Origin of the sequence: Modicisalibacter tunisiensis (genome assembly GCF_020148005.1) — a bacterium.
Lineage (GTDB): Bacteria > Pseudomonadota > Gammaproteobacteria > Pseudomonadales > Halomonadaceae > Modicisalibacter > Modicisalibacter tunisiensis.
Genome location: NZ_JAGXFD010000001.1, coordinates 2,384,051 through 2,440,036 on the forward strand (window position 1 = coordinate 2,384,051; position 55,986 = coordinate 2,440,036).

The 55,986-nt window shown below is 67.4% G+C and carries 50 protein-coding genes and 4 tRNA genes (1 of these 54 running past the window's edge); 36 read left to right on the top strand and 18 right to left on the bottom strand.

Annotated features, from left to right (window positions below; translation table 11 throughout):
- Positions 1-64: 64 nt before the first annotated feature.
- From gpt to KGQ91_RS11160, 8 genes are all read left to right on the top strand, one after another.
- On the top strand, positions 65-565 hold the full coding sequence (gene gpt, locus KGQ91_RS11125; RefSeq protein ID WP_224421003.1) for a xanthine phosphoribosyltransferase: 501 nt from the start codon (positions 65-67) through the stop codon (positions 563-565).
- 28 nt (positions 566-593) lie between these two features.
- On the top strand, positions 594-1,286 hold the full coding sequence (gene ung, locus KGQ91_RS11130) for a uracil-DNA glycosylase (protein WP_163649363.1): 693 nt from the start codon (positions 594-596) through the stop codon (positions 1,284-1,286).
- A gap of 121 nt (positions 1,287-1,407) precedes the next feature.
- A complete protein-coding gene (upp, locus tag KGQ91_RS11135; RefSeq protein WP_163649364.1) occupies positions 1,408-2,037 on the top strand; it encodes a uracil phosphoribosyltransferase in 630 nt (209 codons plus the stop codon).
- 137 nt (positions 2,038-2,174) lie between these two features.
- Positions 2,175-3,419, top strand: coding sequence for a uracil-xanthine permease family protein (locus KGQ91_RS11140; RefSeq protein ID WP_224421004.1), 1,245 nt, complete (start codon positions 2,175-2,177; stop codon positions 3,417-3,419).
- Between the two features lie 165 nt (positions 3,420-3,584).
- Positions 3,585-4,385, top strand: a complete 801-nt coding sequence (gene moaC / locus KGQ91_RS11145) for a cyclic pyranopterin monophosphate synthase MoaC (protein ID WP_224421005.1) — start codon at positions 3,585-3,587, stop codon at positions 4,383-4,385.
- 2 nt (positions 4,386-4,387) lie between these two features.
- Entirely contained in the window at positions 4,388-4,840 is a 453-nt protein-coding gene (gene moaE / locus KGQ91_RS11150) for a molybdopterin synthase catalytic subunit MoaE (RefSeq protein ID WP_224421006.1), read from the top strand.
- The gene (gene moaA, locus KGQ91_RS11155; protein WP_224421007.1) at positions 4,837-5,829 is read left to right on the top strand and encodes a GTP 3',8-cyclase MoaA; all 993 of its coding nucleotides are present in this window, start codon (positions 4,837-4,839) and stop codon (positions 5,827-5,829) included. The genes moaE and moaA overlap by 4 nt, the downstream gene beginning before the upstream one ends.
- 164 nt (positions 5,830-5,993) lie before the next feature.
- On the top strand, positions 5,994-6,287 hold the full coding sequence (locus tag KGQ91_RS11160) for an H-NS family histone-like protein (protein WP_163649369.1): 294 nt from the start codon (positions 5,994-5,996) through the stop codon (positions 6,285-6,287).
- Between the two features lie 157 nt (positions 6,288-6,444).
- Here the strand turns inward: KGQ91_RS11160 and KGQ91_RS11165 are convergent, their stop codons facing one another.
- Entirely contained in the window at positions 6,445-8,028 is a 1,584-nt protein-coding gene (locus KGQ91_RS11165; RefSeq protein ID WP_224421408.1) for a ribonuclease J, read from the bottom strand.
- 222 nt (positions 8,029-8,250) lie between these two features.
- Between KGQ91_RS11165 and purU the strand changes: the two genes are divergently transcribed.
- Entirely contained in the window at positions 8,251-9,102 is an 852-nt protein-coding gene (purU, locus tag KGQ91_RS11170) for a formyltetrahydrofolate deformylase (RefSeq protein WP_224421008.1), read from the top strand.
- A 5-nt stretch (positions 9,103-9,107) separates the two neighbouring features.
- On the opposite strand, the gene dinB is transcribed toward purU, so the two are convergent.
- Positions 9,108-10,154: a DNA polymerase IV gene (dinB, locus tag KGQ91_RS11175; RefSeq protein WP_224421009.1), complete on the bottom strand. Its 1,047-nt coding sequence runs from the start codon at positions 10,152-10,154 to the stop codon at positions 9,108-9,110.
- A gap of 16 nt (positions 10,155-10,170) precedes the next feature.
- Positions 10,171-10,812 (bottom strand): transcriptional repressor LexA, encoded by a 642-nt coding sequence (lexA, locus tag KGQ91_RS11180; RefSeq protein ID WP_224415093.1) that lies wholly within the window; start codon positions 10,810-10,812, stop codon positions 10,171-10,173.
- 196 nt (positions 10,813-11,008) lie between these two features.
- Between lexA and KGQ91_RS11185 the strand changes: the two genes are divergently transcribed.
- The 5 genes from KGQ91_RS11185 (at position 11,009) to KGQ91_RS11205 (ending at position 15,103) form a co-directional block, all read left to right on the top strand.
- Positions 11,009-11,668 carry a TetR/AcrR family transcriptional regulator gene (locus KGQ91_RS11185; RefSeq protein WP_224421010.1) on the top strand — a complete coding sequence of 220 codons (660 nt, stop codon included), beginning with the start codon at positions 11,009-11,011 and terminating at the stop codon, positions 11,666-11,668.
- On the top strand, positions 11,665-12,189 hold the full coding sequence (locus KGQ91_RS11190) for a L,D-transpeptidase (RefSeq protein ID WP_224421011.1): 525 nt from the start codon (positions 11,665-11,667) through the stop codon (positions 12,187-12,189). The genes KGQ91_RS11185 and KGQ91_RS11190 overlap by 4 nt, the downstream gene beginning before the upstream one ends.
- Before the next feature lie 71 nt (positions 12,190-12,260).
- Positions 12,261-13,295: a beta-N-acetylhexosaminidase gene (nagZ, locus tag KGQ91_RS11195; protein WP_224421012.1), complete on the top strand. Its 1,035-nt coding sequence runs from the start codon at positions 12,261-12,263 to the stop codon at positions 13,293-13,295.
- Between the two features lies 1 nt (position 13,296).
- Positions 13,297-14,532, top strand: coding sequence for a mechanosensitive ion channel family protein (locus tag KGQ91_RS11200; RefSeq protein ID WP_224421013.1), 1,236 nt, complete (start codon positions 13,297-13,299; stop codon positions 14,530-14,532).
- Positions 14,525-15,103: a hypoxanthine-guanine phosphoribosyltransferase gene (locus KGQ91_RS11205; protein ID WP_163649377.1), complete on the top strand. Its 579-nt coding sequence runs from the start codon at positions 14,525-14,527 to the stop codon at positions 15,101-15,103. Before KGQ91_RS11200 ends, KGQ91_RS11205 begins: the two co-directional genes overlap by 8 nt.
- Positions 15,104-15,208: 105 nt before the next feature.
- Here KGQ91_RS11205 and KGQ91_RS11210 read toward each other — a convergent pair whose 3' ends face one another.
- Entirely contained in the window at positions 15,209-16,924 is a 1,716-nt protein-coding gene (locus KGQ91_RS11210) for an AMP-binding protein (protein ID WP_224415087.1), read from the bottom strand.
- Between the two features lie 43 nt (positions 16,925-16,967).
- Positions 16,968-17,402, bottom strand: a complete 435-nt coding sequence (locus tag KGQ91_RS11215) for a MerR family transcriptional regulator (RefSeq protein WP_224415086.1) — start codon at positions 17,400-17,402, stop codon at positions 16,968-16,970.
- Between the two features lie 162 nt (positions 17,403-17,564).
- Here KGQ91_RS11215 and KGQ91_RS11220 point away from each other — a divergent pair, with 162 nt between their 5' ends.
- The 6 genes from KGQ91_RS11220 to KGQ91_RS11245 all read left to right on the top strand — a co-directional run bounded on the left by KGQ91_RS11220 (position 17,565) and on the right by KGQ91_RS11245 (position 23,287).
- Positions 17,565-18,731, top strand: a complete 1,167-nt coding sequence (locus tag KGQ91_RS11220) for an acyl-CoA dehydrogenase family protein (RefSeq protein WP_224421014.1) — start codon at positions 17,565-17,567, stop codon at positions 18,729-18,731.
- 33 nt (positions 18,732-18,764) lie between these two features.
- Positions 18,765-19,865 carry an enoyl-CoA hydratase/isomerase family protein gene (locus KGQ91_RS11225; RefSeq protein ID WP_224421015.1) on the top strand — a complete coding sequence of 367 codons (1,101 nt, stop codon included), beginning with the start codon at positions 18,765-18,767 and terminating at the stop codon, positions 19,863-19,865.
- Positions 19,866-19,906: 41 nt separating this feature from the next.
- On the top strand, positions 19,907-20,809 hold the full coding sequence (mmsB, locus tag KGQ91_RS11230; protein WP_224421016.1) for a 3-hydroxyisobutyrate dehydrogenase: 903 nt from the start codon (positions 19,907-19,909) through the stop codon (positions 20,807-20,809).
- Entirely contained in the window at positions 20,806-21,201 is a 396-nt protein-coding gene (locus KGQ91_RS11235) for a rhodanese-like domain-containing protein (RefSeq protein WP_224421017.1), read from the top strand. The genes mmsB and KGQ91_RS11235 overlap by 4 nt, the downstream gene beginning before the upstream one ends.
- Positions 21,202-21,263: 62 nt before the next feature.
- Positions 21,264-21,836 carry a DJ-1 family glyoxalase III gene (locus KGQ91_RS11240; protein ID WP_224421018.1) on the top strand — a complete coding sequence of 191 codons (573 nt, stop codon included), beginning with the start codon at positions 21,264-21,266 and terminating at the stop codon, positions 21,834-21,836.
- A 71-nt stretch (positions 21,837-21,907) separates the two neighbouring features.
- Entirely contained in the window at positions 21,908-23,287 is a 1,380-nt protein-coding gene (locus KGQ91_RS11245; protein WP_224421019.1) for an MATE family efflux transporter, read from the top strand.
- Here KGQ91_RS11245 and ppsR read toward each other — a convergent pair.
- Positions 23,274-24,107, bottom strand: coding sequence for a posphoenolpyruvate synthetase regulatory kinase/phosphorylase PpsR (gene ppsR, locus KGQ91_RS11250; protein WP_224421020.1), 834 nt, complete (start codon positions 24,105-24,107; stop codon positions 23,274-23,276). The genes KGQ91_RS11245 and ppsR overlap by 14 nt on opposite strands.
- A gap of 267 nt (positions 24,108-24,374) precedes the next feature.
- On the opposite strand from ppsR, the gene ppsA reads away from it, so the two are divergent.
- Complete coding sequence (ppsA, locus tag KGQ91_RS11255; protein ID WP_224421021.1) at positions 24,375-26,747, top strand: phosphoenolpyruvate synthase; 2,373 nt, start codon at positions 24,375-24,377, stop codon at positions 26,745-26,747.
- 63 nt (positions 26,748-26,810) lie between these two features.
- Here ppsA and KGQ91_RS11260 read toward each other — a convergent pair whose 3' ends face one another.
- The 3 genes from KGQ91_RS11260 to acnB all read right to left on the bottom strand — a co-directional run bounded on the left by KGQ91_RS11260 (position 26,811) and on the right by acnB (position 31,977).
- The gene (locus tag KGQ91_RS11260; protein ID WP_224421022.1) at positions 26,811-28,643 is read right to left on the bottom strand and encodes a glycerophosphodiester phosphodiesterase; all 1,833 of its coding nucleotides are present in this window, start codon (positions 28,641-28,643) and stop codon (positions 26,811-26,813) included.
- Positions 28,644-28,698: 55 nt separating this feature from the next.
- Entirely contained in the window at positions 28,699-29,184 is a 486-nt protein-coding gene (gene rraA / locus KGQ91_RS11265; protein ID WP_224415077.1) for a ribonuclease E activity regulator RraA, read from the bottom strand.
- A 189-nt stretch (positions 29,185-29,373) separates the two neighbouring features.
- Positions 29,374-31,977, bottom strand: a complete 2,604-nt coding sequence (acnB, locus tag KGQ91_RS11270) for a bifunctional aconitate hydratase 2/2-methylisocitrate dehydratase (protein WP_224415076.1) — start codon at positions 31,975-31,977, stop codon at positions 29,374-29,376.
- A 265-nt stretch (positions 31,978-32,242) separates the two neighbouring features.
- Between acnB and KGQ91_RS11275 the strand changes: the two genes are divergently transcribed.
- The 3 genes from KGQ91_RS11275 (at position 32,243) to KGQ91_RS11285 (ending at position 37,295) form a co-directional block, all read left to right on the top strand.
- Entirely contained in the window at positions 32,243-32,695 is a 453-nt protein-coding gene (locus KGQ91_RS11275; RefSeq protein WP_224415075.1) for a DUF1289 domain-containing protein, read from the top strand.
- A gap of 5 nt (positions 32,696-32,700) precedes the next feature.
- A complete protein-coding gene (locus KGQ91_RS11280; protein WP_163649391.1) occupies positions 32,701-33,327 on the top strand; it encodes a MiaE family protein in 627 nt (208 codons plus the stop codon).
- Between the two features lie 65 nt (positions 33,328-33,392).
- Positions 33,393-37,295 carry an ATP-binding protein gene (locus KGQ91_RS11285; protein WP_224415074.1) on the top strand — a complete coding sequence of 1,301 codons (3,903 nt, stop codon included), beginning with the start codon at positions 33,393-33,395 and terminating at the stop codon, positions 37,293-37,295.
- A gap of 25 nt (positions 37,296-37,320) precedes the next feature.
- Here KGQ91_RS11285 and KGQ91_RS11290 read toward each other — a convergent pair whose 3' ends face one another.
- Both KGQ91_RS11290 and KGQ91_RS11295 read right to left on the bottom strand, forming a co-directional pair.
- On the bottom strand, positions 37,321-38,055 hold the full coding sequence (locus tag KGQ91_RS11290) for a UDP-2,3-diacylglucosamine diphosphatase (RefSeq protein WP_224415073.1): 735 nt from the start codon (positions 38,053-38,055) through the stop codon (positions 37,321-37,323).
- Positions 38,056-38,132: 77 nt separating this feature from the next.
- Positions 38,133-38,627 (bottom strand): peptidylprolyl isomerase, encoded by a 495-nt coding sequence (locus KGQ91_RS11295; protein WP_224415072.1) that lies wholly within the window; start codon positions 38,625-38,627, stop codon positions 38,133-38,135.
- Between the two features lie 144 nt (positions 38,628-38,771).
- Between KGQ91_RS11295 and KGQ91_RS11300 the strand changes: the two genes are divergently transcribed.
- Positions 38,772-40,451 (top strand): glutamine--tRNA ligase/YqeY domain fusion protein, encoded by a 1,680-nt coding sequence (locus KGQ91_RS11300; protein WP_224415071.1) that lies wholly within the window; start codon positions 38,772-38,774, stop codon positions 40,449-40,451.
- A 2-nt stretch (positions 40,452-40,453) separates the two neighbouring features.
- Positions 40,454-41,833, top strand: a complete 1,380-nt coding sequence (gene cysS, locus KGQ91_RS11305; RefSeq protein ID WP_224415070.1) for a cysteine--tRNA ligase — start codon at positions 40,454-40,456, stop codon at positions 41,831-41,833.
- 104 nt (positions 41,834-41,937) lie between these two features.
- Here the strand turns inward: cysS and mtnN are convergent, their stop codons facing one another.
- From mtnN to folD, 3 genes are read right to left on the bottom strand one after another with little or no spacing between them, the layout of a single operon-like run.
- Positions 41,938-42,663, bottom strand: a complete 726-nt coding sequence (mtnN, locus tag KGQ91_RS11310) for a 5'-methylthioadenosine/S-adenosylhomocysteine nucleosidase (protein ID WP_224415069.1) — start codon at positions 42,661-42,663, stop codon at positions 41,938-41,940.
- A 25-nt stretch (positions 42,664-42,688) separates the two neighbouring features.
- Complete coding sequence (locus KGQ91_RS11315; RefSeq protein ID WP_224415068.1) at positions 42,689-43,156, bottom strand: S-ribosylhomocysteine lyase; 468 nt, start codon at positions 43,154-43,156, stop codon at positions 42,689-42,691.
- A 56-nt stretch (positions 43,157-43,212) separates the two neighbouring features.
- A complete protein-coding gene (folD, locus tag KGQ91_RS11320) occupies positions 43,213-44,082 on the bottom strand; it encodes a bifunctional methylenetetrahydrofolate dehydrogenase/methenyltetrahydrofolate cyclohydrolase FolD (RefSeq protein ID WP_224415067.1) in 870 nt (289 codons plus the stop codon).
- Positions 44,083-44,280: 198 nt separating this feature from the next.
- On the opposite strand from folD, the gene KGQ91_RS11325 reads away from it, so the two are divergent.
- The 10 genes from KGQ91_RS11325 (at position 44,281) to KGQ91_RS11370 (ending at position 53,476) form a co-directional block, all read left to right on the top strand.
- Positions 44,281-44,357 (top strand) — tRNA-Pro (locus KGQ91_RS11325).
- Positions 44,358-44,432: 75 nt separating this feature from the next.
- Positions 44,433-44,509, top strand: a tRNA-Arg gene (locus KGQ91_RS11330).
- Between the two features lie 58 nt (positions 44,510-44,567).
- Positions 44,568-44,642, top strand: a tRNA-His gene (locus KGQ91_RS11335).
- A 31-nt stretch (positions 44,643-44,673) separates the two neighbouring features.
- Positions 44,674-44,748, top strand: a tRNA-His gene (locus KGQ91_RS11340).
- Between the two features lie 250 nt (positions 44,749-44,998).
- Positions 44,999-46,351 carry a trigger factor gene (gene tig / locus KGQ91_RS11345; RefSeq protein ID WP_224421023.1) on the top strand — a complete coding sequence of 451 codons (1,353 nt, stop codon included), beginning with the start codon at positions 44,999-45,001 and terminating at the stop codon, positions 46,349-46,351.
- A gap of 112 nt (positions 46,352-46,463) precedes the next feature.
- Positions 46,464-47,084 (top strand): ATP-dependent Clp endopeptidase proteolytic subunit ClpP, encoded by a 621-nt coding sequence (gene clpP / locus KGQ91_RS11350; RefSeq protein ID WP_163649401.1) that lies wholly within the window; start codon positions 46,464-46,466, stop codon positions 47,082-47,084.
- A 67-nt stretch (positions 47,085-47,151) separates the two neighbouring features.
- Positions 47,152-48,429, top strand: a complete 1,278-nt coding sequence (gene clpX / locus KGQ91_RS11355; protein ID WP_163649402.1) for an ATP-dependent Clp protease ATP-binding subunit ClpX — start codon at positions 47,152-47,154, stop codon at positions 48,427-48,429.
- A 164-nt stretch (positions 48,430-48,593) separates the two neighbouring features.
- Positions 48,594-51,002: an endopeptidase La gene (gene lon, locus KGQ91_RS11360; protein ID WP_163649403.1), complete on the top strand. Its 2,409-nt coding sequence runs from the start codon at positions 48,594-48,596 to the stop codon at positions 51,000-51,002.
- 178 nt (positions 51,003-51,180) lie between these two features.
- Complete coding sequence (hupB, locus tag KGQ91_RS11365; protein WP_163649404.1) at positions 51,181-51,453, top strand: nucleoid-associated protein HU-beta; 273 nt, start codon at positions 51,181-51,183, stop codon at positions 51,451-51,453.
- Positions 51,454-51,640: 187 nt separating this feature from the next.
- Positions 51,641-53,476, top strand: coding sequence for a SurA N-terminal domain-containing protein (locus KGQ91_RS11370; protein WP_224415064.1), 1,836 nt, complete (start codon positions 51,641-51,643; stop codon positions 53,474-53,476).
- Between the two features lie 122 nt (positions 53,477-53,598).
- Here KGQ91_RS11370 and KGQ91_RS11375 read toward each other — a convergent pair whose 3' ends face one another.
- The 4 genes in view from KGQ91_RS11375 to queC are tightly spaced (at most 2 nt apart) and all read right to left on the bottom strand, a layout consistent with a single transcriptional unit that may run on beyond the window.
- Positions 53,599-53,895 carry a YkgJ family cysteine cluster protein gene (locus KGQ91_RS11375; RefSeq protein WP_224415063.1) on the bottom strand — a complete coding sequence of 99 codons (297 nt, stop codon included), beginning with the start codon at positions 53,893-53,895 and terminating at the stop codon, positions 53,599-53,601.
- A complete protein-coding gene (locus KGQ91_RS11380) occupies positions 53,892-54,785 on the bottom strand; it encodes a 6-carboxytetrahydropterin synthase (protein WP_224415062.1) in 894 nt (297 codons plus the stop codon). The genes KGQ91_RS11375 and KGQ91_RS11380 overlap by 4 nt, the downstream gene beginning before the upstream one ends.
- Positions 54,785-55,435 (bottom strand): 7-carboxy-7-deazaguanine synthase, encoded by a 651-nt coding sequence (gene queE, locus KGQ91_RS11385; RefSeq protein ID WP_163649408.1) that lies wholly within the window; start codon positions 55,433-55,435, stop codon positions 54,785-54,787. The genes KGQ91_RS11380 and queE overlap by 1 nt, the downstream gene beginning before the upstream one ends.
- 2 nt (positions 55,436-55,437) lie before the next feature.
- On the bottom strand, positions 55,438-55,986 hold the 3' portion of the coding sequence (gene queC, locus KGQ91_RS11390) for a 7-cyano-7-deazaguanine synthase QueC (RefSeq protein WP_163649409.1). It continues 147 nt past the right edge of the window; only the last 549 of its 696 coding nucleotides appear in the window; its start codon lies beyond the right edge, outside the window; the stop codon is at positions 55,438-55,440.

The window sequence follows — 55,986 nt, forward strand, 5'->3', positions numbered from 1 at the left end:
TTCGCGCCGTCGACTCGTCCGGCGAGTCGACGGCGCGAATGCCCTGCCAGAGGTAGCTCCCTCCATGTCAGCCGATCGTTACCATCAGCAGTTCACGGTCTCCTGGGACCAGCTGCATCGCGACGTGCGTGCGCTGTGCCACAAGCTCGTCGAGCGCGACTTCAAGGGCATCGTCGCCATCACCCGTGGCGGGTTGATCCCGGCGGCGCTGATCGCCCGTGAACTCGACGTGCGCCTGATCGACACGGTGTGCATCAAGAGTTACGACCACATGGACCAGAACCGGCTGGAGGTGGTCAAGGGCGTCGATCACAATGGTGCCGGCTGGCTGCTGGTCGACGATCTGGTCGATACCGGCCGGACGGCCCGGGCGGTGCGCGACATGCTGCCCCGGGCGCACTTCGTGACCGTCTACGCCAAGCCGGAAGGACGCCCGCTGGTCGACCAGTATCTGACCGAAGTCGCCCAGGACTGCTGGATCCAGTTCCCCTGGGACATGGGCATCGCCTATGTCGAGCCGCTGGTCGAGCAGCTGCGCCAGCCGGCCGACGGGCGCAGCGACTGAGTCGCCGGCGACACAGACGAGGCAGACGATGACGCAGATCCCCTTGCCCGACAGCTGGGCCCGCCACCTGGGCGGTGAATTCACCGCGCCGTACATGCAGGCCCTGCGCGACTTCCTGGCTCGCGAGAAGGCGGCGCGCAAGGTCATCTACCCCCATTCCGCGAACTGGTTTCGGGCCTTCGCCCTCACGCCGCTTGACCGGGTGAAGGTCGTGGTGCTCGGACAGGACCCCTACCACGGCCCCGGTCAGGCGCATGGCCTGTGCTTCTCGGTGCGCCCGGGCGTGCCCGTGCCGCCGTCGTTGCAGAACATCTACAAGGAGCTGGCGACCGACGTGGGCACCACGCCGGTCAACCACGGCTTCCTCGAGAGCTGGGCCGAGCAGGGCGTGCTGCTGCTCAACAGCGTGCTGACCGTCGAGCGCGGCAATGCCGGCGCGCACCGCAACCAGGGCTGGGAGACCTTCACCGATCGGGCGATCCAGGTGGTCAACGAGCAGTGCGACGGCGTGGTGTTCCTGCTGTGGGGCAGCTATGCCCAGAAGAAGGCCGCCTTCGTCGATCGCGACCGGCACCTGGTGCTGCACGCGCCGCATCCGTCACCGCTGTCGGCGCATCGCGGCTTCTTCGGCCAGCGGCACTTTTCCCGCGCCAATGCCTTCCTGGCCGAGCGGGGATCTTCGCCCATCGACTGGCAGCTGCCCGCCGAGGTCGGGGCGTGAGGCGTTGACGGGCGGTCGGCGGGTTTGACTTAACCCGCCGGCTCCGGCGCGCTAGAATGGCGCGCGATTTTTCGGGGCCCCGGGCCTCGATCCGCCCAATTCGCCTCGCAAGGACCCCGCCATGAGCGTTCATGCCATCCAACACCCGCTGGTCAAGCACAAGCTTGGCCTGATGCGTACCGCCGACATCAGCACCAAGAGCTTCCGTGAACTGGCCGGCGAGGTCGCCAAGCTGCTGACCTACGAGGCCACCCAGGATCTCGAGCTGGAGCCGCAGACCATCCGGGGCTGGAGCGGTCAGCCGATCGACGTCGAGCAGCTCAAGGGCAAGAAGGTCACCATCGTGCCGATCCTGCGTGCCGGGCTGGGCATGCTGGACGGGGTGACCGACCTGATCCCCAGCGCCCGCATCAGTGTCGTGGGGCTCTACCGCAACGAGGAGACCCTCGAGCCGGTGCCCTATTTCGAGAAGTTCACCAACGACCTGGACGAGCGCCTGGCGATCGTCATCGACCCGATGCTGGCCACCGGCGGCTCGATGGTCGCCACCCTGGACATGCTCAAGGCACGGGGCTGCCCGCTGATCAAGGTGATCGTGCTGGTGGCCGCGCCGGAAGGGCTCCAGCGCGTGCAGCAGGCGCATCCGGATGTCGAGATCTATACCGCCTCCATCGACGAGCGGCTCGACGAGAACGGCTACATCGTGCCTGGCCTGGGCGATGCCGGCGACAAGATCTTCGGTACGCGCTGACCGGTCTTTCCCGGCCGTCATGCCATCGCCCCGGTGACGCTGACGCCCGGGGCGTTTTTTCGCGCGGCCCCGGCGGGAACCCGGCCGCGCCCCGTCCCGCAAGCGAGCGGTCCGACAACAACGGGAGCTTGATTCCAATGACTGATACGGTAACCACGGCGCCTCGCGCCGACTCTCCTTTGCGTACGCTGGTGACCGGCGCGCAGATGCTGTTCGTGGCGTTCGGCGCGCTGGTGCTGGTGCCGCTGCTGACCGGCCTGGACCCCAGCGTGGCGCTGTTCACCGCCGGTGCCGGCACCCTGGTCTTTCATTCCGTGACCCGGCAGAGCGTGCCGGTGTTCCTGGCCTCGTCGTTCGCCTTCATCGCGCCCATCCAGGGCTCGGTGGCCAGCTACGGCATTCCGGCGACGCTGGGCGGGCTGTTCGCCTCGGGGCTGGTCTATGTGGCGATCTCGCAGGCGATCCGCCTCAAGGGCACCGGCTGGCTGCACCGGCTGCTGCCGCCGGTCGTGGTGGGACCGGTGATCATGGTCATCGGGCTGGCGCTGGCGCCGGTGGCGGTGGACATGGCGACCGGCAGGAACAGCGAGCACATCGCCTACGGCCAGGCCATCACCCTGTCGATGATCAGCCTGTTGGTGACCCTGCTGCTGGCGGTGTTCGGTCGCGGCCTGCTGCGCCTGATTCCGATCATGGGCGGCATCCTGGTCGGCTATCTGCTGTCGCTGGGCATGGGCGTGGTCGACCTCAGCCAGGTCAGGGCCACGCCCTGGCTGGAGATGCCCGCCTTCGTCGCGCCCACCTTCAACCTGTCCGCCGTGCTGTTCATGCTGCCCGTGGCCATCGCCCCGGCGGTGGAGCACATCGGCGACATGATCGCCATCGGCTCGGTGACCCGCCGCGACTATCTGGTCAAGCCGGGGTTGCATCGCACGCTGCTCGGCGATGGCCTGGCGACCTCCACGGCGGCCCTGTTCGGTGGCCCGCCCAACACCACCTATTCCGAGGTGACCGGCGCGGTGACGCTGACGCGCAACTTCAACCCGCGGGTGATGATCGTGGCCGCCTGCGTGGCGGTCGTGCTGGCCTTCGTCGCCAAGCTGGGGGCGCTGCTGCAGAGCATTCCGGCGCCGGTGATGGGCGGCATCATGACGCTGCTGTTCGGCTCCATCGCGGTGGTCGGCATGAACACCCTGGTGCGTGCCGGACAGGCACTGACCGCCTCGCGCAACCTGGTCATCGTCTCGCTGATCCTGGTGTTCGGCATCGGCGGCATGCAGATCGGCAGCGGGGAATTCTCGCTGCAGGGCGTGAGCCTCTCGGCGCTGGTCGGCATCGTCCTCAACCTGCTGCTGCCGCCGGCCCGGGAAGAGGAGTCCTGAGGCGCGCGAGACGTCGCCGCGCATTGCCGCCGGCGGGGGCAAGGCGGCATCATGGCGGGATGACGTCTCGTTTCCGCCGGCCCGAACGTCCGCGCGGCCTCATCGCCACTCGGGCGTCGGCCGGGATACGAGGCCCCCGATCGTTCAATTCTTCGGTGAGCTGACATGAGCCTGACCCATCTCAATGCCCGCGGCGAGGCCCACATGGTCGACGTCGGCGACAAGCCCGTCAGCCAGCGCGAGGCGGTGGCCAGCGGGCGCATCTACATGCAGGCCGCGACCCTGGCCCGGCTCGAGGCAGGCGGCATGCCCAAGGGCGACGTGCTGGCCACGGCGCGGATCGCCGGCATCCAGGCCGCCAAGCGCACCCATGAGCTGATCCCCCTGTGTCATGCCCTGGCGCTGACCAAGGTCAGCATCGACTTTCATCTGGATGCGGCGGCCGGCTGCGTCGAGGTGCGAACGCTGTGTCGCCTCGCCGGTCGCACCGGCGTGGAGATGGAGGCGCTGACCGCGACCTCCGTAGCGTGTCTGACGCTCTATGACATGTGCAAGGCGGTCGACAAGGATATGGTGATCGGGGATGTCCGCCTGGAGAGCAAGCGCGGCGGCAAGTCCGGCGATTATCGGCGTCCCGAGGCCGAGGAGGCGCCGACACCGCTGGTCACCGCCGAGGCCGCCGGCATCGGCATGGCGGCGCGCCCCGCGCAGCCGTGCATTCAGGTCAAGTGCCTGGCCGAACTGCGCGAGCGGCTCGGGGTGGGGGAGGTGGCGGTGCTCGTCGACGAGCTGCCGTCCAATGACGTCGCCGGCCTCAAGGCCGCGCTGACGGCGCGGGATGCGCGTTTCGCCCTGCTCGGCGAGCAGCGCGTGCTGTGTGCCGTCAACCAGGTGATGAGCGGCGAACAGGCACAATTGACCGACGGCGATGAAGTGGCGTTCTTTCCGCCGGTAACGGGAGGCTGAGCATGATTCGGGTCCAGACGGCGCCCTTCGATGCCGGTGCCGAGCAGGCAGCATTGACCGCGCAGCGCCGGGATATCGGCGCGGTGGTGAGTTTCACGGGGCTGGTGCGCGACTTCAACGAGCGCCCCGAGGTGTCGGCCCTGACGCTGGAGCACTATCCGGGCATGACCGAAAGGGCCCTGGCCGACATCGTCGCCGAGGCCGAATCGCGATGGCCGTTGAACGGCGTGCGCCTGATCCACCGCGTCGGCCGGCTGGCGCCGGGCGATCCGATCGTGCTGGTGGTAGTGGCCAGCGCCCATCGGCTGGCGGCCTTCGAGGCCTGCCATTTCATCATGGATTATCTGAAGACGCGGGCGCCGTTCTGGAAGAAGGAACACACCGCGCAGGGCGACTACTGGGTCGCCGAACGGACCACGGACCACGACGCGGCCCGTCGCTGGGAGGCTTCATGACACAACAGCTGGTCGACAACTTTCAGCGCACGGTGCGCTACGTGCGGCTTTCGATCACCGATCGCTGCGACTTCCGCTGCGTCTACTGCATGAGCGAGGACATGACGTTCCTGCCGCGCTCGCAGGTGCTGACGCTCGAGGAGCTGGCCTTGGTGGCCCGGGCATTCACCGAGCTGGGGGTCGAAAAGATCCGCCTGACCGGCGGCGAGCCGCTGGTCAGGCGCGGCATCGAAAAGCTGGTGGCGGATATCGGCGAGCTCGACGGCCTGTCCGATTTCGCCATGACCACCAATGGGGCCGGTCTGGGCAAGTATGCGCGCGCGCTGCACGCGGGCGGCCTGAACCGGCTCAACATCAGCCTGGACTCCCTCGATCCCGAACGCTTCCGGCGCCTGACGCGGACCGGTGACCTGCAGCGGGTCATCGATGGCATCCATGCCGCGCAGGACGCCGGTTTCGAGCGCATCAAGCTCAATGCCGTGATCCTCCGGGGGCGCAATGATGACGAGGTGCTCGACCTGGTCAACTTCGCGCGTCGCGAGCGGCTGGACATCAGCTTCATCGAGGAGATGCCGCTGGGTGATGTCTCGGATCACTCGCGGGGGGAAACCTATTGTTCCAGCGATGACGTGCAGCGCTGGATCGAAACCGCCTATTCACTGACGCCAACTACCGAGACGACCCTGGGGCCGTCCCGCTATTTCGTGATGCCGGACAGTCCGGTCCGCGTCGGATTCATTTCTCCGCATAGCCACAATTTCTGCGATACCTGCAACCGGGTTCGTGTCACGGCGGAAGGGCGTCTTCTGCTGTGTCTGGGCAACGAGCATTCGGTGGATCTGCGTGAGGTGCTGCGTCGTCATCCCGGCGAGATCGAACCCCTCAAGCAGCGCATCATCGATGCCATGCCGCTCAAGCCCGAGCGCCATCATTTCTCGACCGACGGCGATGTCCAGATCGTCCGCTTCATGAACATGACGGGCGGCTAGTCAGCGCGACATGTCGACGTCATTCCTTCCCTGATGGACGTGCCGGTGCCGGGGTTTTCCTCGGCATCGGCGCCGTCTTTTCTTGCCAATTCCCTCCCTGACCATATACTTTTTACACACTCATGCCGTTTTCGGTATTTCGCAGCCTGGTATGGAGGAGGACGATGTCAGCCGAGTCCCTGGAAAAGATCGCTCGCAACAAGAACGTGGCACGCGCCGCCGCACGTCAGTTGAGCATGGAACAGCTCAACAAGCTGGCCGACGTGATCAACGAGGTCATCGAGCAGAAGCAGGAAGAAGAGCGTCGCCGTCAGGAGGAAGAGTCGGTCAAGGCGCGCAAGCTCGAGGAGATCCGCGAGGCGATCAACGATGCCGGGTTGTCCCTGGATGATCTGGTCGGCGAGCAGCCTCGTCGCCGCCGCGGCCGGCCGCCGAAGAACAAGCAGGCCGACAGCTGAGTTTGACGGCATGGCGGTAGACTCGCTCGGCTGCAGGGGCCGGGGTCGGGCGATGTCGAGCGGCGTACCCCGATGATCAATGCAGCGGGAAAAGCGGGCGAGAAATCGCCCGCTTTTTTCGTGGGTGCTTGCCGGAGTGACGCGATGACTCGGGTGGCTACTGAAGCGCTTCCGCCGCCGAGATCTGCAGGTGAAGAGTCGGCGGGCGACGCAGGTGGTCGGCCAGCCATTGATGCAGCGGCCCCTGCAGCTGGGTGCGCAGCGCGGCCGGTGTCTCGGCATTCAGTCGAGTCAGGGTGTCATCGAGCCAGTCCGCAAAGGCGGTATCGTCCAGGGGCGATGGCCCGGTGTAGTCCAGCAGCAGGCGCCCCACGCGTTGCCACCCCGAGGCGGTGAGCGTCACGGGCAGCAGCAGGGCGAACTCGCCCTCCCGTTCATGGCGGGCCCGGGGGTGAGGCTCCAGCCCGGCGAGGTCACGCACGCTGTCCTCGTGCACGATACGCGGGGTCAGTGGCAGGCGCCGCTCGAGGGCGAGGCCGTCCGCATCCAGCTGGATCCAGTCGCCGTTGCTGGGGATCAAGGGGGCGTCGATACCCAGTTCGCGGGCCAGCTGCTGGTGTGCCTCCTGATGACGGAGTTCGCCGTGTACCGGCAGCAGTCGGCGGGGCCGGACCCATTCGTAGAGCATGCGCAGTTCCGCCCGGGCGGGATGGCCGGAAGCGTGGAGATCGGGGTGACCGCCTTCTTCCAGCACCCGCACGCCGAGGCGGGCGAGGGCGGCCTGCAGCCGCTCGATCAGCCGTTCGTTGCCGGGAATGGCCTTGGCCGAGAAGATCACCGTGTCATCCGCCTGCAGGGCGAGGTCGGGGTGGCCGCCCCGGGCGAGCCGTGACAGCGCGGCCCGCGATTCACCCTGGCTGCCGGTGGCGATGATCATGACTTCCTCGGCGGGCAGGTAGCCGACATCGCGGATCGGGACCAGCGGCGGAAAGTCGTCCAGATAGCCGAGACCGCGGGCCACGCTGACCATGCGCTGCATCGAGCGGCCCACCAGGGCGACGCGCCGGCCGCAGCGCTGTGCGGCGCGGCCCAGCGCCAGGATGCGTGCCAGGTTGCTGGCGAAGCAGGAGACGATCACCCGCCCTTCGCATTCGGCGACCGTGCGTTCCAGGGCCCGGGCGACCTCGCCCTCGCTGCGCGACGTGCCGGGGACGCAGGCATTGGTGGAGTCGCCGACGACCAGGTCGACGGGGGCGATGGCGCGATAGAGCTCGGGGTCCACCGGCTCGCCGATCAGCGGCTCGGGGTCGAGCTTCCAGTCGCCGGTGTGCAGCACCCGATGGTGGGGCGTGGTGACCAGCAGGGCGCAGCTCTCGGGAATCGAGTGGGTCAGCGGCAGATAGCGCAGCGTGAAGCCGCCGCATTCCAGCGCCTCGCCCGGCGCGACCACCCGGATCGCGGTGTCGGGCAGGCCGCGTTCGGCGAACTTGGCGCGTAGCAGGCCGGCGGCCAGCGGCGTGGCGTAGATGTCGCAGCCCCAGTGCGGCCACAGCCAGGCGGCGGCGCCGATGTGATCCTCGTGGCCATGGGTGATGAACAGCGCCCGGGGACGGATGCCCTGCTCGGGAAGGCGCTCGATATCCGGCACCTGCAGAGGGCCTCCGGGCAGGTCCTGACGGATCATCATGCCGCAGTCGATCGCCAGCCAGTCGTGTCGATAGCCGTAGAGATTGAGGTTCATGCCGATCTCTCCGCTGCCGCCCAGGGGCAGGAAGGACAGCGGTGGCTTGCGGCGAGGGCGGATCTGGACGCGAGAGTGCAACATCATCGACACGGCATTGTCAGGGGAGCCCCACTATACGGGATGGCTCCCGGGGCTCACAACGCGCGTTAGCGCAGGGCCGCGATTTGGTTAGAATAGTTGGCCTTCAGTGCCTTTCCTTGCGACCACAGCGGACCTTTCATGGCTCATTCGTATCGTCTCGTCGTTTCCTGCCCCGACCAGGTCGGGATCGTTTCCCGGGTTTCCGGCTTCATCGCCGCCCAGGGCGGCTCCATCACCGAGGCCAATCAGCACTCGGATCTGGCCACCGGGCGTTTCTTCATGCGCTACGAGATTCGCTTTGCGTCTTCCGTGGATGACGAGATTCTGCGGATCGCCTTCGCACCCATCGCCGAGACCTTTTCCATGGACTGGGCGTTCCACGATACCCAGCGACGCAAGCGCATCGTGCTGATGGTATCCCGCGCCTCGCACTGCCTGGTGGATCTGCTTTACCGCTGGAAGGCCGGTGAGCTCGACTGCGACATTCCCTGCGTGATCTCCAATCATGAGGACCTGCGGGATCTGGTCGAGTGGCACGGTATCGACTTCCACCATATCCCGGTACCGGCCGCCGACAAGACACACGCTTTCGAGGAGACTCAACAACGCATCGAGGCGGCCCGTGCCGATGCCGTGGTGCTGGCGCGCTACATGCAGATCCTGCCGCCGTCGCTGTGCGAACGTTATGCCGACCGGGTCATCAACATCCATCACAGCTTCCTGCCCTCGTTCGCCGGCGCGCGGCCGTATCATCAGGCCTACGAGCGCGGCGTCAAGCTGATCGGCGCGACCTGCCACTATGTCACCCAGGAGCTGGATGCCGGTCCCATCATCGAGCAGGACGTGCACCGTATTTCACACTGCCATACCGCACAGGATCTGGTGCGCTTCGGGCGTGACATCGAGAAGACCGTGCTGGCCCGCGGGCTACGCTGGCACCTGGAAGACCGGGTGCTGATCCACGGCAACAAGACCGTCGTGTTCGCCTGAGCCGATCAGGGGAACAGCGCCAGCTGGCGGGCATCCTCCGCCGGCTGCAACCGCGCTCCCACTCCCAGCAGGCGCACCGGGCGGGCGCCGCGTTGCCAGGCGGCCTCGAGCAGTGCCGCAAAATGCTCGGTGTCCATCCGGGCGCCGGCAGCCTCGAGGGTGGTCAGCGTGAAGTCGTCGAAGCGAACCTTGATGAAGCTGCCCTTGAGCGGCGGATCGCCGTGGCGGGCCAGGCGGCTTCGCAGCCGCTCGACCAGCGCCGGCAGGGCGACCCGGCAGGCCGCGAGGTCGGGCAGGTCCTGGTGGAAGGTGGTCTCGGCGCTGACCGACTTGCGCTCGCGCTCGGTCTGGACGGGGCGGTCGTCGATGCCGCGGGCGAGTTCGAAAAGGCGCTGGCCGAACTTGCCGAAGTGCTCGACGAGAGCCTCCCGCGACCAGCGGCGCAGGTCGGCGCAGGTGGCGATGTCCAGCGCCGCCAGCCGGGCGGCGGTGGCCGGGCCCACCCCGTGGAGCCGGTCCACCGGCAGCTCGGTGATGAAGCCTTCGACGGCCGCCGGCGGGATGATCGTCAGGCCGTCGGGCTTGTCCCAGTCGCTGGCGATCTTGGCGAGGAACTTGCTGGGCGCCACGCCCACCGAGAGCGTGATGCCGGTGCGCCGGCGCGTTTCCTCCTTGAGCCAGCGGGCCATCCAGGTGGCGCTGCCCCGAAAGCGGCGCACCTCGCTGACGTCGAGATAGGCCTCGTCGAGCGAGAGCGGCTCGATCCGCGGCGTCAGCTCGCGGAAGATCGCCTGAATGCGTGCGGACACGTCGCGGTAGCGGGGAAAGTCCGGTGGCAGCAGGGTCAGGTGCGGGCACAGGCGCAGGGCGCGCGCGGTGGGCATCGCCGAATGGATGCCGAAGGCGCGCGCCGGGTAGTTGCAGGTGGCGATGACGCCCCGCTGGGCCGCCGTGCCGCCGATCGCCAGCGGGATGTCGCGCAGCGCCGGGTTGTCGCGCATCTCGATCGCGGCATAGAAGCAGTCGCAGTCGGCATGCAGGATCTTGCGCATGCGCGGGGCTCGCGCCTCAGTTGAGTGCCTGGCCGTTGCCACCGCGAATCACGCCGACCCCGATGCCCTCGATCTCCAGCGCGTCCTGGCGCAGGTCGAGCTCGATCGGGGCGAAGTCGTCGTTCTCGGGCAGCAGGGTCACGTGACGGCCCCGGCGCTGGAAGCGCTTGACGGTGACCTCGTCCTCCAGCCGGGCGACCACGATCTGGCCGTCGCGAACCCGGTTGGTGCGATGCACCGCGAGCAGGTCACCCTCGAGGATGCCCACGTCGCGCATCGACAGGCCGCGCACGCGCAGCAGGTAGTCGGCGCGCGGCGAGAAGAAATCGGGAGAAAGCGGGCAGTAGCGATCGATGTGGGCGGCCGCGAGGATCGGACTGCCGGCGGCGACCTCGCCGATGACGGGCAGACCCGGCTCGCCGTCCGGGGCGCACTCCGCCTCCTGCGGCGGCAGACGAATGCCCCGTGAGGTACCCGGGATCATGCGGATCACGCCCTTGCGCTTCAGCGCGCGCAGATGCTCCTCGGCGGCGTTGGGCGAGCGAAAGCCCAGGCCCCGGGCGATCTCGGCGCGGGTCGGCGGATAGCCCAGCTCGTTCATGGTCTTGACGATGAAGTCGTAGACGTTCTGCTGGCGCGGGGTAAGAGAGCGGCTCATGCGGCCTCCGCTGGTCGCTGGCGATGTGAGTATGTGGCTAAGTATACAGCATGGAATTGTATCCAGTAATCGCTGCCCGTGGTCATCAGGGCGGCTCGGGCGTGTTTGAAACGCGACGGATTGTTGTCTTTCGGTAAGCCGCGTAGAATTTCCCCAACGTTTCAAACAGCCGTTTATCAGCAGGCAGGGATATAGCATGGCTCAGACCGACACGGTGACCCGCATTCTCGACACCGCCGAAGTGTTGTTCGCCGAGCGCGGCTTTGCCGAGACGTCGCTGCGCACCATCACCAGCAAGGCCAAGGTCAACCTGGCTGCCGTGAACTATCACTTCGGCTCCAAGAAGGCGCTGATCCAGGCCGTGTTCGCGCGCTATCTGGATCCCTTCACCGAGCGCTTCCACGCGACCCTGGACACGCTCGAGAGGGAGTATGACGGCCGGCCGATCCCGCTCGAGGTGCTGCTCGAGAACATGGCGAGGACCGTGCTGGAGGTGCCCGCCGAGCGCAACAGCCTCAAGGTCTTCATGCGCCTTCTGGGGCTGGCCTATACCCAGGCCCAGGGGCACCTGCGCGGCTACATCCAGCAGCATTACGGCAGCGTCTTCACCCGCTTCACCGAGCTGGTGCGTCGCGCCACGCCGGAGTTGCCGGACGCCGAGCGCTTCTGGCGGCTGCACTTCATGCTGGGCACGGTGATCTTCACGCTGTCGGGACTGGACGCGCTGCGCGACATCGCCGAGAAGGACTACGGCGAGCATGTCAGCGTGCGCGACCTGATTCGCCGCCTGCGCCCGGTGGTGGTGGCCGGCATGAATGCGCCGCTGCCGGAACCGCCCCGGGCGGTGGCGGTATGAGCCCGGTGACGCCGCGTCTGGAGGCGCTGCCGCCCGAGGATGGTGTCTGGCTGGAGGTCGATGTGGCACGCCAGGTGCTGCACGTCTGGCGCGGCCGCGAGTGCCTGGAGACGCACCCGGCGTCCACGGCCGCCGCCGGCGTCGGCCAGGCCGAGGGCAGCGGGGGCACGCCGCTGGGCTGGCACTATATCCGTGCGGTGATCGGTGCCGGCATGCCGTCGGGCAGCGTGTTTCGCGGCCGCCGACCCACCGGCGAGCTCTATTCGCCGGCGCTGGCCGCCGACTACCCCGAACGCGACTGGATCCTGACGCGCATCTTCTGGCTCTGCGGCCTCGAGCGGGGCCTCAACCGGGGTGGCAGCGTCGATTCCCAGCGCCGCTATATTTATCTGCACGGCACGCCGGAAAGCGAGCCGATGGGGCGTCCCGCCTCGCACGGCTGCATCCGGCTGCGGGACGCGACCCTGCTGAGGCTGGGCGAACTGGCGCCGTCCGGCACGCCGGTGTGGCTTCACGCCTGAGTGCCCGGATGCTGTCGTCGACCACGCCATTGCTCTAGAATCGGCCCCCTTCACGGGCAAGGACATCGCTTATGACCCAACCCATCGGTCCGGTGATGCTGGATCTCGAAGGCACCACCCTGACGCGCGAGGAGCGCGAGCTGCTGCAACGTCCCGAGGTCGGAGGCGTCATCCTCTTTGCGCGCAACATCGTCGATGCCGCCCAGGTACGCGAATTGTGCGACTCGATCCGCCGGCTGCGCGGCGACCTGCTGCTGGCCATCGACCAGGAGGGCGGTCGTGTGCAGCGGTTGTGCGAGGGCGTCACCCGGCTGCCGTCGATGGGCCGGCTGGGACGCTGCTATGTCGATGACCCGGAGCGGGCGCGGCAGTTCTGCCACGATGCGGGGTGGCTGATCGGCCTGGAAATGGCGGCGTGCGGGCTGGACCTGACCTTCGCCCCGGTGCTCGATGTCGATGCGGGCGTGTCCAGCGTGATCGGCGATCGCAGCTTCTCCCGCGATCCCCGGGCGGTGGCGGCCATGGCGGGCGCCTTCGTCGACGGGCTGCACGAGGCCGGCATGGTGGCCGTGGGCAAGCACTTTCCGGGACATGGCGGGGTTGCCGCCGATTCGCATCACGAGCTGCCTGAAGACCCGCGTTCGCTGCAGGCACTGCGCGAGCACGACCTGATCCCCTTCGCGGCCCTGGCCGGGCGTCTCGAGGGCGTCATGCCTGCCCATGTGGTCTATCCGGCCTTCGATGCGCGCCCGGCGGGCTTCTCGCCGAGCTGGCTGGGCATGCTGCGCGAGGATCTGGGCTTCAAGGGCACGATCTTCTCCGACGACCTGTCGATGGCCGGCGCGCACGTGGCCGGCGGCCCCGCCGAGCGGGCCCGCGAGGCGCTGGACGCCGGCTGCGACATGGTGCTGGTCTGCAACGACCGCCCGGCCGCGCAGACGGTGCTCGACGCCTGTGCCGGCCGCACCACCAAGCGTCCGGCCCGGCTGCGCTACAGCCGAGCGCGCCCCGATCTGGCCTCGCTGCCGGCCCTGTCACGCTGGCGGCGCATTCATGCCCGGCTGGAAGGGCTGATCGAGACCGACCCGGCCCCGCGGGAGGACTGACGTGCTGGAGGTGCTGGCGCCGCTCGAGCAGTGGGTGAGTCGCCATGTGTCGTTGCCGACCGCGCTGGTGACGCCGCTGGTGATACTCGCCACGGCGCTGCTGGCCGACGGCTTCACGCGGCTGGTGATCTGGCGTGCGGCCCAGTGGCTGTCACGCACCCGCAGCCGCTGGGATGATGTCGCCCTGTGGGCGATTCGCCGGCCGCTGTGGGTGGGCATCTGGGGTGTGGCACTGATCGCCCTGACGGGGCTGGTCGGCAAACGGCTGTCTCTGACCTGGGTGGCTGCCCATGCACCGACTGCGCTGTGGCTGTTCACGCTGGTCATGCTCGGCTGGTTCGGTATCCGCCTGACCCGTGAGGTGGAGCGGCGCCTGGTGTTTCCGCCGCCCCGGCATCCCGCCCGGCCGCTCGATGCGTCCATGGCCTCGGCGATCAGCAAGCTGGTCGGCGCGCTGATCCTGACCCTGGTGGTGCTGGCGGCGCTGCAGGCGCTGGGCATGTCGCCGTCCGGGCTGCTGGCCTTCGGTGGCGTCGGCGGGCTGGTGGTCGGCTTTGCCGCGCGCAACGTGCTGGCCAACTTCTTCGGCGGGCTGGCGATTCATCTCGACAACCCTTTCAAGGTGGGTGACTGGATTCGCTCGCCGGACCGGGACATCGAGGGCGTCGTCGAAGATATCGGCTGGCGCCTGACCCGGATACGCGGTTTCGACACCCGCCCGTTGTACGTGCCCAACATGATGTTCGGCTCGATGGTGGTGGTGAATCCATCACGCATGCACAACCGGCGCATCAAGGAGCGAATCGGCCTGCGTTACGCCGACCTCGACAAGGTGGCGTCAGTGACCCGGCGCATTCGCGAGTACCTCGAGCAGCACGACGACATCGAGAGCGATGACCTGTGCATGGCCTATTTTCAGCATTTCGGCGAGTCCAACCTGGACATCCTGATTCATGCCTACACCCGGACCACCGACTGGGCGACGCATCAGGCCATTCAGGAAGCGGTGCTGCTGCGCTGCGCCGACATCGCCACCGAGGCAGGCGCGGTCGTGGCGATTCCCGCCCGTGAACTGCATGTCGCCGGGCCGCGCGCCGAGACCCCGGTGCCGGCCCGCGAAGCCTCGGCGACCCGGCATCATGACGAGTCGCCCTCGTCGCCGCCTTCCTCGCGCCGGGGCACGCCTCCCCGCCGCGATTCCCAGGACAGAGACACTGACCAGGATTCCGATGTCTGAACTCGATACCCAACACCACGACTCCCTGCACTCCATGCGCGAGATCATGGACAATGCCGATTGCCTGATCAGTCAGAGCGAGGTCGAGGCGGCGCTGGATCGCATGGCCGAGGCCATGACCGAGCGTCTGGGCGACAAGCTGCCGGTCTTCTACTGCGTGATGAACGGCGGCCTGATTACCACCGGCCACCTGCTGACGCGGCTGGGCTTCCCGCTCGAGGTGGATTATCTGCATGCCACGCGCTACCGCGGGCGTACCCGGGGCGGTGAGCTGTTCTGGCGGGTGTCGCCGGAGATCCCCATGGCCGGCCGCCATGTGGTGATCGTCGACGACATCCTCGACGAAGGCGCCACCCTGGCGGCGATTCTCGAGTATTGCCGCGAGGCGCAGGCGGCCAGCGTGTCCACGGCCGTGCTGGTGGACAAGCGCCACGATCGCAAGGCCGTGCCGGGGCTCAAGGCGGACTATTGCGGCCTCGAGGTCGAGGATCGCTATGTGTTCGGCTTCGGCATGGACTACAAGGGCTACTGGCGCAACGCGCCGGGGATCTTCGCGCCCAAGGGGATGTGACCCGGGCTGCGTCCGGGAGTCGTCAGCCGTAAGCCATCAGGAAACCCCGCGGGATCTCGATCCCGCGGGGTTTCTCGGTTCCACTTCTTGCTCTTGCCCTGGCCGTTACGCCAAGCCCAGCTCGTGGGTGGCCACCTCGCGCATCTTGAACTTCTGGATCTTGCCGGTCACCGTCATCGGGAAGGCGTCGACGAACTTCACGTAGCGCGGAATCTTGTAGTGGGCGATGCGCCCCTGGCAGAACGTCCTGAGCCCCTCCTCATCGAGGCTTTCGCCTTCGATCAGCTTGACCCAGGCCATCACCTCCTCGCCGTACTTCTCGTCGGGTACACCGATCACCTGGACATCGGAAATGGCCGGGTGGGTGTAGAGGAAGTCCTCGATCTCGCGCGGATAGATGTTCTCGCCGCCACGAATGATCATGTCCTTGATGCGCCCGGTGATCGCGACATAGCCCTCGTCGTCCATCTGCGCCAGATCGCCGGTATGCATCCAGCCGGCGGCGTCGATCGACGTCGCGGTGGCCTCGGGGTTCTCCCAGTAGCCGAGCATCACGCTGTAGCCGCGGGTGCAGAGCTCGCCGCGCTCGCCGCGGGGGACGAGGCGGCCGGTCGCCGGATCGATCAGCTTGACTTCCAGGTGCGGATGGATGGTGCCGACCGTGGTGACCCGCTTGTCGAGCGGGGCATCGGTCTGGGTCTGCAGGCTGACGGGGCTGGTCTCGGTCATGCCGTAGCAGATGCTGACGGCCTTCATGTGCAGCTTGTCGATGACCTGGCGCATCACCTCGATGGGGCAGATGGAGCCGGCCATGATGCCGGTGCGCAGGGAGCTCAGATCGAAGGTGGCGAACTCCGGGTGCTCGAGCTCGGCGATGAACATGGTCGGCACGCCGTACAGGGCCGTGGCGCGCTCCTCCGCGACGGCGGTCAGCGTCGCCAGCGCATCGAAGCCCTCGCTCGGGTAGATCATCGCCGCGCCGTGGGTCATGCAGCCCAGGTTGCCCATCACCATGCCGAAGCAGTGATAGAGCGGCACCGGGATGACCATGCGGTCCGTCTCGGTCAGGCCGATGCGCTCGGCGACGAAGAAGCCGTTGTTGAGGATGTTGTGGTGGGAGAGGGTGGCGCCCTTGGGCGCGCCGGTGGTCCCTGATGTGTACTGGATGTTGATCGGCTCGTCGAACTGCAGCATCGCCTGACGCTCGGCCAGCGCCGTGGCAGCGACCGCGTCGGTGCGGGACAGCAGGTCCTCCCAGGTCAGCATGCCGGGCAGCGCCCAGTCCGCATCGAGACAGACCACCTGCTTGAGGGCGGGAAGCCGCTCGCTGGCCAGGGGAGTGCCGGCCTCGCCGAGCTGCGGGACCAGCTCGGCGATCATGTCGGCGTAGCGCGAGGTCTTGAAGGCCCCCTGCAGCACCAGCACCGAGGTGCCCGACTGGCGCAGCGCGTACTCCAGCTCGTGGGTACGATAGCTGGGATTGATGTTGACCAGGATGGCGCCGATCTTCGCCGTGGCGAACTGGGTGATGGCCCACTCGCTGCGGTTGGTGGCCCAGATGCCGACCCGGTCGCCCTTTTCCACGCCGATCGCCATGTAGGCGCGGGCGGCACGGTCGACGATGTCCTGAAGCTCGCGCCAGGTATAGCGCTGGCGCTGGTGTCGGCTGATCAGCGCGTCTCGCTCGGGATGACTGTCGACGATGGCGTCGAAGCAGTCGCCGATGGTCTCGCCCTTCAGCGGCTGATGGCTGATGCCGCTGACGTAGCTGTAGCGCGGCGTCGGCGCCGTGGCGCTCGCGGTATCGGTGTGGGGTGTCATCGTTGGATTCCTGCTTGTTGTTGTGGCGAAGGGGAATCGGATGTCAGGCGTCGCGCGAGTGGCGTGCCAGCAGGGCATCGAGCGACTCGCGACAGCGATCCTCGACGTCATCGAGTTCATGCTGCAGGGCGCGGATGTCCTCGAGCTGGCGTTCGAGCCCTCGGCGCTTCTCGGCGAGGATGTCCAGCATGCGGCGCAGCTGTCGCTCGTCGCCGTCCGGGGCGTGGTCGTAGAGCTGAATGACCTCGCGGATTTCCGCCAGGGAAAAGCCCAGCCGCTTGCCCCGCAGCGTCAGCGACAGGCGCACCCGGTCCTTCTCGTGATAGACACGGGTCTGACCGCGCCGTTCCGGGTCCAGCAGACCCTCCTGCTCGTAGAAGCGGATGGTGCGCGGGGTGACCTCGAAGCGCCGGGCCAGCTCGCCGATCGAGTAGGTCCGGCGTTCACGGGACGGCGCCGGAGAAAGGGTCTCGGACATCGGGCGATCCTCATGCTTGGGGTGGTGACGCGATTGTCGATTCACCCGGAGCCAAGGCTAGATGAGCTTGACGTTTACGTAAAGTAGACCAAGTGTCACCTTGCCGCGCCGCCGGGGGATGCTAATTTTGCCTGAGATACCCGCACGATTGTGGAGGCCGCCGTGGACTTTGCCCTGAGTGACGACCAGCGTGCCCTGCAGCAGGCGGCGGCGGACTTCGCCCGGGTGGAGCTGTCCCCGCATGCCGCCGAGTGGGACGCCGCCGCGCACTTTCCGGTGGCGGTCATCCGGCGGGCCGGCGAGGCCGGGTTCCTCGCCCTCTATGTCGACGAGGCGCAGGGCGGGCTGGGGCTGTCGCGCCTGGAGGCCTCGCTGATCTTCGAGCAGCTCGCCCAGGGCTGCGTGTCGACCACCGCCTACCTGACCATTCACAACATGGCGACCTGGATGGTGGCGCGCTGGGGCAGCGAGGCCGTGCGCGAGGCCTGGATGCCGGCGCTGGTCAGCGGTCAGCGGCTGGCCTCCTACTGCCTGACCGAGCCCGGCGCCGGTTCGGATGCCGCCAGCCTGCGCACCCGGGCGGTGCGCGACGGCGACGACTACGTGCTCGACGGCAGCAAGATGTTCATCTCGGGCGCGGGATCCACGGACGCCCTGGTGGTGATGGCCCGCACGGGACCGCCCGACAGCGGGGCGGCCGGCATTTCCGCCTTTCTGGTGCCGGCGGATGCCGCGGGGATCCACTACGGCAAGAACGAGGACAAGATGGGCTGGAAGAGCCAGCCGACCCGGCTGGTCAGCTTCGACGGCGTGCGCGTCCCGGCCGGGCAGCGCCTCGGCGAGGAGGGCGAGGGCTTCCGGCTGGCCATGAAGGGGCTGGATGGCGGTCGGCTGAACATCGCCAGCTGCTCGCTCGGGGCGGCCCAGCTGGCGCTGACCCTGGCGCGGGATCACCTGCATCAGCGCCGCCAGTTCGGCCGTGAGCTGGCGGCGTTCCAGGCGCTGCAGTTCCGCTTCGCCGACATGGCCACCGAACTGTTGAGCGCGCGCCTGATGGTCCGCCATGCCGCCTGGCGGCTCGACCACGACGACCCCCTGGCCAGCGCGCACTGCGCCATGGCCAAGCGCCTGGCGACGGACATCGGCTTCAGCGTGTGCAACGAGGCGCTGCAGCTGCATGGCGGCTATGGCTACATCAAGGAGTACCCGCTCGAGCGGCTGGTGCGCGATACGCGGGTCCACCAGATCCTCGAGGGAACCAATGAAATCATGCGCGTGATCGTGGCTCGGCGCCTGTTCGAACCCGATGCCCTCGACAACCTGATATGACGACACGCGCGCTGCACGGGAGACTGCCGTTTCATGTCCGAACCGCTTGTCCGCTTCACCGAACTTCCCGGCCGCGACGGCGCGCGCATCGGCCGCGCGACGCTCAACGCCCCGCGCTCGCTCAACGCCCTGTCCCTGGCGATGATCGAGACACTCACGGCCCGGCTGGAGGCCTGGGAGCAGGACCCCGGCATCGCCGCGGTGTGGCTCGACGGCGCCGGCGACAAGGCATTCTGCGCCGGGGGCGATGTGGTCGCGCTGTATCGCGCGATGACCGATGCCGAGCAGGGTGCCGCCTTTGCCACCACCTACTTCACGGCCGAGTACCGGCTCGACTATCGGCTGCATGCCTACACCAAGCCCCTGATCGCCTGGGGGGGCGGTATCGTCATGGGCGGCGGCCTGGGGCTGCTGGCCGGGGCGGGCGAGCGTGTGGTCAGCGAGGCCTCGCGCCTGGCCATGCCGGAAATCACCATCGGCCTCTACCCCGATGTGGGGGCGAGCTGGTTCTTCAACCGCATGCCCAGCGGCATCGGCCGCTACCTGGGCCTGACCGGCGCCCCGCTCAATGCCCGCGACGCCCTGCTGCTGGGGCTGGCCGATCGCTGTATCCCCGATGATCGGAGGGAGGCGGTGCTGGCCGCCCTGCAGGCGGCGGATCTCGCGCGTCCGGCCCAGGCGGTGGCCGAGGTGCTGGCCCGTTTCGAGGCCCGCGACACGGCCCCGGAAAGCCAAGTGCTGGCGCATCTCGACCGGCTGCAGGCGATGACCCAGGTGGCGGATGTTGCCACCGCCGTCGAGCGCATCCTGGCGGATATGGACGACGACCCCTGGCTGGCGGCCAACCGCGAGCGCCTGGCCGGCGGCTGCCCGATCACCGCGCATCTGGTGTGGGAGATGCAGGCGCGCCACCGCCACACGAGCCTGGCCGATGCGCTGCGTGACGAGCTGAATCTCTCGGTGCAGTGCGCCCGGCATGCGGACCTGGCCGAGGGCGTTCGCGCGCTGCTGATCGACAAGGACAAGCAGCCGCGCTGGTCGCATCGCGACGTGGCCAGTGTGCCGCGACAAGACGTCGAGGCGTTCCTGGCGCCGCTGTGGCCGGCCCGGGAGCACCCCCTGCAGGACCTGTAATCCACCCCGTTCCACGACAACGACAATTCAAGGAGCATGCCATGCAAATCGCCTTCATCGGTCTGGGCAACATGGGCGCGCCGATGGCCGCCAATCTGCTCAAGGCCGGTTACCGCGTCCGCGTCTTCGACCTCGTGGAGGGGGCCATGCAGGCCCTGGCCGGCGAGGGCGCCACGCCCGCCGAATCGGCGCGGGACGCGGCGGACGGTGCCGACGTGGTGATCTCGATGCTGCCGGCCGGTGCCCATGTCAAGGCCCTGTACCTGGGCGGCGACGATCAGCCCGGGCTGCTGGAGGCGCTGAGCGGCCAGCCGCTGATCATCGATGCCTCTACCATCGCCCCGGAGGACGCGCGGGAGGTGGCCGGTGCCGCCGCCCGTCGCGGCCTGACCTGCCTGGACGCCCCGGTATCGGGTGGTGTGGGCGGCGCCCGGGCGGGCACCCTGACCTTCATCGTCGGCGGCAGCGAGGCGGGCTTCGATACCGCCCGGCCGCTGCTGGAGGCGATGGGGCGCAACGTCTTTCATGCCGGGGACAGCGGCGCAGGGCAGGTGGCCAAGATCTGCAACAACATGCTGCTGGGCATTCTCATGAGCGGCACCGCCGAGGCGCTGGCGCTGGGGGTCGAGAACGGCCTGGATCCGGCGGTGCTCTCCGAGATCATGAAGCAGAGCAGTGGCGGCAACTGGGCGCTCAACGTCTACAACCCCTGGCCGGGGGTGATGCCCCAGGCGCCGGCCTCCAATGACTATCAGGGCGGCTTCCTGGTCGACCTGATGAGCAAGGACCTGGGGCTGGCGACCTCGCTGGCGCTGACCTCCCGCTCGGCGATCCCCATGGGGGCCCAGGCCCGAAACCTCTACGCCCTGCATGCCGGCGGGGGCAACGGGCGGCTGGACTTCTCCAGCATCCAGCGCTTCTATCGCCGTGGTGACACCCCATGACGGAGTTGATCAAGGGCGTGGCCGAGCTGGTGGCCGAGGCCGAACGGGAGATCGAGACCCTAACGCCGGCTCAGGCGCTGGCGCTGCACGGCCGACCGGGGGTGACCTTCGTCGACATCCGCGATGTGCGCGAGCTGCAGCGCGAGGGCGGCATTCCCGGTGCGCTGCATGCGCCACGCGGGCTGCTCGAGTTCTGGGTGGACCCGGCTTCGCCCTACCATCAGGCCGCCTTCGCGCGGCCGGACCGCTTCGTGCTGTTCTGCGCCAAGGGGCAGCGTTCGGCGCTGGCCACCCAGCAGCTGCAGCACATGGGATTCGGCCCGGTCTGTCACATCGGCGGCGGGTTCAGCGCCTGGTGCGAGGCGCGGGGCCCCGTCTCACGGGAGGATTGAACAGGCAGCCGGGACTTCTATGCTGAATGGATGGACATTCCGTCCTGCAGGAGGAACTTGGCATGACTCAGGTGCTGTTGCCCGTCGCCGACGGCAGCGAGGATATCGAGACCGTCACGCTGATCGATGTGTTGCGGCGTGCGGATATACAGGTCACGGTGGCGTCGGTCATGGCGCAGCCGACGCTGACCTTGGCGCGAGGCACGCGACTGATCGCGGATACCTGCCTGGCAGAACTTGACCCGGAACATGCCTTCGAGATCATCGTGCTGCCCGGCGGCATGCCGGGTGCGGAGCATCTGCGCGACTCGCTCGATCTCGCCGAACGGCTGCATCGTCAGCGCCGCGGGGATGGCTGGATCGGCGCGATCTGTGCCGCGCCGGGGGTAGTGCTGGCGCCGCTGGACCTGGTCCAGGGCTATGTGGTGACCGGGTATCCCGCCTTTCAGGCAGCGCTGGTCGAGGCCGGTGGCCACCTTTCCCGGCAGCCCGTGGTGGAGGACGGCAAGCTGGTGACCAGCCAGGGGCCGGCCACGGCGATGGCCTTCGCCCTGCACCTGGTCGGGCTGCTGGTGGACGAGGCCACCGAGCGACGCATCGCCGAGGGCCTGCTGACCGACGTGATGGGATTCTGAGCCGGGACTGCGCTTGGGTTGCGTGGTGGCCTTGGGCAGAATGAGTGCCTTTGTCTGCCCAGGACGCCCGCATGCCCTCGTCGACCTCGAACGCCACTTCCCCCTTTCTGGATGGCCCCATCGCCGCGACACTGGCGCGCAAGTCGCTGCCGGTGATGCTCGGCATGGTGGCGATGATGCTGTTCAACCTGGTGGATACCTGGTTCATCGCCGGGCTGGGCACGCAGCCCCTGGCGGCGGTGGCCTTCACCTTTCCGGTCACCTTCACCGCGATCAGCCTGGCGATCGGCCTGGGCATCGGGACGTCCGCGGTGGTGGCCCGGCGGCTGGGCCAGGGCGAGCGGGCGCTGCTGCGACGTCGGGCCACGGATGCCCTGCTGCTGGCGGTGGGGGTCGGCGCCCTGGTGACGGCCGCGGGCCTGACCACGCTCGAGCCGCTGTTTCGGTTCCTGGGGGCCGACCGGGAGCTGATGCCGTTCATCGATGCCTACATGGGGGTCTGGTACTGGGGTGCGGGACTGCTGATCGCCCCGCGTGTGCTGAACAGCGTGCTCCGGGCACAGGGCAATACCCTGGTGCCGGGGCTGATGATGGCCGCCGCGGCACTGCTCAATGCCCTGCTGGACCCGCTGTTGATCTTCGGTGCCGGGCCGGTGCCGGCGATGGGCGTGCGGGGCGCGGCCCTGGCGACGCTGATCAGCTGGGGCGTGATGACCCTGGGGTTGCTGTGCCTGCCCGTGCTGCGTGCCAGCCTGGACTGGAAGGGCTGGCGGCTCGCCGGGCTGGTCGTTTCCTGGCGGGAGCTGGGCAGGATCGCACTGCCGGCGGCGGTGACCAGCGTGTTCACGCCGATCGCCATGGGGCTTGTGACGCGCATCGTGGCCGGGCAGGGTACCACGGCGGTCGCGGCCTTCGGTGTGGGCTCCCGCATCGAGGCCATCGCCCAGCTGGTGGTGCTGACGCTGTCGATGACCCTGTCGCCGTTCGTCAGCCAGAACCACGGCGCCGAGCGGCCTGATCGGGTTCGGCGGGCGATCTTCGGCTGCTTCGGCTTTGTGCTGGCCTGGCAGCTGCTCGTGTGGGGGGTGCTGCAGGGGCTGGCCCCCTGGCTGATTGCCGGTTATGCCGAGGGCCCCGAGGTGGCCGAGACACTGCGCTGGTATCTCTGGCTCGTGCCGCTGGGGCTTGGGGCCCAGGGCGTGGTGATCCTCACCAATTCCTCGTTCAATGCGCTGCATCGCCCGCGTCACGCCCTGGTGCTGTCGGTCGTGCGGCTGTTCGTGCTGACCGTGCCGCTGGCCTGGCTGGGGGGACGCTTCGCCGGTCCGGTGGGCATCTTCGCCGGCATGCTGGCCGCGAACCTGCTGATGGCGATGCTCTCGGCCTGGCGCCTGCGCCGGCATCTCGTCCGGCGCTTCGGGGCTTGGACCGGGAGCCTCAGCGCGGGCTGAAGCGGCGCTGCAGGCCGGTCTCGGCGATCAGCCGGGTGGAGATTTCCTCGATCGAGAAGCGGGTGGTGTCGATATAGGGGATATGGAAGCGCCGGTAGAGCGCCTCGGCCTGCTGGACCTCCTGCAGGCACTGGTCGATCGAGCAGTAGCGGCTGTTGGGGCGGCGCTCGGTGCGGATGGCGGCCAGGCGGCGCGGGTCGATGGTCAGGCCGAACAGCTTGTGGCGGTGCGGCGCCAGGGCGCGGGGCATCTTCAGGTTGCCGTCCTCGTCGAGGTCGTCCTCGGTCAGCGGGTAGTTGGCCGCGCGGATGCCGAACTGCAGCGCCAGGTAGAGCGAGGTGGGCGTCTTGCCGCAGCGCGACACGCCCACCAGGATGACGTCGGCGGTATCGTACTGGCTGACCCGGGCGCCATCGTCGTTGTCCAGGGCGAAGTGCACCGAGTCGATGCGGTGCATGTAGACGTCATCCTGGCCGATGGAGTGGGTACGCCCCACCGAGTAGGACGAGTGCACCTTCAGCTCCTCCTCGAGGGGAGCGAGGAAGGTGGTGAAGACATCCACCTTGAAGCCCGGCGCCTGGCTGATGATCCCGCGGATCGTCTGGTCGACGATGGTGTCGATGATGATCGGTGTCTCGCCGTCGCGTGCCGCGGTGGCCTGAATCACGTCGGCCAGTTGCTGGGCCTTTTCCGTGGAGTCGATGTACGGCTTGGTGACCATCCGGATCTCCAGGCTTTCGAACTGCGCCAGCAGGCTGCGGCCCAGGGTCTCGGCGGTGATGCCGGTGCCGTCGGAGATGAAGAACGCGGTGCGGGACATGCGGAAACTCTCGCGAGGGTTTGTCGCATTGTCCTGGTTCGAGGGGGCAGCGACAAGCGGTGCTGCCGTCGTCTGCATCGATGCGGATGCGTGAAGCGAGAGGCGCCCGACTACAGGAAACGCCGGCAATCGATGATTGTTGTAAAAATACTCCAGTGACTTCGCTATTAGACTAATGGCTAATAGGGCGGCGGCTTGTTACCTTGGCTTCCGATTGCCAGTAGGCGCGTCCGGCGCCGACACCGCATTGGATATAAGGGGGACCCCTTGGAACAGTACATCGAATGGTTCGATCGCCTGGGCATGGATGACGTCGATCGTGTCGGCGGCAAGAATGCGTCGTTGGGCGAAATGATCTCCAATCTGGCCGATGCCGGCGTCACCGTGCCGGGCGGCTTCGCCACCACCGCGCATGCCTACCGCCAGTTCCTGGCTCACGAGGGGCTCAACGAGCGCATCAACAGCGCGCTGGCGCGCCTGGATGTCGATGATGTCGCCGAGCTGACCCGAGTGGGCCGCGAGATTCGCCAGTGGGTCATCGACACGCCCCTGCCCCCGGAATTCGAGGCCGCGCTGCGCGAAGCCTACCGCGAGCTGGAGTCGCGCCACGCCAACCTCAAGGTGGCGGTGCGTTCCTCGGCGACCGCCGAGGATCTGCCGGACGCCTCCTTCGCCGGCCAGCAGGAGACCTTCCTCAATATCGAAGGCTTCGACAACGTCAAGCGCGCCGTGCACGAGGTGTTCGCCTCGCTGTTCAATGACCGCGCCATCTCCTACCGCGTGCATCGCGGCTTCGATCATGCCCAGGTCGCGCTGTCCGCGGGCATCCAGAAGATGGTGCGCTCCGAGACCGGGGCGGCGGGCGTGATGTTCACCCTCGACACCGAATCGGGCTATCGCGATGCGGTGTTCGTCACCGGTTCCTGGGGGCTGGGCGAGACCGTGGTGCAGGGCGCGGTGAACCCGGACGAGTTCTACGTCCACAAGCCGACCCTGGCCGCGGGCCGCCCGGCCGTGCTGCGTCGCACCCTGGGCTCCAAGCTGATCAAGATGACCTACACCGACGACGCCTCGGCGGGCAAGTCGGTGCAGACCGTCGATGTCTCGCCGGCGGACCGTGCGCGCTTCTGCATCGACGACGACGACGTCATGGCGCTGGCCCGTCAGGCGGTGATCATCGAGCAGCACTACGGCCGTCCGATGGACATCGAGTGGGCCCGCGACGGCGACGACGGCAAGCTCTACATCGTCCAGGCGCGGCCCGAAACGGTGGTCTCCAACCAGGAGGGCGGCAAGCTCGAGCGCTTCCAGCTCAAGGAGAAGGGGCGCCAGCTGGTCGCCGGCCGCGCCATCGGCCAGCGCATCGGCCGCGGCGCGGTGAAGGTGGTCGAGTCCACCGAGGAGATGGACAAGATCCATCCCGGCGACGTGCTGGTCACCGACATGACCGACCCGGACTGGGAGCCGGTGATGAAACGCGCCTCGGCGATCGTCACCAACCGCGGCGGGCGGACCTGCCACGCGGCGATCATCGCCCGCGAGCTGGGCATCCCGGCGGTGGTCGGCTGCGGCGACGCCACCGAGGTGCTCGAGGACGGCCGCGAGGTCACCGTATCCTGTGCCGAGGGCGATACCGGTCACGTCTATGACGGGCTGCTGGAGTTCGACTGTCAGACCACCAGCGTCGACAGCATGCCGGACCTGCCGTTCAAGATCATGATGAACGTCGGCAACCCCGACCGCGCCTTCGCCTTCGCCGGGCTGCCCAACGCCGGGGTCGGCCTGGCGCGCCTGGAGTTCATCATCAATCGCATGATCGGCGTGCACCCCAAGGCACTGCTCGACTATGCCAAGTTGCCCACGGATCTCCAGCAGATCATCGACGTGCGCACCGCCGGCTACGATGATCCCGTGTCCTTCTACGTCGACAAGCTGGTCGAGGGCATCTCGACCCTGGCGGCGTCGTTCTATCCCAAGCGGGTGATCGTGCGCATGTCGGACTTCAAGTCCAACGAGTACGAGAACCTGATCGGCGGCAAGCTCTACGAGCCGGGCGAGGAGAACCCCATGCTCGGCTTCCGGGGCGCCTCGCGCTACATCTCCGAGGCCTTCCGGCCCTGCTTCGAGCTGGAGTGCCGGGCGCTCAAGCGCGTGCGCGACGAGATGGGGCTGGACAACGTCGAGGTCATGGTGCCGTTCGTGCGCACCCCGGACGAGGGTCGCGAGGTGGTCGAGCTGATGGCCGCCAACGGTCTCGCGCGTGGCGACAACGGCCTCAAGGTCATCATGATGTGCGAGCTGCCGGCCAACGCCCTGCTGGCCGACGAGTTCCTCGAGCACTTCGACGGCTTCTCGATCGGTTCCAACGACCTCACGCAGCTGACGCTGGGCCTGGACCGCGACTCCGGGATCGTCGCCCACCTGTTCGACGAGCGGAACCCGGCCGTCAAGAAGCTGCTCAGCATGGCCATCCAGGCCTGCAAGGCTCAGGGCAAGTACGTGGGCATCTGCGGCCAGGGGCCCTCGGACCACCCCGAGCTGGCCAAGTGGCTGATGGAGCAGGGCATCGACTCGGTGTCGCTGAACCCGGACGCGGTGCTCGAGACCTGGTTCATGCTGGCGGGCGAAACCCTCGGCTGAGCCTCTCTCGCGGCGCTTCGAGAAGCCCGGCCCGCCTCCTGGCGGGTCGGGCTTTTTTTGGCGTCAGGCGTGCAGCCAGCTGTGCAGCTTGAGCAGCAGCAGCTCCCCGTCGCTCAGGGTGGCACGCTCGGCCAGCAGGTCGGACAGGCGCGCCGGCCGGTCGGTGATGATGTTGTCCACGCCCAGATCGATCAGCCGCGCCATCTGGCGGCGGTCGTTGACCGTCCAGGCGTGCAGGGCATAGCCCCGGGCATGGACCGCGGCCACGGTGGCGGCGTCGATGCGCACATGGCGCAGCCCCAGGGCGTCGATGTCGCCCAGGGCCAGCCCGCCGCGCACCATGAACTGCGCGAACAGGGTGGTGCGCAGCTGCGGGGCGCGACGCTCCACCTCGCGGATGACCGCCGGCGACAGCGAGGCGATCACCACCTGGTCGCGGCGCTCGCGGGGCAGCCGGGCGAGAACGGCATCCACCAGCGCGGTGGCATTGTTGCCGGTCGGCTTGAGTTCGATGTAGAGCCGAATCCGGTGGCGGGTCAGGCGCAGCACCGACTCGAGGCGGGGGAGGCGCTCCTCGCGATAGGCCGGGGCGAACCAGCTGCCCACATCGATCTCCCGCAGCGCCGGCCAGGCGAGTTCGCTGATGCGCTCGTCACGGCCGAGCAGACGCCGCAGGCTGTCATCGTGGGAGATTACTACCTGGCCGTCCGCGCTGAGGCGGGCGTCGAACTCGATATAGTCGGCGCCGTCGGCGATGGCGCGCTCGAAGGCGGCGAGGGTATTCTCCGGCGCCTCAATCGAGCTGCCGCGATGGGCGGTGATGGTGACCGTGTCCTGCAGGGTGAAGCGGTTGAGCTCGGCGAAGGCCTGCCCGGCCGCGATCAGCAGCACCAGGGCTTCGGCGCCCCAGGCCACCCAGGCCGGGTGATCGCGGCGGGTGGGCGAGGGTGGCCGGGGTTGACGATGGGCCAGGCGCAGATAGAGACACCCCGTCACCAGGCTGTTGACGGCCACGCCGATGAACGTCGCCGCCAGGGCCAGCAGACCGTAGAACGTCAGGTAGGCGAGCATGGCAGGGATCAGCCAGGTGGTCCGCTCCGGCAGCCAGCCCAGCAGGGGCGTGACCAGCGTATCGAAGACCAGACTGGCCCCTAGCGGCAGCAGCACGACCAGCGGTACCGGCAGGATCACCGGCAGCAACAGCCGCCGACCGTGGCCGCGGGTCAGGGTCCGACTGCGCCTCAGGGCGTCACCGACCCGGCGACCCTCGAGCACCAGCGCCGGCAGGGCGAGTACCCAGCGCAGGTACAGGGCGGCGGCGGCCCACAGCCACAGCGCGAGCGGTGCCACGGCGGCGAGCAGGAACCAGCCCAGCGCGGCGGGGCGAGTCTGCATCACCACATAGCTTTCCATGTCGCCCAGCAGCCAGCGATACAGGCCTTCCAGAAGCAGCAGCGGAACCAGAGCCACCGCCAGCTGGGCCGTGGTCTGCAGGAGGGTCAGCCCGGCAATGCCGGGCAGGCGTCGACCGACGTTCCAGAGTGCTTCGAGCGCCTGGCGGTAGCGATGGGCGCCCGGCCGGGCCACCACCAGCAGCATGCCGGCCTGTTGCAGGGCCAGCAGCAGGGCGCTCAGGGCGATCGCGGTCAGCAGCCAGAGGGCGCCCCAGGGCGTGAGGGCGACATCGAGCAGCTGGGCCCCGGTCAACGGAGGGCGGCCGAGCTCGCGAAGCAGGGCGGCCAGGGTGCTGGCACTGGCGGGCAGCAGCAGCGTGGCCGAGAGCAGGGTGAAGAACAGCTGGTAGGCGACCAGCGGTCGCCAGTGCTCGCGCAGCGAGCGCAGTGCCGCGACGCCGAGGGCATGCGGGGCGAGTGTCGTGGCCGGTGATTCAGGCATGCCTACACGCTAGCATGCCGGGCGCGGCATCCGACAGGCCGCATGAAACCGCGGTTCAGTCGATCGGCAGTCGGGCGTCGGCCACCACGATGCCGTTGTTGTCGGCGTAGAGCCAGTCGCCGGGGCGCAGGGTGACGCCGGCGACGGTGACGGGCAGGTCGCGCTGGCCTTCGCCGTGCTTGTGGCTGCGCCGGGGGTGGATGCCCAGCGCCTGGACGCCGAGGTCGACATCGGCCAGCACGTCCACATCGCGGACGCAGCCGTAGAGCACGACCCCCGCCCAGCCATTGCGCGCCGCCTGGTCGGCCAGCCGGTCACCGAGCAGCGCGCAGCGCAGCGAGCCACCGGCATCGACGACGAGCACGCTGCCCTCGCCGGGCTCGGCGACGGCCTCCTTGAGGCGGGAGTTGTCCTCGAAGCACTTGATGGTGCGCACCGGCCCCGAGAAAGCCTCGCGCCCGCCGAGGTTGATGAACACCGGGTCGAGCACCCGGACCTCGGGATGGGCGTCGCAGATATCGGGGGTGACGACAGGGGGCATGGCATCTCTCCACATCGCAGGGGCGGATCGACAGGATGCCACGGAATCGGCGTGGGCGGGGCGAAAATCGGGAGAAAAACGCCGTGCCGCGTTTCCCGGCAAAGTGCGATGAACCAAAAAAAGCGCCCCGCTCGGGGCGGGGCGCTTCGGTCATCGATTGACGATGTTGCGAGCATCGGAATCGAAGGGTCAGGCTTCCTCGGCGAGGGGAATCACGTTGGAGGCGGCCTTCTGGAACTCCTCGATCTCGTGGAAGTTCATGTAGCGATAGATCTCGCCGGCCATGGCGTTGAATTCGCCCATGTAGCCCTTGTACTCCTCCACGCTGGGCAGGCGGCCGACCACGGCGGCGACCGCGGCCAGCTCGGCGGAGGCCAGGTAGACGTTGGCGCCGTCGCCCAGGCGGTTGGGGAAGTTGCGGGTCGAGGTGGAGACCACGGTGGACTTGGGCGCCACGCGGGCCTGGTTGCCCATGCACAGCGAGCAGCCCGGCATCTCCATGCGCGCGCCGGCGCGGCCGTAGATGCCGTAGTAGCCTTCCTCGGTGAGCTGGTGCTGGTCCATCTTGGTCGGCGGCGCCAGCCACAGCTTGGTCTTCAGGCTGCCGGCGGGCTGTTTCTCGAGCAGCTTGCCGGCGGCGCGGAAGTGGCCGATGTTGGTCATGCACGAGCCGATGAACACCTCGTCGATGGTCTCGCCGGCCACCTCGGAGAGCAGGCGGGCGTCGTCCGGATCGTTCGGGGCGCAGAGTACCGGCTCGGTGAGTTCGTTGAGGTCGATCTCGATCACCTCGGCGTACTCGGCGTCGGCGTCGGCGCGCATCAGGCTGGGGTTGGCGAGCCACTCCTCCATGCCCGCGATGCGACGCTCCAGGGTGCGGCGGTCACCGTAGCCCTGGTCGATCATCCACTTGAGCAGGGTGATGTTGGACGTCAGGTACTCGCTGACGCTGTCCTCGGAGAGGGTGATGGTGCAGCCGGCGGCGCTGCGCTCGGCGGAGGCGTCGGAGAGTTCGAAGGCCTGTTCGACGGTGAGGTCCTCGAGCCCTTCGATCTCCAGCACGCGACCGGAGAAGGCGTTCTTCTTGCCGGACTTCTCGACGGTCAGCAGGCCCTGCTGGATGGCCTGGTAAGGGATGGCGTGGACCAGGTCACGCAGGGTGATGCCCGGCTGGCGCTCGCCCTTGAAGCGCACCAGCACGGATTCCGGCATGTCCAGCGGCATCACGCCGGTGGCGGCGGCGAAGGCCACCAGACCGGAGCCCGCGGGGAAGGAGATGCCCATCGGGAAGCGGGTGTGGGAGTCGCCGCCGGTGCCCACGGTGTCGGGCAGCAGCATGCGGTTGAGCCAGCTGTGGATGATGCCGTCGCCCGGACGCAGCGAGACGCCGCCGCGGTTCATGATGAAGTCGGGCAGGGTGTGCTGCATCTCCACGTCGACCGGCTTGGGATAGGCGGCGGTGTGGCAGAATGACTGCATCACCAGGTCGGCCTGGAAGCCCAGGCACGCCAGATCCTTGAGCTCGTCGCGGGTCATCGGGCCGGTGGTGTCCTGGGAGCCGACGGTGGTCATCTTCGGTTCGCAGTACATGCCCGGACGCACGCCGTCCATGCCGCAGGCCTTGCCGACCATCTTCTGCGCCAGGGTGAAGCCCTTGCCGCTGTCGGCCGGCTGTTCCGGGGTCTTGAAGACGTCGGAGGGCGCCAGGCCCAGCTCGTTGCGGGCCTTCTCGGTCAGGCCGCGACCGATGATCAGCGGAATGCGGCCGCCGGCACGCACCTCGTCGAGGATCACCCGGGTCTTGAGTTCGAAGGTGGAGAGCACCTCGTCGGTGCCGTGCCGGCAGACCTTGCCCTCGTAGGGGTAGACGTCGATGAGATCGCCCATCTCGAGCTTCTCGACGTCCATCTCGATGGGCAGGGCACCGGCGTCTTCCATGGTGTTGAAGAAGATCGGGGCGATCTTGCCGCCGAACACGAAGCCGCCGGCGCGCTTGTTGGGCACGTGGGGGATGTCGTCGCCGAAGAACCACAGCACCGAGTTGGTGGCGGACTTGCGTGAGGAGCCGGTGCCCACCACGTCGCCGACGTAGGCGACCGGGTAGCCCTGGTTCTTGACGTCATTGATCTGCGCCAGCGGGCCCTTGCTGCCCGGCACTTCCGGCTCGATGCCCTCGCGCGGGTTCTTGAGCATGGCATTGGCGTGCAGCGGGATGTCCGGACGCGACCAGGCATCCGGCGCCGGGGAGAGGTCGTCGGTATTGGTCTCGCCGGGCACCTTGAACACCGCCAGGGTGATCTTCTCGGCCAGCGCCGGCCTGGCCAGGAACCACTCGGCATCGGCCCAGGACTGCAGCACGGCCTGGGCGACGCTGTTGCCGGCCTTGGCGCGCTCGGCGACGTCATGGAAGGCGTCGAACATCAGCAGGGTATGCTTGAGCTGTTCGCCGGCCTCCTTGGCGAGGCTCTCGTCATCGAGCAGCTCGACCAGGGTGGCGATGTTGTAGCCGCCCTGCATGGTCCCCAGCAGCTTGACCGCGTGCACCTTGTCGATCAGCGGTGATTCGGCGTCGCCCCTGGCGATGGCGGTCAGGAAGCCGGCCTTGACGTAGGCGGCTTCGTCGACACCGGGGGGAACGCGATCGGTGATCAGCTCGAGCAGAAACTGTTCCTCGCCGGCCGGCGGATTCTTGAGCAGCTCGACCAGTTCGGCGGTCTGCTCGGCGGTCAGCGGCTTCGGCGGTACGCCCTCGGCAGCGCGTTCCTCGACATGTTGACGGTAGGCTTCAAGCACGTTGGGGACCCTCATCGATTTTCGGAATCCAGCAGGTGCAAAAAATGGCAGCGAACGTCGCTGAAAATCGCACAAGTCCTGCTTTTTAATGCCCTGACTAGAGCGAGCGCATTTTACGCGAAACTGTCGACAATGTTAAGTCGAGGACGAGGCGCGATAGCCCGCTTTTGGTCGCATGGCGCTGGTCGTCGCGGAAGGGGCCGGCATGGCCATCTCGTCGGCCGGCGTACGGCGCGTTACCATGGGAAGCCAACCGGGAGGTCCCATGAGTCGACGAATCGTTTCCCCCTGCGTCGGACTGTGTTCCACCACCGTCGGCGACACCGTCTGTCGGGGCTGCCAGCGCAGCGATCACGAGATACGTGACTGGTTCGGCTACGATCACGCCACGCGCCAGGCGGTGATGCAGCGCCTGGACGGCTGGCGCGTGGCGGTGGCCGGCCGCTATCTGCAGGTGACGGATGCGGATCGACTCCAGGCCCAGCTCGAGCGGCACGGCATTCGCTTTCGTGCCGAGCAGCCGGCGCTGTCGCGCGCGGTGGAGCTGCTGCGGGTAGGGCGCGAGCGCATGCGCGACATTCGCCGCTACGGGCTCGCGCCGCGGGCGGCGGGTGCCGGCCTGTCGCCGGTGCAGCTTCACGAGGCGATCTCGACGACCCTGCTGGCACGCGCCGAAGCCTGCCGGGACGCCCGCGACCCCGATGAACCCACGACGTGAATCCCATGCCCGATACCCGAGAAACCCTGTTGTCCCCCGACCTGCTGGCCTTCCTGCCGTGCGCGACGCCCGAGGCCTGGGTCGCCGCCGCGCTGGCCAATCAGGCGCTGCTGCTGATCGATCACGCCCAGTGCGAGAAGAAGGCGGCCTCCACCGCGATGAGCCTGATGTATCGCTATGTCGACCGGCCCCTGCTGTTGACCAAGATGTCGCAACTCGCCCGCGAGGAACTGCTGCACTTCGAGCAGGTGGTCAGGCTGATGGAATCGCGCGGCGTCGAGTACCGGCATATCGCGGCCTCGCGCTACGCCGAGGGACTGCGTCGGCATGTGCGCACTGAAGATCCCGAGCGGCTGGTCGATATCCTTATCGTGGGCGCTTTCATCGAGGCGCGCTCGTGCGAGCGCTTCGCGGCCCTCATCCCGCACCTGGATGCGGAGCTTGCCAAGTTCTATCGCACTCTGGTTAAGTCGGAAGGGCGGCATTATGAGGACTACCTGATGTTGGCCAGGCGCTTCTCGGCATCGAGCATCGACACACGCATCGCCTTCTTCGCCGAACGCGAGCGAGAGTTGATCGAGTCACCCGATGCCACCTTCCGCTTTCACAGCGGCCTGCCGGCGGCGGCCTGACACGCGTGCCGCGGTCCGGGTGGCGTATTCGCCCTCGCTGACGAACAACGCAGGAACTGATAACAATGGCACGGTCTTCTTCCGGCAACACGCAGTTGACGCTGTTCGGTCACTTCTCGCTCTCCCTGGGCGAGGATACGCTCACCCAGTTCAGTTACGACAAGGTCAAGGCGCTGCTGGTCTATCTGCTGCTGATGGAGCAGCCGGTCAACCGCGCGGCGCTGGCCGAACTGCTGTGGCCCGACCAGGGGCTGTCCTCCGGTCGGACCAATCTGCGCCATGCGCTGCATTGCCTGCGCCAGAGCCTGGGCGACGAGGCCGAACGCACCCTCGAGGTATCGCGTCAGACCATCGCTTTCGCGCTGCCTGGCAACTGGCGCTTCGATCTCAAGCAGCTCGAGACCCTGCTCGACCGGACGCCGGATGCGGCGGGGCTCGAGCAGGTGCTGGCCGTCTATCGTGGCGACCTCGTCGAGGACCTGCAACTCGCGCAATGTGCGGATTATCAACGCTGGCTGGTCCGCATGCGCGGCGAGTGGCGCCAGCGGGTGCTGAGCTATGCCGAGCAGGTGCTCGAAGGGCGGCAGGAGCTGCCCGATGCCCTGCTGCGCACGCTGGTCAGCCGCTTTTCCGGCTATGCGCCGTTTCACGAGCGGCTGATCCGGCAGCTGATCGAGCAGGGACAGTCCGCCGCGGCCCACGAAGAGTACAACGCCTATCTCCAGCTGCTGGCCCTGTCCGGCCAGCAGCCCGAGCCGAGCATCCTGCAGCTGGCCCGTTACTGGTCGGACGGGCGTGGCGACACCCCGCCACCGGTGACGCCCCAGGGGGCCTACTCGCGAACCCTGGCCCCGGACAGCCAGCCGTTGAGCGACGACGAGATCGAGCATCGCCAGCTCTCCGTGATGGCCATTCGGCTGCGCCTGCGGGGCGAGTGGGACGAGCGTGGCGAGGCCCGGGCCTGCCTGGCGCTGCAGATCGAGCTGCTGCGCTGGCTGGAGCGCCAGTGCCACCATCTCGGCGGGTTCTGGCTGCCGGGGGCCACGGGCGGGCTCGGCCTGGCCTGCTTCGGTACCCACGGGCCGGCACACCAGCTGGCGGAGCTGGTGGCGCTCTACGAACACTGCCGCCGCGCCCTGCCGGAGGAGGCGGCACGAGTCTGGAGCGGCCGTGGCGAGATGCCGCGCTTCGACCTGGCCGCCGGGCTGGACAGCGGCCGTGTGCTCTATCTGCCGGAGCGGCAGCTGGTCGACCCGCTGGGGCAGGTGACGCAGCGGTCGCTGGAGCTGATGAGCGCCGCCGAGGGCAGCGAGCTGGTGATCTCCCAGGAGGCCAGCCAGCACATGCCGCCGGCGCTGGACTTGCAGCCGCGCCTGTCGACGCGACTGCTGGCCAGCGACGGCAAGGTCCGGCTGCGTGCCCTGGTGCTGGGCGTCAACGAGGGCGGGCGCAGCGCGGTGCCGCCGAGCCTGATCGGACGCGAGAGTGCCCTGCGCAAGCTGCGCGATGCCCTGGCCCGAGCGGGGCTGGGGCTGCGCCAGAGCCTGCTGGTGCAGGGGGCCTCGGGGATGGGCAAGTCGGCGTTGATGGTGAGCTTTCGACAGCTGGTGCAGAGCGAGGATGTGGCACTGTGCTGGCAGTCGACCACGCGCATGTCGATGCAGGAGCCGTTCGGGCTGGCGCGGCTGATGCTGCGCTGGCGTTGTGGCGAGCGCCTCGACGAGGCGAGCCTGGCGGAACTGTTGAGCGAGCAGGGTGACGAGGCGCTGTGGCACGCGCCGGCTTCCTGGCAGTTGCTGCAGCAGGCCCTGGGCCTGGCCGAGGTCGATGACTCGCTGGCCACCGCCCAGAGCGGCGAGGCGGTCGAGCTGCTGGTCGGGGTGCTGCATCGCATGATCGAGCGGGCCGCGGTGCGCAAGCCGTTGGTGCTGCTGGTCGACGACCTGCAGTGGATCGACGAGCCTTCCCTCAAGCTGCTGGCCGGCCTGCAGGCACGGCTGCCGATCAACACGGCCTTTCTGCTGGTGGCCAGCCATCACGGCCGCGAGCCACTGCCGGTTCGCCTCCACTGGGACCAGCAGCTGCTGCTCGACAAGCTCGATGCCATGCAGTCGTCGCGGCTGCTGTCGCAGCTGGCACGGCGCTACCGCCTGCATCTCAGTCCGCGTCTGCGCGGCCAGCTGATCGAGCGCTGCGACGGGGTGCCGCTCTACCTTCAGGAGATCTGTCGGCGCCTCGACATGGACCGCCGCGAAGGGCGCAGCATCCAGGTCGACGAACTGCCGCGCGGCCTGCTCGGGCTGCTGGCCAGTCGCATCGACCAGCTCGACAGCGATCGCCACGTGACGCACGTGGCGGCGGTGCTCGGTCGCCAGTTCCGCCTGGACTTCCTGCGCGAATGCAGCCAGCTCGACCCCGAACGCCTGAAGCAGGCGCTCGGCCACATGCAGCGTCTCGAGATCATTGAGCGCTGCGATGCCCACAGCGAGTACGAGTATCAGTTCACCCACCCGCTGCTGCAGGAGGCCGCCTATCTTTCCTGCCCGCGGGACGTCCGCACGCGCATCCACCAGCAGGTGGTCGGCCTGATCGAGGAGCGTTTCCCGATGTGGATCAGCCGCCACCCGGGGGACTTCGCCACGCACCTGCGGCGCAGCGGTCACTATGCCCGTGGCGCACGCTACTTCGAACTCGCCGCGCGCGAGGCCCTCAAGGTCAGCGCCAATCGCACGGCGCTGCACATGGCCGACCTGGGGCTGGCCAGCCTGCGCCAGATCGAGGGGCAGGTGGAGCGGGAGATCAGCCTGCTCACCGTGCGCGGCCAGGCCGCCTTCGCGCTGGAGGGGCACGGGTCGCCCACGGCACACGAAAGCTTCGTCAAGGCGCGCGAGCTGCTCGAGGGCACCCGGTGCGCCGACGAGGAAACCGAACTGGAGCAGCGCTTCCTGGTCAAGTGGGGGCTCTGGGTGGGGTGCAGTCAGCGTTTCGCCCAGGCGGACGCCTTCTCGCTGGCCTCGGGGATGGCGGCGCTGGCCGAGCAGCTGCCCGACCCGCGCTATCGGCGCCTGGCGGCCTATGCCCGGGCACATTGCGAATACTGGGCGGGGCGCGTGCGCCAGGCGCTGGACCACCTCGAGGAGATCGATCCGCTTCATCAGCCGATGATGCTGGAGTGGCTGCCGTTCTCCGATCACCCGCAGGTGGCGGCGGCCTGCTATCAGGGCTGGGCGCTGTGCCTGCGTGGCGATTACCGCCGGGCCGAACAGCAGGTCGAGGCGGCGGTGCGTCTGGCCGAGACGCTCAGCCACCCCGGCTCACTGGCGCTGGCCCTGATGAGTGCGGCGGCGCTGTATCGGCAGCTGGGGCATGTGCATCTGGCCGGGGCGCGTGCCGAGCGCGCCTTCGAGCTGACCCGTACCCCCGACCTGCATCTCTGGCACATGACGGCGCAGTGCGCGCTGGGCTGGCATCGCGCCCTGACCGGGGATCGTGCGGGGCTTTCGATGATCGAGGCCGGGCTGGACGAGTTCACCGAACTGGTCGGGCGCGACCGGCATCAGCGCCCCATGCTGTGGTACATCGATGCCTGCATGGCGCTCGACGAGCTGACTCGCGCCGAGGATTACCTGGACCAGTGCCTGATGATGGCCCGCGAGCGCGGCTCGCTCTTCGTGCCGGAGCTCTGCGTGCATCTGGCCCGGGTTCATCATCGGCTGGGGCGTTCGCCCGAGGTGGTGCGTGTGCTGCTGGAGCAGGCGCTGGAGCAGGCGCGGGAGCACGAGAATCCGCATCACCAGCTCTATGCGCTGGGGCTCTGGCTCGAGGTTTTGGCGCCGGAGGACGAGCAGGCCGCGGAAGCGCTGCGCCAGTTGCTGGGCGAGGTGACGCAGACCGATGCCCCGGTGCTGCTGCGCTGGCGGACGCTGCTCGATCAGGCATTGTCCCGCTCGACGACCTGCGCGCCCTGACAGGGCCGGCCCGAGCGGGGGGGCCTCAGGGTCTGAGCGGAAAATCGCGCAGCCGAGGGGGCAGGCCCGGCTCGACACGCACCTCCCAGCCGCGGTTCGGCTGCCAGTCGCCGAGCACGATGCGGCGTGCCGCCTGGCCGTCGACCGTCAGCTCATGCACGGCGGGGCGGTGGGTATGGCCGTGGATCAGCGTGCGCACGTCATGCTCGGCCATCACGCGTTCCACCTCGCTCGGGGTGACATCCATGATGTCCTCGGCCTTGGTGGAGTTGGCTTCGCCGGACTGGCGGCGCAGGTCGCGGGCCAGGGCCAGACGCTGTTCGACCGGCAGCGCCAGGATCTGGGCCTGCCAGTGCGGGTCGCGGGCCTTGGCGCGAAAGGCCATGTAGGCCTCGTCGCGGGTGCAGAGACTGTCGCCGTGCATCAGCAATACGCGCTCGCCGCCCAGCTCGACGACGCTCGGGTCGCTCAGCAGGGTGGCACCGGTCGCCTCGGCGAAGCCGTCGCCCACCAGGAAGTCGCGATTGCCGTGCATGAAGAACAGGCTCGTGCCGGCATCGCTCAGCCGGCGCAGGGCATCGAGGATGCCTGTCTCGAACTCGCCGCGATGATCGTCGCCGATCCAGGCCTCGAAGATGTCGCCCAGCAGGTACAGGCTTTCGGCCTCCCGCGCCGGGCCCTCCAGGTAGCGCAGGAAGCCGTCGGCGATCTCGGGGGCGCCGGGGTGCAGGTGCAGGTCGGAAATCAGCAGCGTGGTCATGGCAAGGGGCGCATCGGTGGGTGAGTGAAACGACGACGCCCGCCGGCGAGGTGACCGACGGGCGTCGAGAGGGGGAGTCAGTCGCGGATCTCGGCGCGCTCGAGAATCACGTCCTCGGCCGGCACGTCGGCGTGCATGCCGCGGCGGGTGGTGGGCACGCCCTTGATCTTCTCGACCACGTCCATGCCGGCGACCACCTCGCCGAACACGCAGTAGCCCCAGCCCTGGGGGGTCTTGCCGCGATGATCGAGGAAGTCGTTGTCGGCGACGTTGATGAAGAACTGCGCGGTGGCGGAGTGCGGGTCCTGGGTGCGGGCCATGGCCACGGCGCCCTTGCGGTTCTTCAGGCCGTTGTCGGCCTCGTTGTCGATCGGCGCGCGGGTGGGCTTCTGTTCGAACCGGGTGTCGAAGCCGCCGCCCTGGACCATGAAGCCGTCGATCACGCGGTGGAAGAGGGTCTCGTCGTAGTGGCCGTCACGCACATACTGCTCGAAGTTGGCCGCCGTCTTTGGGGCGTTTTCGTGGTCGAGTTGCAGATGAATTTCGCCGTAGTTGGTATGCAGAACGATCATGGCATCCTTCCGGACTGTCTGGGTGGGGGCGCCTTGGCGTAGCGCGCGAGCGTCACGCTATAATAGCCGCTTTCCAGCGACAGGCGAAGCCGATAGGCTTGGCCGTCTGCGATACCCGATCATCAAGAGGTTCCCCGACGTCCCATGACCAACGAGAGCAGCAGCGCCCCGAACTTCATCCGCAACCAGATTCGCGAGGAGATCGAAGCGGGCAAGGTCGATACCGTGGTCACCCGGTTTCCGCCGGAGCCCAATGGCTTTCTGCACATCGGCCATGCCAAGTCGATCTGTCTGAACTTCGGGCTGGCCGAGCAGTTTGGCGGGGACTGTCACCTGCGTTTCGACGATACCAACCCGGCCAAGGAGGAGCAGGCCTACATCGATGCCATCAAGGCCGACGTGGAGTGGCTGGGTTTTCACTGGGCCGGCAAGGTACGCTTTGCCTCCGACTACTTCGACCAGCTGTATGCCTGGGCGCAGCACCTGGTGCGCGAGGGCAAGGCCTACGTCGATGACCTCTCGCCGGACGAGATCCGCGAGTATCGCGGCACGCTGACCGAGCCGGGGCGGCCGAGCCCGTACCGCGACCGTTCGCCGGAGGAGAACCTCGATCTGCTCGAGCGCATGCGCCGGGGCGAGTTCGCCGAGGGCGAGAAGGTGCTGCGCGCCAGGATCGACATGGCCTCGCCGAACATCAACCTGCGCGACCCGATCCTCTATCGGATCCGCCATGCGTCCCATCACCAGACCGGCGACAAGTGGAAGATCTATCCGTCCTACGACTTCACCCACGGCCAGTCCGATGCCATCGAGGGCGTCACCCACTCGGTCTGCACCCTGGAGTTCGAGGACCATCGGCCGCTCTACGAGTGGTTCCTGGACAACCTGCCGGTGCCGGCGCGGCCGCGCCAGATCGAGTTCGCGCGGCTCAACCTGAACTACACCGTGACCTCCAAGCGCAAGCTCAAGCTGCTGGTCGACGAGGGCGTGGTCGACGGCTGGGACGACCCGCGGATGCCGACCATCTCCGGCATGCGCCGGCGCGGCTACACACCGGCCTCGATCCGCAAGTTCTGCGAGATGATCGGCGTCACCCGCGCCGAGGGTGGCATGGTCGACATCGCCATGCTCTATCACGCGATTCGTTCGGACCTCGAGGACAACGCACCGCGGGCGATGTGCGTGCTCAAGCCGATCAAGGTGGTGCTGACCAACGTGCCCGAGGATCATGACGAGGTCTTCGAGGTGGCGGGCCACCCGGCGCGCGACGACATGGGCGTGCGTCGCCTGCCGTTCACTCGCGAGATCTGGATCGACGCCGACGACTTCATGGAGGAGCCGCCCAAGAAGTTCTTCCGCCTGGCGCCGGGCAAGGAGGTGCGCCTGCGCAACGCCTACGTGATCCGCTGCGACGAGGTGATCAAGAACGCGGCCGGCGAGATCGAGGAGCTGCGCTGTTCGGTGGACTTCGACACCCTCGGCAGGAATCCGGAAGGACGCAAGGTCAAGGGCGTGATCCACTGGGTCAGCGCGGCGCATGCCGTGCCGGTCGAGGTGCGCCTCTACGACAACCTGTTCCAGGTCGAGGCGCCCGATCGGGATCGGGACGTCGACTTCCTCGAGCACCTCAACCGCGATTCGCTGACGGTGGTGCAGGGCTGCGCCGAGCCGAGCCTGGCCGAGGTCGCGCCGGAGACCCGTTACCAGTTCGAGCGGGTGGGGTATTTCTGCGCGGATCGCCATGCCGCCGCCGAGGGGCGGCGCGTCTTCAACCGCATCGTCGGTCTCAAGGACACCTGGGCCAAGATCCAGAAGAAGGGCTGATCATGCAGATCTACAACACCCTGACGCGCACCAAGGAGACCTTCCTCCCGATCGAGCCGGGCAGGATCCGCATGTACGTCTGCGGGATCACCGTCTACGACTACTGCCACATCGGCCATGCCCGGGTCATGGTGGCGTTCGACGTGATCACCCGCTACCTGCGCTCGCGCGGCTTCGAGGTGACCTATGTCCGCAACATCACCGACATCGACGACAAGATCCTCCGGCGCGCCGAGGAAAACGGCGAGCCCATTGCCGCGCTGACCGAGCGGATGATCGCGGCGATGCACGAGGACGAGGCGCGGCTCGGCGTGCTGCGCCCGGACCTCGAGCCGCGTGCCACGGCGCACATCGACGACATCCAGGCGATGATCGCCACGCTGATCGACAAGGGCTACGCCTATCGGGCCGACAACGGCGATGTCTACTACCGGGTGCGGCGCTTCGCCGATTACGGCAGGCTCAACAACCGCGACCTGGACGAGATGCGCTCCGGGGCGCGGGTGGAAGTCGACACCCACAAGGAGGACCCGCTCGACTTCGTGCTGTGGAAGGCGGCCAAGCCGGGCGAGACGAGCTGGCCATCGCCGTGGGGCGAGGGGCGTCCGGGCTGGCACATCGAGTGCTCGGCGATGTCCACCTGCTGCCTGGGCGAGACGTTCGACATTCACGGCGGCGGTCCGGACCTGACGTTCCCGCACCACGAGAACGAGATCGCCCAGAGCGAGGCGGCCACGGGGCAGCGCTACGTGAACACCTGGATGCATGCCGGCGCGGTGCGGGTCGATCAGCAGAAGATGTCCAAGTCGCTGGGCAACTTCTTCACCATCCGCGATGTGCTGGCCGAGCATGACCCCGAGGTGGTGCGCTACCTGCTGGTGTCGAGCCACTATCGCAGCCCGATCAACTATGCCCCGGATGCGCTCGACGACGCGCGGCGCTCGCTGGAGCGCTTCTACAATGCGCTCGACGGCGTCGAGCCGGTGGCCGGCGAGGTCGATGCCGGTTACGCCGAGCGTTTCACCGCGGCGATGGACGACGACTTCAACACCCCCGAGGCGCTGTCGGTGCTCTTCGAGCTGGCCCGCGCACTCAATCGGGCCAAGGCCGAGGATGCCGGGCGCGCCGCGGCGCTGGCCTTCGAGCTCAAGCGCCTGGGCCAGGTGCTGGGTCTGCTCGAGCAGGCGCCGGCGGCGTTTCTCCAGGGCGGGCGCGCGCTGCCGCTGGCCGAGGCGGAGATCGAGGCGCGGATTGCCGCGCGGGCGGCCGCCAAGAAGGCCCGGGATTTTGCCGAGGCCGATCGCATCCGCGATGAACTGGCCGCGCTGGGTATCGTGCTCAAGGATTCCCGGGAAGGCACCTCCTGGGTACTGGAGCGCTGATTCGGCACGACGTTCGTCAGCATGGTGGAAACGAAAACGCCGCACCTCCTGGGTGCGGCGTTTTCATGGCCGGTTTTCAGCCCGCCGCTCGGCGGGGCGGGAGGTCAGGCTTCCTGAGGCGTCGCCTGCGGTGTGCCCAGCCGCGTCACCATGGCCTCGACCATCTCGGCGGAGTGGCGGGCCGCCTGGTCGATGAAGGCCGTGAAGGACAGGTTGGAGTCCTTGCCGGCGATGTCCGAGAGGGCGCGGATCACCACGAAGGGGCAGCCGTAGAGATGGCAGGTCTGGGCGATCGCGGCGGCTTCCATCTCGGCGGCGAGCATCGTCGGGAACCGCTCGCGAGTGCGCTGGACGGCATCGGGGCAGGCCATGAAGGCATCGCCGGTGGCGATCAGGCCCTCGTGGACGCGCAGGTGGCCGAGGCTCTCGATGCACTCGCGGGCCACGCACACCAGGCGGTCGTCGGGCAGGTAGGCGGCCGGCATCTGCGGCACCTGGCCGTGCTCGTAGCCGAAGACCACGGCATCCACGTCGTGGTGGCGCACCTCGGTCGAGATCACCACGTCGCCTACGTCCAGCCCGGTGCCGAAGCCGCCGGCGGAACCGGTGTTGATGATGGCCTCGGGGTGATACATGTCGAGCATGAGCGTCGTGCCGATGGCCGCGTTCACCTTGCCGATGCCGGACTGCAGGATGACCACCTCGACGCCGTTCAGGCGCCCGGTGTGGAAGGTCGAACCGACGTGGTGGCGGGTCCGGCGGTTCTCCAGGCGGGAGGCCAGCAGGGCGACCTCTTCCTCCATGGCACCGATGATGCCGATCTTGCGCATGGGGCGAATCGTCCTCCGTGTGGGCTCAGGCGAAGACCTGGTGCCATTCATCGCGCTTGGCGAGAAAATCCCGGGCCAGCGCCTGGGCGCCTTCCAGGCTGTGACTGGCGGCCCAGCCGCACTGCATCTCGGTGCAGGCCGGCACTTCCTCGGCGGCGAGGATGTCCTGCAGCGTCTTCTCGATCAGGGCCAGGACGCCGTCGTAGTCGTCGTGGTTGATCATCGCGATGTAGAAGCCGGTCTGGCAGCCCATGGGGCTGATGTCGACGACCTTGTCGCTGTGATTGCGCGACAGTTCCGCCATCAGGTGTTCCAGCGAGTGCAGGGCGGGCATCTCCATGTGCCCCTTGTTGGGCTGGCAGATGCGCATGTCGTACTTGTGGATGCTGTCGCCGTTCTCGCCGGTCTTGATGCCGGCCAGGCGCACGTAGGGGGCCTTGACCCGGGTATGGTCGAGGTTGAAGCTCTCGACGTTCATCGGCGTCTCGCTCATTCAGGTCTCCTGATGTGTTGCTGAATGGTGCGTTGTTGGGCGCGCATTATATCGGCTCAGCCGTTGCCGTGCATGGCGTCATGCAGTTCGGCGGCGAACAGGGTGTTCTCGAGCAGCGAGGCGACCGTCATCGGGCCCACGCCGCCGGGCACCGGGGTGATGTAGCTGGCGCGCTCGGCGGCGGGCGCGTATTCGACGTCGCCGACCAGGCTGCCGTCCGGCTGGCGATTGATGCCCACGTCGATGACGATGGCCCCCGGCTTCACCCACTCGCCCTTGACCAGGCCCGGCACGCCGACCGCGACCACCAGCAGGTCGGCGCGGCGCACGTGGGCCTCCAGGTCGCGGGTGAAGCGATGGCAGACGGTGGTGGTGCAGCCGGCGAGCATCAGTTCCAAGGCCATCGGCCGGCCCACGATGTTGGAGGCGCCGACGATGGTGGCGTCGAGGCCGCGTACCGGGATGCCCGATTCCTGGAGCAGGGTCATGACCCCCTTGGGCGTGCACGGGCGCAGCACGGGAAGACGCTGGGCCAGGCGGCCGAGGTTGTACGGGTGAAAGCCGTCGACGTCCTTGTCCGGGCGGATGCGCTCGAGAATCGGGCGGGCATCCAGATGCCCCGGCAGCGGCAGCTGGACGAGGATGCCGTCCACCGCCGGGTCGTCGTTGAGGCGGTCGACCAGCGCCTCGAGCTCGGCCTGCGAGGTCTCCGCGGGCAGCGAATGGCGGAAGGAGAGCAGTCCGGCCTGTTCGCAGGCGCGATGCTTGTTGCGGACATAGACCTCGGATGCCGGATCGTGGCCGACCAATACCACGGCAAGCCCGGGCACGCGGGCGCCCTCGCTGCGGCGAGCCTCCACCTGGCGGGCGACCTGTTGTCGGACATGCGCGGCGATGGCCTTGCCATCGATCAATTGGGCGGTCATCGAAAGTTCCTTTGCTTCGCGGCAATCAGTGATGCAGGAAAAAAGAAGTGACGTCGATTTTCGCATGCAATACCCCGCAGTCAAAGCGCCGGGGGGCAGGTGGTGATGCTAAGGGCTTGACTCGCGGAGGATGTTGCGTAGAATATGCAGCGCTTGACGAGGCCCGGAGGCAAGCGTCAAGGCCGTATGTCTCGCCGGCGGGGTATAGCGCAGTCTGGTAGCGCGCCTGCTTTGGGAGCAGGATGTCGGGGGTTCAAATCCCTCTACCCCGACCATCCGCAGGCTGCGACGTCTCGGATGGGTTGCGTTGCTCGTCGCGGCTGTGGCAGTGGCTGGGCCGTAACAGTTCGGCGCCCATAGCTCAACCGGATAGAGCAACGGCCTTCTAAGCCGTGGGTTGCAGGTTCAAGTCCTGCTGGGCGCGCCATGCTGCAGTCCGGCGGCAGGCTCTCGGGCAGGGCGTCAAGCGAGTCGACACAACAGTGGTGGATGTAGCTCAGTGGTAGAGCCCCGGATTGTGGCTCCGGTGGTCGTGGGTTCGATCCCCATCATCCACCCCACGTCGACGTCGGCAATGCAGTTCATGAAATGGTGGATGTAGCTCAGTGGTAGAGCCCCGGATTGTGGCTCCGGTGGTCGTGGGTTCGATCCCCATCATCCACCCCATTTCATTCCTTCCCGATCCTGCAGTCTCGCTCGTTCCTCGCATGTTCTCCGTTTCCCCGGCGGTTTCTCTCCGGCTCCGGTCGCGATTCGTCGTCAGGTGGCCTGGAGTGTCGGCGAGCCCCTTGCAAAGCTTCGGTACAGCCCCCATGTATCGGGGAAAGCGGGCGAACTTGCCAGGTCGCCCCGGGATTCTTAGAATCCATCTCTTTTGAACGTACTCCAAACAGCCCTAGTCGGTAGAGGACCATTCATGCAAGTTTCCGTCGAAACGACTTCCCCGATCGAGCGCCGCGTCACGGTACAGGTACCGGCAGAGGAGGTCGATCAGGCTGTCAGCGAACGTCTTCAGGACACCGCCAAGCGGGTGCGCCTGAACGGTTTCCGTCAGGGCAGGGTGCCGATGGCCGTCGTCAAGCAGCGCTATGGCCGTGACGTGCGCAACGAGGTGGTTGGCGAAGTGATGCGCCAGCACTACGTGCGCGCGATCACCGAGCACAGCCTCAACCCGGCGGGCTATCCCTCCATCGAGCCGACGGTCGACGAAGCTGGCAAGGATCTGGAGTTCGTGGCGACGCTCGAGGTCTACCCGCAGGTCGAGCTCAGCAGCATCGAGGGGACCGAGGTGGAGCGCCCGGTCGCCGAGGTGACCGACGCCGACATCGATCAGATGATCGACACCCTGCGCAAGCAGAACGCCTCCTGGGAGGTCGTCGAGCGCGAGGCCGCCGAGGGCGATCAGGTCAAGATCGACTTCCAGGGCTTCATCGACGGCGAAGCCTTCGAGGGCGGTCAGGCCGAGGGTCATGATCTGGTGCTGGGCTCCAACAGCTTCATCCCCGGTTTCGAGGAGCAGCTGATTGGTGCCAAGGCCGGCGACGAGCCCGAGATCAAGGTCACCTTCCCGGAGGACTACCAGGCCGAGCACCTCGCCGGCAAGGAAGCGACCTTCAAGGTCAAGGTCCATCAGGTCAGCGCCCAGCAGCTGCCCGAGATCGACGACGACTTCATCGCGCGCTTCGGTGTCGAGGGCGGCGATCTCGAGGCGTTCCGGGCCGAGGTCCGCAAGAACATGGAGCGCGAGATCAAGCAGGCGGTGGACAACCGGGTCAAGCAGCAGGTGCTCGAGGCGCTGCAGCGCGCCAACGACATCCCGGTCCCGACCTCGCTGATCAGCCAGGAAACCGACGCGCTCAAGCGCCAGGCGGCCCAGCAGTTCGGCCTGGGCGAGGACTTCGACGTCTCCCAGCTGCCCGACGAGCTGTTCGCCGATCAGGCCAAGAGCCGCGTTCAGGTCGGCCTGCTGCTCGGCCAGGTCATCGAGGACAACGGCCTCGAGGCCAGCGACGACGAGATCAAGGCCAAGGTCGAGGAGCTGGCCCAGCAGTACCAGCAGCCCGAGCAGGTCATCGAGTACTACCTCAAGGACGAGCAGATGAAGAATCAGGTCAAGTCTGCCGTGCTCGAGGAGAAGGCGGTTGACAAGCTGCTCGAGCAGGCACAGGTTAAAGACGTCGAAATGTCCTACGAAGAGGCACTCCAGGCCGCCCAGCAGCAGGGTGGCGAGGGCGACGCCGATGACGAGAAGGCCGACGACCAGGCTTGAGGCCGACAAGCAGGCAGCACGGACCCGGCCGAGTGCCGGGTCTCTAGTCACTGCGACTGTCGGTCGGCAAGCCAGGATTATCCCAATCACCGGATGTTAAGGGTGTCACGCAATGGGCAATGAGTTCGATATTCAAAACGCCGGCGGCCTGGTCCCCATGGTGGTCGAGCAGAGCGCGCGCGGCGAGCGGGCGTACGACATTTACTCCCGCCTGCTCAAGGAGCGTGTAATCTTCCTGGTGGGTCCGGTGGAAGACTACATGGCGAATCTGGTGGTGGCACAACTGCTGTTCCTCGAGTCCGAGAACCCGGACAAGGACATCCACCTGTACATCAATTCGCCCGGTGGCTCGGTGACCGCGGGGCTGTCGATCTACGACACCATGCAGTTCATCAAGCCGGACGTTTCCACCGTCTGCCTGGGGCAGGCGGCCAGCATGGGGGCGCTGCTGCTCGCCGGTGGCGCCAGGGGCAAGCGTTTCTGCCTGCCGCACTCGCGGATGATGATTCACCAGCCGCTGGGCGGCTATCAGGGCCAGGCCTCGGATATCGAGATCCACACCAAGGAGATTCTCAATATCCGTCACAAGCTCAATCGCATTCTGGCGGATCACACCGGTCAGGACATCGACACCATCGCCAAGGATACCGACCGCGACAATTTCATGGACGGGGAGCAGGCGGTGGCCTATGGCCTGATCGACGAGATGCTGGAGAAGCGGCCGGTATCCTGATAGCGTAAATCCAACCCTGCATATCCAGGCGGCCCGCCAGGGGCCGTCGCCGTAAAGAGGTACGCGAATGGCCGACGGCAAAGGCAAGGACGAGGGCAAGCTGCTGTACTGCTCGTTCTGCGGCAAGAATCAGAACGAGGTACGCAAGCTGATTGCTGGCCCCTCCGTCTACATCTGCGACGAATGTGTCGATCTGTGCAACGACATCATTCGCGAGGAAGTCCTCGAGGCCGACGCCGAGGGCGACGAGGATCGCCTGCCGGCTCCGCGCGAGATCCGCGACACCCTCGATGACTACGTGATCGGTCAGGATCGCGCCAAGATGGTGCTTTCCGTGGCCGTCTACAATCACTACAAGCGGCTGCGGGCCGGCGGCAAGTCCGACGATGTCGAGCTCGGCAAGTCGAACATCCTGCTGATCGGGCCGACCGGCAGCGGCAAGACGCTGCTCGCCGAGACGATGGCGAGGCTGCTGAACGTGCCCTTCACCATCGCCGACGCCACCACGCTGACCGAGGCGGGCTACGTCGGGGAAGATGTCGAGAACATCATCCAGAAGCTGCTGCAGAAGTGCGACTACGATGTCGAGAAGGCGCAGAAGGGCATCGTCTACATCGACGAGATCGACAAGATCTCCCGCAAGTCGGACAACCCGTCGATCACCCGTGACGTGTCCGGCGAGGGGGTTCAGCAGGCGCTGCTCAAGCTGATCGAGGGCACGACGGCCTCGGTGCCGCCCCAGGGCGGGCGCAAGCATCCCCAGCAGGAGTTCCTGCAGGTCGATACCGGCAACATCCTGTTTATCGTCGGCGGTGCCTTCGCCGGCCTGGACAAGGTGATCCGCGATCGGGCCGAGAAGGGCGGCATCGGCTTCAATGCCGCCGTCAAGAGCAAGGACTCCGATCAGGGGGTCGGCGACATCCTCACCGGCGTGGAGCCGGAGGACCTGGTCAAGTTCGGCCTGATCCCCGAGTTCGTCGGGCGCCTGCCGGTCATCGCGACGCTCACCGAGCTCACCGAGGATGCCCTGATCCAGATCCTCACCCAGCCGAAGAACTCGCTGATCAAGCAGTACGCGAAGCTCTTCGAGATGGAGAACGTCGAGCTCGACTTCCGCGAGGACGCCCTGCGTGCCGTGGCTCGCAAGGCGATGGCGCGCAAGACCGGCGCCCGGGGCCTGCGCTCGATTCTCGAGTCCGTGCTGCTTGATACCATGTACGAGGTACCTTCGCTGGAAGGCGTGACCAAGGTGGTGATCGACGAGTCGGTGATCGCCGGCGAGAGCGATCCGCTGCTCATCTACTCCTCCTCCGAGGAAGGCAAGGTCGCCAACAAGGACGGCTGAGTCGAGGCTGTTTCCGAACGGGGGGCCGCCAGGCCCCCTTTTCGTTTCCCGCGTCCCGGCAGCCGCCGTCCCGGTTGCAAAGTGGTCGCGCCGCCCCCATTGTTCATTCCAGCCATGAGCCGCTCAGGCGGCCCAACCATCCGATTCGTGAGGAACTGCCTGCAATGCAGCAGAACACCGAACAGACACAGAGTCTGCCCCTTCTTCCGCTGCGGGATGTGGTTGTCTACCCGCAGATGGTGATCCCGCTCTTCGTCGGTCGCGAGAAGTCCATTCAGGCCCTCGAGGCGGCGATGGAAGCCGACAAGCGGATCCTGCTGGTCGCTCAGCGCGAGGCCGGGCAGGATGATCCGGATGCCGGTGATCTGTTTGCGGTGGGGACCGTGGCCGACATCATGCAGCTGCTCAAGCTGCCGGACGGCACCGTCAAGGTACTGATCGAGGGGGCCTCCCGGGCCGACATTCGCCAGCTCGGCCAGGCGGAAAGCGGTTACAGCATTGCCGAGATCACTCTGCGCGAGAGTCAGCCGCTGACCGAACGTGAGCAGGAGTCGCTGGTGCGGGTGCTGCTCAACCAGTTCGAGCAGTACGTCAAGCTTTCCAAGAAGGTGCCCAACGAGGTACTGAGCTCGCTGCAGGGCATCGAGGACCCGAGCCGGCTGGTCGACACGATCTGCGCGCACCTGTCGTTGAAGATCGGCGACAAGCAGGAACTGCTCGAGATGGATCGCGTGCGGGATCGCATCGAGCACCTGATGGCGCTGATCGAGTCCGAGATCGATCTGCTGCAGGTCGAGAAGCGCATCCGCTCCCGGGTCAAGGAGCAGATGGAGAAGTCCCAGCGCGAGTACTATCTCAACGAGCAGATGAAGGCCATCCAGAAGGAGATGGGCGAGCTCGAGAACGTGCCCAACGAGGCCGAGAAATACGAGCAGCTGATCAAGGACTCCGGCATGCCCGCCGAGGCCGCCGAGAAGGCCAATCAGGAGCTTGGCAAGCTCAAGATGATGGCGCCGACCTCGGCCGAGGCTACCGTGGTGCGCTCCTACCTCGACTGGCTGGTGGCCGTGCCGTGGAAGAAGCGCACCCGTGTCAAGCATGACCTGGCCCATGCGGTCAAGGTGCTCGACGAGGACCACTACGGCCTGGAAGAGGTCAAGGAGCGCATCCTCGAGTACCTGGCGGTCCAGAAGCGGGTCAAGAAGCTCAAGGGGCCGGTACTCTGCCTGGTGGGCCCGCCCGGGGTGGGCAAGACCTCGCTGGGGCAGTCGATCGCCCGGGCGACCAACCGCAAATATGTGCGTCTGGCACTGGGTGGCGTGCGTGACGAGTCGGAGATCCGCGGCCACCGGCGGACCTACATCGGCTCGCTGCCGGGCAAGGTCGTCCAGCGCATGACCAAGGCCGGCGTGCGCAACCCGCTGTTCCTGCTCGACGAAGTCGACAAGCTGGGTGCCGACTATCGTGGCGACCCCTCATCGGCGCTACTGGAGGTGCTCGACCCCGAGCAGAACAACACCTTCAGCGATCACTACCTGGAGCTCGACTACGACCTCTCGGACGTGATGTTCATCTGCACGGCCAACTCGATGAACATTCCCGGCCCGCTGCTCGACCGCATGGAAGTGATTCGCCTGCCGGGTTATACCGAGGACGAGAAGCGGGCCATTGCCGAGCGTTATCTGGTCCCCAAGCAGCTCAAGGCCAACGGTCTCAAGGACGAGGAGCTGACATTCTCCGACGAGGCGTTGCTCGAGCTGATCCGCTACCACACGCGCGAGGCCGGGGTGCGCGAGCTCGAGCGCCAGATCGCCAAGGTCTGCCGCAAGGTACTGCGCGAGCGTCTCGAGAAGGAGGCCAAGGAAGGGGCGCAGGCGCCACAGCTGCTGGCCGCCGCGGATATCGAGGCCTACGCCGGGGTGCGTCGCTACAGCTACGGCCTGGCCGATCAGGAGAACCAGGTCGGGCGTGTCACCGGGCTGGCCTGGACCTCGGTCGGGGGCGAGCTGCTCAATATCGAGTCGGTGGTCACGCCGGGCAAGGGCCGCATCAACAAGACCGGTTCGCTGGGCGATGTCATGAAGGAATCGGTCGACGCCGCGCACACCGTAGTCCGTGCCCGGGCCGTGCCCATGGGAATCGATCCGGAGCGCTTCGAGAAGGAAGACCTGCACATCCACGTGCCCGAGGGAGCGACCCCCAAGGACGGGCCGAGTGCGGGCATCGCCATGGTGACGGCCATGGTCTCCGCCTACACCGAGCGGCCGGTCCGTTGCGATGTGGCAATGACCGGTGAAGTGAACCTGCGCGGCGAGGTCATGCCGATCGGCGGTCTCAAGGAGAAATTGCTGGCGGCACGGCGCGGTGGTATAAAGACCGTGCTGATTCCAGAGGAGAATCGTCGGGATCTCAAGGAAGTTCCCGATAATGTCAAGGATGCCCTGGACATTCGGCCTGTACGCTGGATCGATGAAGTTCTCGACATTGCACTGGTCGATGTGTCCGGTGGTGACGGCGACGAAGGCCGGGTCGAAGATACCGCGTCCACCCGCAGCATGATAAGCACGCATTAAGCCGATTTAAGCCGTCATGCCGGTGCGAAAAGCCCGGTATGACGGGCTTTGGCGCCGAAGGTTGGTTGACAGTCGTTCCTGCACGTTGCTATAAATTGCTTTTTGCTGTGATCGTGCAAGGCCACCCGCTAAATCGCGCCGATTTCCAGTAATTTCCGAAACAGTCAAGGGGTGAAGTGTGAATAAATCCGAGCTGATCGAAGCCATCGCTGCTTCCGCCGATATTCCCAAGGCGGCGGCCGGTCGTGCCCTGGATGCAATGATCGATACCGTGACCGACTCCCTGAAGAAAGGCGACTCCGTGGCCTTGGTGGGCTTCGGTACCTTCACCGTCAAGGAGCGTGCCGCGCGCACCGGTCGCAATCCGCAAACCGGTCAGCCGATCGAGATCAGCGCCGCCAAGGTGCCCAGCTTCAAGGCGGGCAAGGCGCTCAAGGACTCGGTCAACTGAGTCGCGATTTCCACGGAATGACGCCGGGGACAGCGGCCAGATCAGTGCGCGGATGATTGATTCGTGATGCTCAGCATCCCTCTTGGGCCCAAAGTGCTTTCCCGGTATCCGTTGTCAGGCGTATCGCATCCGCGATGCGCCTTTTTCGTTAGTGAACTTGTCGAATAACACTGCATCCGAGGCCAGCATGCTGCAACAAATCCGGGACCGCTCACAGAGCATGATCGCCAAGGTCATCGTCGGGGCCGTCATCGTCGCGCTCGCCCTCTTCGGTATCGAGTCCCTCGTCAACCTGTTCACGCAAGGCTCCGACAATGTCGCCGAGGTCAATGGCGAAGGCATCAGCCGGCAGGCGGTGGAGACGGAGGTGCAACGCGCGATTCGCTCCGGCCAGGTGCCGGCGGACCAGGAAAGCGAGGTACGCAAGCAGGTCATCGAGCAACTCATCAGCCAGTCGCTGCTCGACCAGTACGCGGCCGATGGCGGCCTTTACCTGTCCGATGGACAGCTCGACCAGGTCATCGTCAATCGCCCCGAGTTCCAGGATCAGGACGGCAAGTTTTCCGCCGACCTGTTCCGCAACCGGCTGGCCAGTGCCGGCTATACGCCCCTGGCGTTTCGCCGCCAGCTCAAGCAGGACCTGCAACGCCAGCAGATCCAGCAGGGGCTGGCCGAGAGCGAGTTCCTGCTGCCGTCGGAGCGCCGTCAGCTGGTCGCCCTGCAGAACCAGACGCGCAGTTTCCGCTACGTGACGCTCACGCCCGATGATCTCGAGCAGCCGGTGACCGTCACCGCTCAGGAAGTCGAGGATTACTATCAGGCGCATCAGGCGCAGTTCAAGCGTCCCGAGCAGGTTCAGCTGAACTATGTCGTGCTCGACCAGTCGGCGCTGGCCGACGACGTCAAGGTCGATGACGAGGCGCTGCGTCAGGCCTACGAGCAGCGCAAGAGCGAGGCGCCGCGTCGCATCGCGCACATCATGGTGAGCTTCGGTGATGCGCGTACCCGAGAAGAGGCCAAGGCGCGTCTGGAAAAGGTGCGTCAGCGTCTCGAGCAGGGCGAGAGCTTCGCCAGGCTGGCCGCCGAGTACTCCGATGACAAGACCACCGCCGACAAGGGCGGCAAGCTGGGGGTGATCAGTCGCGGCATTTTCGGCAAGGCGTTCGAGGATGCCGCCTTCTCCCTCAAGCCGGGGCAGGTGTCCGGCATCGTGGCCACGGACAATGGCCTGCACCTGCTCAAGGCGACGGGCATCGATATCCCCGACTTCGAGTCGATGCGTGACTCGCTGCGCCAGAAGCTGGCCATGCAGAAGGCCGAGGAGCGCTTCAATGACAAGGCCCAGCGGCTGATAGACGAGAGCTTCTCCGCCGATGATCTGGCCGGCGTGGCCAAGGATCTGGGGCTCGAGGTGCAGCACAGCGACTGGGTGTCGCGCGATTCGGCCGATGGCGTGCTGGCCGAGCCGGGCGTGATGAAGGCGGCCTTCAAGCCCGAGGTACTCGAGCAGGGCTACAACAGCGACGTGATCGAGCTGGACGACCAGCGCCGCCTGGTGCTGCGCGTGACCGACCACCGCCCGGCGACGACGTTGCCGCTGGATGACGTTCGCGACAAGGTGCGCAGCGCGGTGACCGCGGAAAAGACCCGCAAGGCCCTGAGCGAGCGTGCCGCCCAGCTGGCGAGTGCGCTCGAGTCCGGCAAGGCGCCGGCGCTGGACTGGCAGAAGGCCGAGGCGGTGACGCGCCAGCCCCGGAAGGGGGAGGTGCCGCAGGCGATCATCGATCAGGCGTTCCGCCTGCCGCGGCCGAGCGAGGCCGGCCAGCCTGTCTATGGTCGAGCGATGCTCGATTCGGACGTGGCACTGATCGCCCTGGATCAGGTGACCACGCCGGAGAGCCAGGACAGCTCGGATCGTCAGTCCGCCCTGGCGGCGCGACTGGCCGAGCGCCTGCGGGCCCAGGCGGCGATCCAGGGGCTGCTGGAATCCCTGCAGGGCAAGGCGGATGTCGAGCGTCTCTGATTGGCGCCCTGTCCGCGTCGTCACCCGGGCGGTGCGCTGAGCTCGCTCGCGCCTGACCACCATTCGACCCCGGCGTTATCGCCGGGGTTTTTTGTGAATGGGCTTCTTGCTGGCGGGCGTGCTCAGGTGAGCGTTTCCAGTAACGTGATGCGCTCGAGGGCATCGCGGCGGTCGCTGCCGCAGACGTCGACATCGAAGGTGAAGTCCCGGCAGACCGCCGGGCGCCGGGGGTCGCCGAACAGCCGGCACAGGTTGTGCTCGTCCAGCTGCACGCAGCGTACCCCGGCCGGCTTGCCGTCGGGCATGCCGGGAATCGGGGAGCTGATCGATGGGGCGATGCAGCAGGCGCCGCAGCCGGGGCGGCAGCCGGTGCTCCGCTCGGCCTGCTCGCCGGGCGTTGTGACTGTCGAGCGACTCACGGCCCGGCCTCCGCCAGGGCGCCCTTGTCGATCCCCTCGAAGGCCTGCACGCGCACGCGCTGGCCGGGGGCATGATGCCGGGCGACCTGCTCGGCCAGCCAGCGGGCGATATGCTCGACGGTGGTCGGGGTCGGCAGGATCTCGCAGCGTTCGGCGGGCAGGCGCAGTCGAAAGTGCCCCTGGCGCGAGGTATAGCGGATCACCGTGGTTTCGGGCTCGCCAATTGGCTCACCATTTGGCTTGCCGTGCGACCCGCTGTTCGGCGCGTCGTCGGGCTCGCGGTCGTCTGCATGCAGCAGGTAGCGATCGTCGAGGCGTTCGCTCCAGTGGCGTTCCAGGTCCGGACGCCGCCGGCCGTCGCACCAGATGTGCAGGCGCGAGCGATGGCCGTGGGCGATGCGCTGGCAGTTGCCGTCGTGGTGCTTGAGCCCGTGGCTGTAGGTGTAGGCGCCGGCCGCCTCGATCGCCTCGTCGCGCAGCGTGATTTCCACGCCGTCGACACGGGGCGGGGCGTGTCGCGTCAGGTATTCACTCAGGTGGGCGGCCAGTCGCTCGCGATCGATGCGGGCCCAGGGGAGCAGGGTGTAGGCCTGGCGCGGCGCGCGGATCTCCATCGGATAGGGCGTGGTGGTGCGGACCATGAGCCCCTCGCGACAGTCGCTCACCGTGACGCCCGCGGCGGCGGTCGGTATCAGCAGGGTATGGTCGGGGCCATCATCGATGACGGCCTTGATCCAGGGCTTGACGGCGCCGAAGTCGAAGAGCATGCCATCCTCGCCGAGCGTGCCGTGGAGGGCGGCGTCGATGTGCCAGCTGACGCCGATCAGACCGCGCTCGGGGCTCCACAGCGAGGCATCCAGGTGGCTCAGGCCGTTGACGAACAGGGTCATCAGTCGATTCCCAGTTGCTTGTGAGTCTGCAGCGACAGATGCCACTGTGGATGGGCGAGGCAGAAGGCCAGGCTGGCCGCCAGCGGCGGCTCGCCATCCGTGATGGCCGCAGGCCGGGTATCCATTGGCTGCAGATAGAAGTGGCGAAACTCGAGGGCGGCGAAGCGCCCCGGTGGCGCGTCCGGCTGCGGATAGACCAGCTTGAGCTCGTCGCCCCGGGTGATCGTCAGTTCGGCCCGGCCCTTGGGACTGACGCACAGCCAGTCGATGCCCTCGGGGGCCGGCAGGGTGCCGTTGGTTTCCACGGCGACCTCGAACCCCCGGGCGTGCATGGCAGCGATCAGGGCGGTATCGAGCTGCAGCAGCGGCTCGCCGCCGGTGAAGACGACATACGGCACGGCACGCTCGGTGCCGCCGGGCCACAGCTCGGCCAGGTGCGTCGCCAGGCGCTCGGCGTCGGCAAAGCGCCCGCCGTGCTGGCCGTCGGTACCGATGAAGTCGGTGTCGCAGAAGCGACAGAGGCTGGCGGCGCGATCGCGCTCCCGCCCCGACCAGAGGTTGCAGCCGGTGAAGCGGCAGAACACGCTGGGGCGCCCCGTGCGGGCGCCTTCGCCCTGCAGCGAATAGAAGGCTTCCTTGACGCTGTACATGCTCAGCGCTCCCCGGCGATGGCGTAGGGCAGCGGGTCGGTCCGGCCGTGCGCGGCGAAGGCCGCCAGGCGTTCCCGGCAGCTGCCGCACTCGCCGCAGGCCGTCTCGCCACCCTGGTAGCAGGTCCAGGTCTCGGCGTAGTCCAGCCCCATGGCCAGCCCGTCGGCGAGGATGTCGGCCTTGCCGGCATGCAGGTAGGGCGCCTCGATCGTCACCGGCGAGAAGTTGGCGATGGCGGCGACATCGTTCATGCGCTGAAGGAACTCGGGGCGGCAATCGGGGTAGAGCACGTGATCGCCGCCGTGGGCGCCGTAGAAGCACACCTCGGCGCCGATGTTGACCGCCTTGGCGATGGCCAGCGACAGCAGGATCATGTTGCGGTTGGGCACCACGGTGGCGGTCAGGTTGTCCTCGGCGTAGTCGCCATCGGGCAGGGTGCGATCGGCATCGGTCAGCGCCGAGTTGTCGATCAGCGGGTGAATGGCCTGGATGTCGACGACCTGGTGGGTGATGCCCAGCTGCTCGCAGACGCGCCGTGCCGCGTCCAGCTC

Excerpts from the sequence above, each read along its gene's own strand:
- gpt (WP_224421003.1), top strand. The coding sequence starts at position 65 with ATGTCAGCCGATCGTTACCATCAGCAGTTCACGGTCTCCTGGGACCAG.
- ung (WP_163649363.1), top strand. The coding sequence starts at position 594 with ATGACGCAGATCCCCTTGCCCGACAGCTGGGCCCGCCACCTGGGCGGT.
- upp (WP_163649364.1), top strand. The coding sequence starts at position 1,408 with ATGAGCGTTCATGCCATCCAACACCCGCTGGTCAAGCACAAGCTTGGC.
- KGQ91_RS11140 (WP_224421004.1), top strand. The coding sequence starts at position 2,175 with ATGACTGATACGGTAACCACGGCGCCTCGCGCCGACTCTCCTTTGCGT.
- moaC (WP_224421005.1), top strand. The coding sequence starts at position 3,585 with ATGAGCCTGACCCATCTCAATGCCCGCGGCGAGGCCCACATGGTCGAC.
- moaE (WP_224421006.1), top strand. The coding sequence starts at position 4,388 with ATGATTCGGGTCCAGACGGCGCCCTTCGATGCCGGTGCCGAGCAGGCA.
- moaA (WP_224421007.1), top strand. The coding sequence starts at position 4,837 with ATGACACAACAGCTGGTCGACAACTTTCAGCGCACGGTGCGCTACGTG.
- KGQ91_RS11160 (WP_163649369.1), top strand. The coding sequence starts at position 5,994 with ATGTCAGCCGAGTCCCTGGAAAAGATCGCTCGCAACAAGAACGTGGCA.
- KGQ91_RS11165 (WP_224421408.1), bottom strand. The coding sequence starts at position 8,028 with ATGAACCTCAATCTCTACGGCTATCGACACGACTGGCTGGCGATCGAC.
- purU (WP_224421008.1), top strand. The coding sequence starts at position 8,251 with ATGGCTCATTCGTATCGTCTCGTCGTTTCCTGCCCCGACCAGGTCGGG.
- dinB (WP_224421009.1), bottom strand. The coding sequence starts at position 10,154 with ATGCGCAAGATCCTGCATGCCGACTGCGACTGCTTCTATGCCGCGATC.
- lexA (WP_224415093.1), bottom strand. The coding sequence starts at position 10,812 with ATGAGCCGCTCTCTTACCCCGCGCCAGCAGAACGTCTACGACTTCATC.
- KGQ91_RS11185 (WP_224421010.1), top strand. The coding sequence starts at position 11,009 with ATGGCTCAGACCGACACGGTGACCCGCATTCTCGACACCGCCGAAGTG.
- KGQ91_RS11190 (WP_224421011.1), top strand. The coding sequence starts at position 11,665 with ATGAGCCCGGTGACGCCGCGTCTGGAGGCGCTGCCGCCCGAGGATGGT.
- nagZ (WP_224421012.1), top strand. The coding sequence starts at position 12,261 with ATGACCCAACCCATCGGTCCGGTGATGCTGGATCTCGAAGGCACCACC.
- KGQ91_RS11205 (WP_163649377.1), top strand. The coding sequence starts at position 14,525 with ATGTCTGAACTCGATACCCAACACCACGACTCCCTGCACTCCATGCGC.
- KGQ91_RS11210 (WP_224415087.1), bottom strand. The coding sequence starts at position 16,924 with ATGACACCCCACACCGATACCGCGAGCGCCACGGCGCCGACGCCGCGC.
- KGQ91_RS11215 (WP_224415086.1), bottom strand. The coding sequence starts at position 17,402 with ATGTCCGAGACCCTTTCTCCGGCGCCGTCCCGTGAACGCCGGACCTAC.
- KGQ91_RS11225 (WP_224421015.1), top strand. The coding sequence starts at position 18,765 with ATGTCCGAACCGCTTGTCCGCTTCACCGAACTTCCCGGCCGCGACGGC.
- mmsB (WP_224421016.1), top strand. The coding sequence starts at position 19,907 with ATGCAAATCGCCTTCATCGGTCTGGGCAACATGGGCGCGCCGATGGCC.
- KGQ91_RS11235 (WP_224421017.1), top strand. The coding sequence starts at position 20,806 with ATGACGGAGTTGATCAAGGGCGTGGCCGAGCTGGTGGCCGAGGCCGAA.
- KGQ91_RS11240 (WP_224421018.1), top strand. The coding sequence starts at position 21,264 with ATGACTCAGGTGCTGTTGCCCGTCGCCGACGGCAGCGAGGATATCGAG.
- KGQ91_RS11245 (WP_224421019.1), top strand. The coding sequence starts at position 21,908 with ATGCCCTCGTCGACCTCGAACGCCACTTCCCCCTTTCTGGATGGCCCC.
- ppsR (WP_224421020.1), bottom strand. The coding sequence starts at position 24,107 with ATGTCCCGCACCGCGTTCTTCATCTCCGACGGCACCGGCATCACCGCC.
- KGQ91_RS11260 (WP_224421022.1), bottom strand. The coding sequence starts at position 28,643 with ATGCCTGAATCACCGGCCACGACACTCGCCCCGCATGCCCTCGGCGTC.
- rraA (WP_224415077.1), bottom strand. The coding sequence starts at position 29,184 with ATGCCCCCTGTCGTCACCCCCGATATCTGCGACGCCCATCCCGAGGTC.
- KGQ91_RS11275 (WP_224415075.1), top strand. The coding sequence starts at position 32,243 with ATGAGTCGACGAATCGTTTCCCCCTGCGTCGGACTGTGTTCCACCACC.
- KGQ91_RS11280 (WP_163649391.1), top strand. The coding sequence starts at position 32,701 with ATGCCCGATACCCGAGAAACCCTGTTGTCCCCCGACCTGCTGGCCTTC.
- KGQ91_RS11285 (WP_224415074.1), top strand. The coding sequence starts at position 33,393 with ATGGCACGGTCTTCTTCCGGCAACACGCAGTTGACGCTGTTCGGTCAC.
- KGQ91_RS11290 (WP_224415073.1), bottom strand. The coding sequence starts at position 38,055 with ATGACCACGCTGCTGATTTCCGACCTGCACCTGCACCCCGGCGCCCCC.
- KGQ91_RS11295 (WP_224415072.1), bottom strand. The coding sequence starts at position 38,627 with ATGATCGTTCTGCATACCAACTACGGCGAAATTCATCTGCAACTCGAC.
- KGQ91_RS11300 (WP_224415071.1), top strand. The coding sequence starts at position 38,772 with ATGACCAACGAGAGCAGCAGCGCCCCGAACTTCATCCGCAACCAGATT.
- cysS (WP_224415070.1), top strand. The coding sequence starts at position 40,454 with ATGCAGATCTACAACACCCTGACGCGCACCAAGGAGACCTTCCTCCCG.
- mtnN (WP_224415069.1), bottom strand. The coding sequence starts at position 42,663 with ATGCGCAAGATCGGCATCATCGGTGCCATGGAGGAAGAGGTCGCCCTG.
- KGQ91_RS11315 (WP_224415068.1), bottom strand. The coding sequence starts at position 43,156 with ATGAGCGAGACGCCGATGAACGTCGAGAGCTTCAACCTCGACCATACC.
- folD (WP_224415067.1), bottom strand. The coding sequence starts at position 44,082 with ATGACCGCCCAATTGATCGATGGCAAGGCCATCGCCGCGCATGTCCGA.
- tig (WP_224421023.1), top strand. The coding sequence starts at position 44,999 with ATGCAAGTTTCCGTCGAAACGACTTCCCCGATCGAGCGCCGCGTCACG.
- clpP (WP_163649401.1), top strand. The coding sequence starts at position 46,464 with ATGGGCAATGAGTTCGATATTCAAAACGCCGGCGGCCTGGTCCCCATG.
- clpX (WP_163649402.1), top strand. The coding sequence starts at position 47,152 with ATGGCCGACGGCAAAGGCAAGGACGAGGGCAAGCTGCTGTACTGCTCG.
- lon (WP_163649403.1), top strand. The coding sequence starts at position 48,594 with ATGCAGCAGAACACCGAACAGACACAGAGTCTGCCCCTTCTTCCGCTG.
- KGQ91_RS11370 (WP_224415064.1), top strand. The coding sequence starts at position 51,641 with ATGCTGCAACAAATCCGGGACCGCTCACAGAGCATGATCGCCAAGGTC.
- KGQ91_RS11380 (WP_224415062.1), bottom strand. The coding sequence starts at position 54,785 with ATGACCCTGTTCGTCAACGGCCTGAGCCACCTGGATGCCTCGCTGTGG.
- queE (WP_163649408.1), bottom strand. The coding sequence starts at position 55,435 with ATGTACAGCGTCAAGGAAGCCTTCTATTCGCTGCAGGGCGAAGGCGCC.